This is a genomic window from Streptomyces sp. NPDC004051 (assembly GCF_053604275.1).
Window position 1 is genome coordinate 1 of record NZ_JBSGHG010000040.1, and the last position, 57,048, is coordinate 57,048.

50 protein-coding genes and 2 pseudogenes (1 of these 52 only partly in view) are annotated in these 57,048 nt (G+C 72.8%); 26 read left to right on the forward strand and 26 right to left on the reverse strand.

Going from position 1 to position 57,048, the window contains the following annotated elements; all coding sequences use genetic code 11:
- Positions 1-114: 114 nt before the first annotated feature.
- From ACWEQO_RS29265 to ACWEQO_RS29290, 6 genes are all read right to left on the reverse strand, one after another.
- Positions 115-885 carry a hypothetical protein gene (locus tag ACWEQO_RS29265; RefSeq protein ID WP_452985833.1) on the reverse strand — a complete coding sequence of 257 codons (771 nt, stop codon included), beginning with the start codon at positions 883-885 and terminating at the stop codon, positions 115-117.
- A 316-nt stretch (positions 886-1,201) separates the two neighbouring features.
- On the reverse strand, positions 1,202-1,921 hold the full coding sequence (locus ACWEQO_RS29270; protein WP_452985834.1) for a leucine-rich repeat domain-containing protein: 720 nt from the start codon (positions 1,919-1,921) through the stop codon (positions 1,202-1,204).
- A gap of 349 nt (positions 1,922-2,270) precedes the next feature.
- On the reverse strand, positions 2,271-2,579 hold the full coding sequence (locus ACWEQO_RS29275; RefSeq protein ID WP_361459512.1) for a hypothetical protein: 309 nt from the start codon (positions 2,577-2,579) through the stop codon (positions 2,271-2,273).
- Positions 2,580-2,741: 162 nt separating this feature from the next.
- Positions 2,742-3,023, reverse strand: coding sequence for a hypothetical protein (locus ACWEQO_RS29280; RefSeq protein ID WP_361459513.1), 282 nt, complete (start codon positions 3,021-3,023; stop codon positions 2,742-2,744).
- A 574-nt stretch (positions 3,024-3,597) separates the two neighbouring features.
- Positions 3,598-4,605 carry a homoserine dehydrogenase gene (locus ACWEQO_RS29285; protein ID WP_452985835.1) on the reverse strand — a complete coding sequence of 336 codons (1,008 nt, stop codon included), beginning with the start codon at positions 4,603-4,605 and terminating at the stop codon, positions 3,598-3,600.
- 90 nt (positions 4,606-4,695) lie between these two features.
- On the reverse strand, positions 4,696-6,294 hold the full coding sequence (locus tag ACWEQO_RS29290; protein ID WP_452985836.1) for a carboxylesterase/lipase family protein: 1,599 nt from the start codon (positions 6,292-6,294) through the stop codon (positions 4,696-4,698).
- A gap of 394 nt (positions 6,295-6,688) precedes the next feature.
- Between ACWEQO_RS29290 and ACWEQO_RS29295 the strand changes: the two genes are divergently transcribed.
- A complete protein-coding gene (locus ACWEQO_RS29295) occupies positions 6,689-7,093 on the forward strand; it encodes a VOC family protein (protein WP_361459516.1) in 405 nt (134 codons plus the stop codon).
- On the opposite strand, the gene ACWEQO_RS29300 is transcribed toward ACWEQO_RS29295, so the two are convergent.
- The 6 genes from ACWEQO_RS29300 to ACWEQO_RS29325 form a co-directional block, all read right to left on the reverse strand.
- Entirely contained in the window at positions 7,073-7,765 is a 693-nt protein-coding gene (locus tag ACWEQO_RS29300) for a helix-turn-helix domain-containing protein (RefSeq protein WP_452985837.1), read from the reverse strand. The two genes, ACWEQO_RS29295 and ACWEQO_RS29300, sit on opposite strands and share 21 nt — an antisense overlap.
- A 10-nt stretch (positions 7,766-7,775) precedes the next feature.
- Positions 7,776-8,711: an AraC family transcriptional regulator gene (locus ACWEQO_RS29305; RefSeq protein WP_361459518.1), complete on the reverse strand. Its 936-nt coding sequence runs from the start codon at positions 8,709-8,711 to the stop codon at positions 7,776-7,778.
- A gap of 62 nt (positions 8,712-8,773) precedes the next feature.
- On the reverse strand, positions 8,774-9,865 hold the full coding sequence (locus ACWEQO_RS29310; protein WP_361459519.1) for an ABC transporter ATP-binding protein: 1,092 nt from the start codon (positions 9,863-9,865) through the stop codon (positions 8,774-8,776).
- A complete protein-coding gene (locus ACWEQO_RS29315; RefSeq protein ID WP_452985838.1) occupies positions 9,862-11,469 on the reverse strand; it encodes an ABC transporter permease in 1,608 nt (535 codons plus the stop codon). The genes ACWEQO_RS29310 and ACWEQO_RS29315 overlap by 4 nt, the downstream gene beginning before the upstream one ends.
- Before the next feature lie 5 nt (positions 11,470-11,474).
- Positions 11,475-12,530, reverse strand: coding sequence for an iron ABC transporter substrate-binding protein (locus tag ACWEQO_RS29320; RefSeq protein WP_452985839.1), 1,056 nt, complete (start codon positions 12,528-12,530; stop codon positions 11,475-11,477).
- Positions 12,531-12,665: 135 nt separating this feature from the next.
- Positions 12,666-13,820, reverse strand: coding sequence for a YihY/virulence factor BrkB family protein (locus ACWEQO_RS29325; protein WP_361459522.1), 1,155 nt, complete (start codon positions 13,818-13,820; stop codon positions 12,666-12,668).
- A gap of 241 nt (positions 13,821-14,061) precedes the next feature.
- On the opposite strand from ACWEQO_RS29325, the pseudogene ACWEQO_RS29330 reads away from it, so the two are divergent.
- From ACWEQO_RS29330 to ACWEQO_RS29400, 15 genes and pseudogenes are all read left to right on the forward strand, one after another.
- Positions 14,062-15,699: pseudogene (locus tag ACWEQO_RS29330) on the forward strand (acyl-CoA dehydrogenase family protein).
- A 274-nt stretch (positions 15,700-15,973) separates the two neighbouring features.
- Positions 15,974-17,257, forward strand: coding sequence for a GAF domain-containing protein (locus ACWEQO_RS29335; protein WP_452985840.1), 1,284 nt, complete (start codon positions 15,974-15,976; stop codon positions 17,255-17,257).
- A 173-nt stretch (positions 17,258-17,430) separates the two neighbouring features.
- Positions 17,431-18,756 (forward strand): hypothetical protein, encoded by a 1,326-nt coding sequence (locus ACWEQO_RS29340; protein WP_361459525.1) that lies wholly within the window; start codon positions 17,431-17,433, stop codon positions 18,754-18,756.
- 62 nt (positions 18,757-18,818) lie between these two features.
- A complete protein-coding gene (locus ACWEQO_RS29345; RefSeq protein ID WP_452985841.1) occupies positions 18,819-19,391 on the forward strand; it encodes a GNAT family N-acetyltransferase in 573 nt (190 codons plus the stop codon).
- Positions 19,392-19,606: 215 nt separating this feature from the next.
- On the forward strand, positions 19,607-19,690 hold the full coding sequence (locus tag ACWEQO_RS29350; RefSeq protein ID WP_310887545.1) for a putative leader peptide: 84 nt from the start codon (positions 19,607-19,609) through the stop codon (positions 19,688-19,690).
- 152 nt (positions 19,691-19,842) lie between these two features.
- Complete coding sequence (locus ACWEQO_RS29355) at positions 19,843-21,540, forward strand: nitrite/sulfite reductase (RefSeq protein ID WP_452985842.1); 1,698 nt, start codon at positions 19,843-19,845, stop codon at positions 21,538-21,540.
- A complete protein-coding gene (locus ACWEQO_RS29360; RefSeq protein WP_452985843.1) occupies positions 21,537-21,716 on the forward strand; it encodes a hypothetical protein in 180 nt (59 codons plus the stop codon). Before ACWEQO_RS29355 ends, ACWEQO_RS29360 begins: the two co-directional genes overlap by 4 nt.
- Positions 21,713-22,423, forward strand: coding sequence for a phosphoadenylyl-sulfate reductase (locus tag ACWEQO_RS29365; protein ID WP_452985844.1), 711 nt, complete (start codon positions 21,713-21,715; stop codon positions 22,421-22,423). The genes ACWEQO_RS29360 and ACWEQO_RS29365 overlap by 4 nt, the downstream gene beginning before the upstream one ends.
- A gap of 62 nt (positions 22,424-22,485) precedes the next feature.
- Positions 22,486-23,022 (forward strand): adenylyl-sulfate kinase, encoded by a 537-nt coding sequence (cysC, locus tag ACWEQO_RS29370; RefSeq protein ID WP_452985845.1) that lies wholly within the window; start codon positions 22,486-22,488, stop codon positions 23,020-23,022.
- A complete protein-coding gene (gene cysD, locus ACWEQO_RS29375) occupies positions 23,019-23,972 on the forward strand; it encodes a sulfate adenylyltransferase subunit CysD (RefSeq protein WP_361459531.1) in 954 nt (317 codons plus the stop codon). The genes cysC and cysD overlap by 4 nt, the downstream gene beginning before the upstream one ends.
- Before the next feature lie 2 nt (positions 23,973-23,974).
- Positions 23,975-25,309, forward strand: a complete 1,335-nt coding sequence (locus ACWEQO_RS29380; protein ID WP_452985846.1) for a sulfate adenylyltransferase subunit 1 — start codon at positions 23,975-23,977, stop codon at positions 25,307-25,309.
- 222 nt (positions 25,310-25,531) lie between these two features.
- Positions 25,532-26,635: an aliphatic sulfonate ABC transporter substrate-binding protein gene (locus tag ACWEQO_RS29385; protein ID WP_452985847.1), complete on the forward strand. Its 1,104-nt coding sequence runs from the start codon at positions 25,532-25,534 to the stop codon at positions 26,633-26,635.
- Positions 26,636-26,682: 47 nt separating this feature from the next.
- Positions 26,683-27,483 carry an ABC transporter ATP-binding protein gene (locus ACWEQO_RS29390; protein WP_452985848.1) on the forward strand — a complete coding sequence of 267 codons (801 nt, stop codon included), beginning with the start codon at positions 26,683-26,685 and terminating at the stop codon, positions 27,481-27,483.
- Positions 27,470-28,360 (forward strand): ABC transporter permease, encoded by an 891-nt coding sequence (locus tag ACWEQO_RS29395; RefSeq protein WP_452985849.1) that lies wholly within the window; start codon positions 27,470-27,472, stop codon positions 28,358-28,360. The genes ACWEQO_RS29390 and ACWEQO_RS29395 overlap by 14 nt, the downstream gene beginning before the upstream one ends.
- 7 nt (positions 28,361-28,367) lie before the next feature.
- Entirely contained in the window at positions 28,368-29,105 is a 738-nt protein-coding gene (locus tag ACWEQO_RS29400) for a sirohydrochlorin chelatase (protein WP_361459536.1), read from the forward strand.
- Between the two features lie 46 nt (positions 29,106-29,151).
- Here ACWEQO_RS29400 and ACWEQO_RS29405 read toward each other — a convergent pair whose 3' ends face one another.
- From ACWEQO_RS29405 to mgt, 3 genes are all read right to left on the reverse strand, one after another.
- A complete protein-coding gene (locus ACWEQO_RS29405) occupies positions 29,152-29,526 on the reverse strand; it encodes a nuclear transport factor 2 family protein (protein ID WP_361459537.1) in 375 nt (124 codons plus the stop codon).
- Complete coding sequence (locus ACWEQO_RS29410; RefSeq protein ID WP_452985850.1) at positions 29,519-30,067, reverse strand: DUF1697 domain-containing protein; 549 nt, start codon at positions 30,065-30,067, stop codon at positions 29,519-29,521. Before ACWEQO_RS29410 ends, ACWEQO_RS29405 begins: the two co-directional genes overlap by 8 nt.
- 114 nt (positions 30,068-30,181) lie before the next feature.
- Positions 30,182-31,381 (reverse strand): macrolide-inactivating glycosyltransferase, encoded by a 1,200-nt coding sequence (gene mgt / locus ACWEQO_RS29415; protein ID WP_452985851.1) that lies wholly within the window; start codon positions 31,379-31,381, stop codon positions 30,182-30,184.
- Positions 31,382-31,540: 159 nt separating this feature from the next.
- Between mgt and ACWEQO_RS29420 the strand changes: the two genes are divergently transcribed.
- Positions 31,541-32,410, forward strand: a complete 870-nt coding sequence (locus tag ACWEQO_RS29420) for an aminoglycoside phosphotransferase family protein (protein ID WP_361459540.1) — start codon at positions 31,541-31,543, stop codon at positions 32,408-32,410.
- Between the two features lie 53 nt (positions 32,411-32,463).
- Here the strand turns inward: ACWEQO_RS29420 and ACWEQO_RS29425 are convergent, their stop codons facing one another.
- Both ACWEQO_RS29425 and ACWEQO_RS29430 read right to left on the reverse strand, forming a co-directional pair.
- Positions 32,464-33,186 carry an exonuclease domain-containing protein gene (locus ACWEQO_RS29425; protein ID WP_452985852.1) on the reverse strand — a complete coding sequence of 241 codons (723 nt, stop codon included), beginning with the start codon at positions 33,184-33,186 and terminating at the stop codon, positions 32,464-32,466.
- Between the two features lie 130 nt (positions 33,187-33,316).
- Positions 33,317-34,555, reverse strand: a complete 1,239-nt coding sequence (locus tag ACWEQO_RS29430; protein WP_361459578.1) for an SAV2148 family HEPN domain-containing protein — start codon at positions 34,553-34,555, stop codon at positions 33,317-33,319.
- 289 nt (positions 34,556-34,844) lie between these two features.
- Between ACWEQO_RS29430 and glgX the strand changes: the two genes are divergently transcribed.
- The 3 genes and pseudogenes from glgX to ACWEQO_RS29445 all read left to right on the forward strand — a co-directional run bounded on the left by glgX (position 34,845) and on the right by ACWEQO_RS29445 (position 40,792).
- Positions 34,845-36,977: a glycogen debranching protein GlgX gene (glgX, locus tag ACWEQO_RS29435; RefSeq protein ID WP_361459542.1), complete on the forward strand. Its 2,133-nt coding sequence runs from the start codon at positions 34,845-34,847 to the stop codon at positions 36,975-36,977.
- A gap of 65 nt (positions 36,978-37,042) precedes the next feature.
- Positions 37,043-39,469, forward strand: a complete 2,427-nt coding sequence (treY, locus tag ACWEQO_RS29440; protein ID WP_452985853.1) for a malto-oligosyltrehalose synthase — start codon at positions 37,043-37,045, stop codon at positions 39,467-39,469.
- 68 nt (positions 39,470-39,537) lie between these two features.
- A pseudogene (locus ACWEQO_RS29445) lies at positions 39,538-40,792 on the forward strand (M14 family zinc carboxypeptidase).
- A gap of 33 nt (positions 40,793-40,825) precedes the next feature.
- Here the strand turns inward: ACWEQO_RS29445 and ACWEQO_RS29450 are convergent.
- The gene (locus tag ACWEQO_RS29450) at positions 40,826-41,269 is read right to left on the reverse strand and encodes an SSI family serine proteinase inhibitor (RefSeq protein ID WP_452985854.1); all 444 of its coding nucleotides are present in this window, start codon (positions 41,267-41,269) and stop codon (positions 40,826-40,828) included.
- A gap of 95 nt (positions 41,270-41,364) precedes the next feature.
- Positions 41,365-41,916: an FHA domain-containing protein gene (locus tag ACWEQO_RS29455; RefSeq protein WP_452985855.1), complete on the reverse strand. Its 552-nt coding sequence runs from the start codon at positions 41,914-41,916 to the stop codon at positions 41,365-41,367.
- A gap of 191 nt (positions 41,917-42,107) precedes the next feature.
- Here ACWEQO_RS29455 and treZ point away from each other — a divergent pair, with 191 nt between their 5' ends.
- Positions 42,108-43,853 (forward strand): malto-oligosyltrehalose trehalohydrolase, encoded by a 1,746-nt coding sequence (treZ, locus tag ACWEQO_RS29460; protein ID WP_452985856.1) that lies wholly within the window; start codon positions 42,108-42,110, stop codon positions 43,851-43,853.
- 29 nt (positions 43,854-43,882) lie between these two features.
- Here the strand turns inward: treZ and ACWEQO_RS29465 are convergent, their stop codons facing one another.
- From ACWEQO_RS29465 to ACWEQO_RS29480, 4 genes are all read right to left on the reverse strand, one after another.
- Entirely contained in the window at positions 43,883-44,839 is a 957-nt protein-coding gene (locus ACWEQO_RS29465) for an aminoglycoside phosphotransferase family protein (protein WP_452985857.1), read from the reverse strand.
- Positions 44,840-45,162: 323 nt separating this feature from the next.
- Positions 45,163-47,385, reverse strand: a complete 2,223-nt coding sequence (cyc2, locus tag ACWEQO_RS29470) for a germacradienol/geosmin synthase Cyc2 (RefSeq protein ID WP_452985858.1) — start codon at positions 47,383-47,385, stop codon at positions 45,163-45,165.
- A 103-nt stretch (positions 47,386-47,488) separates the two neighbouring features.
- Entirely contained in the window at positions 47,489-48,676 is a 1,188-nt protein-coding gene (locus tag ACWEQO_RS29475; protein ID WP_452985859.1) for a damage-control phosphatase ARMT1 family protein, read from the reverse strand.
- 37 nt (positions 48,677-48,713) lie between these two features.
- Entirely contained in the window at positions 48,714-49,361 is a 648-nt protein-coding gene (locus ACWEQO_RS29480; protein WP_279333039.1) for a ScbR family autoregulator-binding transcription factor, read from the reverse strand.
- 564 nt (positions 49,362-49,925) lie between these two features.
- On the opposite strand from ACWEQO_RS29480, the gene ACWEQO_RS29485 reads away from it, so the two are divergent.
- From ACWEQO_RS29485 to ACWEQO_RS29505, 5 genes are all read left to right on the forward strand, one after another.
- Positions 49,926-50,939: a substrate-binding domain-containing protein gene (locus tag ACWEQO_RS29485; protein ID WP_361459563.1), complete on the forward strand. Its 1,014-nt coding sequence runs from the start codon at positions 49,926-49,928 to the stop codon at positions 50,937-50,939.
- 182 nt (positions 50,940-51,121) lie between these two features.
- The gene (locus ACWEQO_RS29490) at positions 51,122-53,602 is read left to right on the forward strand and encodes a sensor histidine kinase (protein WP_452985860.1); all 2,481 of its coding nucleotides are present in this window, start codon (positions 51,122-51,124) and stop codon (positions 53,600-53,602) included.
- A 22-nt stretch (positions 53,603-53,624) separates the two neighbouring features.
- The gene (locus tag ACWEQO_RS29495) at positions 53,625-54,056 is read left to right on the forward strand and encodes a roadblock/LC7 domain-containing protein (RefSeq protein WP_361459565.1); all 432 of its coding nucleotides are present in this window, start codon (positions 53,625-53,627) and stop codon (positions 54,054-54,056) included.
- Between the two features lies 1 nt (position 54,057).
- Complete coding sequence (locus ACWEQO_RS29500) at positions 54,058-54,417, forward strand: DUF742 domain-containing protein (RefSeq protein ID WP_452985861.1); 360 nt, start codon at positions 54,058-54,060, stop codon at positions 54,415-54,417.
- The gene (locus ACWEQO_RS29505; protein ID WP_452985862.1) at positions 54,404-55,000 is read left to right on the forward strand and encodes a GTP-binding protein; all 597 of its coding nucleotides are present in this window, start codon (positions 54,404-54,406) and stop codon (positions 54,998-55,000) included. Before ACWEQO_RS29500 ends, ACWEQO_RS29505 begins: the two co-directional genes overlap by 14 nt.
- Positions 55,001-55,043: 43 nt before the next feature.
- Here ACWEQO_RS29505 and ACWEQO_RS29510 read toward each other — a convergent pair whose 3' ends face one another.
- The 3 genes from ACWEQO_RS29510 to ACWEQO_RS29520 all read right to left on the reverse strand — a co-directional run.
- The gene (locus tag ACWEQO_RS29510) at positions 55,044-56,000 is read right to left on the reverse strand and encodes an ABC transporter substrate-binding protein (protein ID WP_452985863.1); all 957 of its coding nucleotides are present in this window, start codon (positions 55,998-56,000) and stop codon (positions 55,044-55,046) included.
- Positions 56,001-56,086: 86 nt separating this feature from the next.
- Positions 56,087-56,752 carry an ABC transporter permease gene (locus ACWEQO_RS29515; RefSeq protein WP_452985864.1) on the reverse strand — a complete coding sequence of 222 codons (666 nt, stop codon included), beginning with the start codon at positions 56,750-56,752 and terminating at the stop codon, positions 56,087-56,089.
- On the reverse strand, positions 56,749-57,048 hold the 3' end of the coding sequence (locus ACWEQO_RS29520) for an ABC transporter permease (protein WP_452985865.1). Its footprint extends 399 nt past the window's final position; the window shows 300 of its 699 coding nt (coding positions 400-699); its start codon lies off the right edge, out of view; its stop codon occupies positions 56,749-56,751. Before ACWEQO_RS29520 ends, ACWEQO_RS29515 begins: the two co-directional genes overlap by 4 nt.

The following is a 57,048-nucleotide window of genomic DNA, read 5'->3' on the forward strand; positions in this document are numbered from 1 at the left end:
GTCGTCCCGTCGAAACCGGTCACCTGGGCGTTCTGGCTGAGCAGGATCCAGGTGAACCGACGAAACCCATAGGGGCACCCCCCGGACGCCGCGCGGCGGGTGAAGGCGCTCCGGTCACGGGCAGGAGGGCGGGGATCCGGCCCCTCCTGCCCGTGACCGGAGAAACGGCTGGGGCGGTCCGTGCTGCCAGACCCGCAGCGGACCGATCGGTTCGAAGCCGTGGCGGACGGCTGCCGCCAGATCGTCGCCCTGCTCGTAGCCGACCACCGGCAGGGTGGGGAACAGCCGGTCCACCGCGTCCAGTACGAGCGGCCAGGCCGCGTCAGGACCGCCGTCCAGCGCGAAGACATTGGAGATTCCGACCACGTGGTGGCTGCGGCTCGCCACCGCGCCGGCGACCACTCGGCCCTCGGCCGACCGTCCGACGAGCACGAAGGTGGCGGGGTCGTCGAGCAGTCCGGGCCGGAAGAGGTCCGCGTTGCCGTCCCCGTCGTCCCAGGCGAGAGCCCAGGCGTGCAGCGTGTCCGGGTCGCCCGCCACGGCCCAGTCGAGGTCCGGCGCGGGGGCGGGCGCACTCGCCGGGCGGTGGATCCACCGCGCCTCGAACAGCACCCGGAAACCGGCCTCCGTCAGGTCGAGGTCGCCGAAGCTGTCCTTGACGGAGGCGCCGGGTGCGGTGGTGTCGATCCGGGCCACCAGCGCGGCCGGGTCGGCGCCCGGCACCAGCGTCACCGCGTCGGGGTGGTAGAGCGGCGTACGGGACGGAGCGGCCCAGGCCTGTGCCCCGAACTCGCCCGCCGAGCCGTGCGATCGGCTCATCGCCGCGCACCACTCGGCGTTGTTGCGGGCGGCGGCCCGGACCAGAAAGCGCTGCGGAGTCGTCACGAGTACGCACCATGCCGACTCCGACCCCGCCCGGTCGAACGGTTTTCCGCCCACTGCGGGAGAAACCCTCCGAAGGCCGCCCCCACCGCGCATCCCGACGACTCGCGTACCTCGTCGCCGCGCTCCAGTCAGGCCGGCTCGAAAACCGGGAACACGGATGTCCCTGAGTGCCGCCGACGCTCTCGACGGCGCCGGACCGGGGCACGCGAAGCCCTGATCCGAGGCGCCCTCGTCCGGGCTCACCCGGACGATCGACGGCACGGGCCGTCTCGCCGAAAATGACGGCAGCTTCGCGTCGGAGTGCTGTGCCGACGGTTCACAGCAGGACGACGCATCCGCGTTCCTCCAGCCCCGTCGACACGCGGCGGGGGAGCGTGCAGGGGTTCCACCGGAGATCCAGCTTCTCCAGGGCGGGCATCCGCACCACCCGGTCCGGGATCCGGACGACATGGTTGCTGCGGAGGTCGATGTGCCGCAGCCGGGGAAGGTCGACCAGGGACTCGGGCAGTTCGGTGAGGTCGTTCTCCCGCAGGTCCAGGTGCCGTAGTTCCTGCAGATCAGCCACCGTGGAGGGCAGAGTCCTGAGTCCGTTCCCCCGCAGCCGGAGCTCGCGCAACCTGTGGAGGTGGCCGATGCTGCCGGGCAATCCGGTCAGCCGGCCGTGCTGGGCTCGCAGCTCGATCAGTTCCGTCATCCGGCCGACGGTTTCGGGCAAGGCGGTGAGCGGGTTCTCGCCGACGTTGAGGTAGCGCAGCCGCGTCAGGTTGCCCAGTGTGTCCGGGAGGCGGGACAAGTTGTTGTCGTGCAGGTAGAGGAAGTCGCTGAGTCGGGCCAGGTCGCCCAGAGCGTCGGGAAGCGACGTGAGCTTGTTGTGGCCGAGGTCCAAAGTGGTCAGACGGTCCAGTCGCCCGATCTTCGGTGAGAGGGTCGTGAGGCCGTTGTCCGCCAGGATCAGCACGCGAAGCTCGGTGCGCTGCCAGACCGACTCGGGCACCTCCCCGAGCTGTCGGCGCCAGAGATTGAGGGTGGGCTGCACGGCCTCGTCCTTTTCCGTCGATGGTCCGGATCGAGATTCTCGCGTGGAGCCTGAGGTCGTGCAGCAATGTCGGAGAAGATCAGCCGGCTGCCGCATGCCGGGCCCGGGCCCGGACATCGACGGAGCGGGACTGTTTCGCGGACGGCCGGGGCACGGCATGACCCGGGCGTGCCTCTCCCACGGACCGGGGTGTACCTGCCGATGATTTCCTTGTGGCCCTCGGGCAGTCGAACACCCGGTTCCCTTTTCAGTTCGTCCCGTGCCGCAGCGGTCGCGGGAGCATTCCCGACTTTCCCCGCATGCGGAGCACGGAGGCGGTGGAGTCGCGCGACATGGGAATTCTCGGAAATCATTTCGAACGATTCGCGGACCTCACGGTCCGGCCGGAGCGTGTCCGTCGGGGTTCCTCGAGGAGCTGTGACGTCGCCATCAAGGAGAGGCCGACCAGAATGAGCGGCATATTGCCCCCGGACGGCATGCGGCGCGTGGCCGCGAGGCCTCCGGCCAGCAGGAGCGCGCCGGCACCCCACAGTCCGGGACGGCTCACACCGCCCTGGAACCAGGGCAGTACGATCCGGCCGGTCACCAGTGCCACCGCGCCGGCCGCCCCGAGCACCAGTGCCATCGCCGAACCGGCCACCAGAAAGAACGTGGACACGCGCCCCCCTCGATCACTCCAGCGATGATCATCTCAGAATCCCGGGGGCCGCGTCGGAGGACTTGTCCTCCCGGACCGCCCGGCTTCTCGGGAGGGGATAATGCGTGTGCCCTGGAAGGCGGTGACAGCGCCTTCCAGGGCACAGCGGAGATGCCGGACCGGTTACAGGGCGGCCTTGCGGCAGGCGGTGTCGGCGATCGCCGGCGGGACCGAGGACACGTTCATCAGTGTCACGCGGCACAGCAGCTGGTCGGCGGGCAGACCGGAACCGCCGATGGTGCACGCGAGGTTGGTGTCGGTGCTGGAGTAGCCCTTCGAGGCCAGGTACGACGTGCAGTCGCTCGGCGTCGCGCTGGCGGACGGCGCGGCCACCACGAAAGCGCCGGCGGCGGCCATGGTGGCCACCGCCACGCCGGCGATGCGGGTCTTGAGAGTACGCTTCATCGGTCCTCCTGATGGACGTGAAGGCTCACCCGGATGAGATCCACCCGGAACACCATGAGATTAAGAGCGTAAAAGCTGATTTGCTGCCGGCGTGCAGTGAAACGTCCCGTTCATGAGCGGCGCGTTGGCCACCGGGCCCGCTTTGCGCGTCTGCTCCTCCTGTGACGTGTGACGCAAAGGAGGAAGGTGACCCGTTCCGGAAATTCCGAACAGATCACACATCCTCTTCCCCGCGGCTCGAAAGAGGACATGAATTGATCGGGGGCGATCGCGTCCGCTCGCTCACATTGGCCGAAAACCCGTCGCCCTTTACGCCGAACCGGAATCCGATCTGCCCGTGCACTGTCAGGCGCATAAAACATTCGCCCGGCGCTCGTGTAAAGCATCTCCGACGAAGAATCACTCCCGGAGTACGCGCGGGGGCGCGCCCACGACCGCGCACGCCGGGGATCATCCGCACCGCCCACCCCGCCGTGCTGGGCACTCCGCGGGCGACTCGGCTGTACGGCCGCCGCTGCACCTCGACAGTGCTGTCCCCTCTGTCGGAGCGCGGGTCCCCCGTGTATCGCGCGGGTCAGAGGAACCCGGTTCGGGGGGCCGTGACCTCGATGGTGTCCTTCACCAGGGCGAGCGCGGCGCCCAGGGGGCTCGAGCGTCCCCCGCTGACGATCACGTCGCCGGCGTCGGGGCAGCCGAACACCACGGCCTTCTCCGGTCCGACGAGCGCGTGCAGGGGGTCACCGGGCTCCGTCTCCTCCAGGCGGACGCGGACCAGGTGGGGCGCGTCCACGGAGGCGCTTGCCACGGCGCGCAGGCGGCGTGCCCGGGAGGCCGCGGCCGGCGCCGCCCGGGAAGCGCCCTCGGCCACCGGCTCCGCCCGCACCTGCACGGACGCCGGGTACCATCCCCAGGCCAGCGCTGCCAGCAGCCGCACCTTCGTGGCGGCGTCCTCACCGGACAGGTCGGCCGAGGGGTCCGCTTCCGCGATTCCGCGGCGCTGGGCCTCCCGGACCGCCTCGCCCAGCGAGTCGCCCGCGGCGAGGCGGTCGAGGACGAACGTGGCGGTGCCGTTCGGGCAGGCCCGGATCGTCGTGCAGCCCAGGCCCCGCAACGAGGTCCTGGACAGGTCCCCCGCCGGCAGCGCGGCTCCCGTCGCCCCGGAGATCCTGATCATGGCCGCGGCCGCGCGGGCCGCTTCGTCGAGGTCCCGCCAGTGGCTGAGCAGATGGCTCTTGGTGGCCGTGACCACGTGCACTCCTCTGCGCAGGGCGATCACGGCCTCTTCCGCGGCGTGCAGGCGGAGCCGGGGGGAGGACGGGATCGCCTGGACGAACACGCGGGCAGCGGTCCGGTCGAGCGTCTCCTCCAGCGGGACCGGCGGGCCCCACGCCGAGCGGGGCGGCACGGGTTCGCCCTCGCGGAGCCGGCACTCTCCCGAACTCGCCCGGACGGCGACGACGTTCACCCGTACACCGTGCCGGCGGGCGAGCTCGTCCCGCTGCCGGGCCAGGTACTCGACGTAGGCCCGGCCGACCGGACCGTACCCGGAGAGCACCACATCGGCCCGGCTCACTTCACGCATGGTTCCCTGCTCCTCTTCGATACGTCGGTGCGTCGGTGCGTCGGTACGCCGTGCGGGAGGTCGAGGCCCGCTCACCGGAATTCCCGCACCTCAGTGTCGTCGGAGCACACCGCTGCGGCGCAGGCGGCCGATGACCGAGCGGAGTTCCGGTGCGGTGGCGAGTGGCGGGACCTCGGTGGTGTCATCGGTGGTGTCACCGGTGGTGCGGTCGGTCGGGCCGTCGGTGGTCGTGGTCCACAGGGCGAGTTCGCGGTCGCGTGGCCCGTACGCCGTGTGCGGTGCCTCGGCTCCGAACACCCGCACCGGGTGCCCGGTGTCCCAGCGTTCCCATCCCGGCTGCCCGTCGGAGACGAAACGCACCCAGGCGCCGTGCATCGCGTCGGCCAGGGCTCGGGGTGCGCCCTCGCCCGCGAGTCTGCGCGCGTCGGGCTCGTCGCCGCTGTCGAAGACGAAGCCGAGTTCCAGGGCGTGGCAGGCGCCCATGCCGGGGCGGTTGGAGGGCCAGGCGAACTCGTAGACGTACGAGGGGGCTTCGCGGCCGTCGGCGAGCCGGTGGAGGGGGATGCGCAGGAGGTGGTCGGCGACCATCTGGCCGACGATGTCGGCGGTGCCGGCGTCCGGGCGCAGGGCGCGGTAGCCGCGCGGGACCTCGCTGCCGCAGTGGCAGCGGGCCATCGCCCCGGCCAGGGCGACCGCGCCGAGCCGGTCGACGCGTTCCAGGAGTCCGCCCGGCACCAGCCACAGCCGGTGCTCGTCGGTGGTCCATCCGGTGAGCAGGTCGACGCCGGGGGCCGCGCCGCCGTCGGTGAGCGCCTCCAGGGGGTCGCGCGGGACGAGGTCGTCGTCGACGACCATGCCGAAGGCGGGCCCGCCCAGCACCGGGCTGCTCAGGCGCCCCACCTCGGCCTGGGTGCGCAGCAGCAGCTCGCGGTCGACGGCGGCGAAGGCCTCGGCGGTCGCGGGGACCTTCAGCCGGTTCGCCATGCGGCGCACCACCCGCCGCACCCTGCCCCGGTCGGACGCCTCGGGCGGCCCGCTCTGCAGGATGGCCCGCCGGACCAGGCCCTGGGTCTGCGGGGCGGCGATCAGCGCACCCGTGCTGATCGCCCCGGCGGACTGGCCGCCCAGGGTGATGCGGTCGGGGTCGCCGCCGAAGGCCGCGACCGCGTCGTGGACCCAGCGCAGGGCGGCGAGCTGGTCGCGCAGGCCCGGATTGGCGGGGGCGTCCGGGAAGAGACCGTAGCCCTCGACGCCGAGCCGGTAGTTGACCGACACGAACACCACGCCGTCACGGGCGAAGGCCCGCCCGTCGTACACCGGTACCGCCGAGGAACCCCTGGTCAGGGCCCCGCCGTGCAGCCACACCAGCACCGGCAGCCGGGCTGTGGGGGAGGGGTCGGGGGTCCAGACGTTCAGGTTGAGGCAGTCGTCGCCCGCGATGGACGGATCGGCGAGACAGCGCGCGAAGGCCTCGGAGTACGGCGGTTTGGGGGCCGTGGGGCCGAAGGCGTCGGCGTCGCGTACGCCGTCCCAGGGGTCCGGCGGGACGGGCGGCCGGAATCTGCGGGGGCCGAACGGCGGTGCCGCGTACGGGATGCCCCGGAACACGGCGATCCCCTCTTCCCGTCTGCCGCGTACGGCGCCGTACGGCGTCCTGACCACGGGGGGCACGGGGCTCACGGCGCTCATGCGGGTCACGGGGGTCACGGGGTGCGCCCGGTCGTCCGCCGTCATCTGCCCACCAGCCCTTCGCAGCGCTTCCGGCACCACAAGAGCACCGGGAAGCTCAGCGGTATTCCTGCTCCGTTCCGGTGGCCGCCTCCCCGCCGAGCTGCCCCACACCTCAAGCGGGAAGCGCTTTCCATCCGGTCGTGTCCCGGTGGTCCCTGCCCGGGATGGCGGCGACGGCCCCGCGCCTCCTGCTGCGCATCATGGACGGCCACCGCCCGGAGAGCACCTGCACCGAACTCTCCACCCGCCCGGGGGGAACGCGCGAGCACGGCACCACCGCGCTGTCGACCCCCACGCGAGCGCGTCCGTTTCCTTCAAGACCGGGCCGGCCGGGCCGACCTACCGTGGCCGCATGAGTGCACGATTCGATGCCATCGGGTTGGTCGTCTCCGACATGGGCGCCTCCGTCGCCTTCTATCGGCGGCTCGGGTTCGCGTTCCCCGAGGGGGCCGAGGAACAGGGGCACGCCGAGGCGGGGTTGCCGGGCGGGCTGCGGTTGCTGCTGGACACCGAAGAGGTGGTCCGGTCCTTCCACACCGGATGGCGGCCGCCGTCGGGCGGCGGGCGGTCCTCGCTCGCGCTGCGCTGCGACAGTCCGGAGGAAGTGGACGCGCTGTACGAGGAGTTGGTCGCGAGTGGATGCGGCAGCGAGCTGAAGCCGTGGGACGCCGTGTGGGGGCAGCGGTACGCGGTGGTGCTCGACCCGGACGGCAACGGGGTCGACCTGTTCGCTCCGCTAGCGGCGGGCGGCCAGTAGCTCGGTGAGGGGCAGGCCCGTCAGGTTCCGTACGTCGCGGGAGAGGTGGGCCTGGTCGGCGTAGCCGGTGCGGGTGGCGGTCTCCGCGAAGGGGGTGCCCGCGCGGGCCAGGGCGAGGGCCCGGTGGAGGCGGAGGATGCGGGCCAGGGTCTTGGGGCCGTAGCCGAACGCGGTGAGCGAGCGGCGGTGCAGCTGGCGGGCGCTCAGGCCGAGTGCGTCGGCGGTCGTGGCGACCGGGCGGCCCGTGTCCAGGGCGGCCACGAGCCGCAGCAGCGCCGGGTCGGGCGGCGCGGTCTCGGCGGCCCGTCGCAGGGCCAGGTCCTCCAGGCCGTGCGCCGGGTCGGCCGCCGCGTTCACCCGGGCGGTCAGACGGCGTACCCGCGCCGCCGGCCACAGGTCCGCCAGGTCGGGGCGCCGGTCGCGCAGTTCGTGCGCGGGCACGCCCAGCAGGGCGGGGGCGGTGCCGGGGTGGAAGCGGATGCCCGCCCAGGGGCGGGTGGCGTCGCCCTCGGTGAGGTGGGCGTGGGTGTCGGGGCCCGCGACCAGCAGGCGTCCGTCGTGCCAGAGCAGGTCCATGCAGCCGTCGGGCAGGACCCGGCCCGCTCCGGTGCCGGTCGGGGTGTTGGTCCACACGACCGCGCCCGGCAGCCGTGACGCACGCTCGCTGTACACGGCCCCCACGCTACGCGGCCCGCGTCCGCCATTCCTGCGGGCTGACCCCGTACTCCCGTTTGAAGGCGGTCGACAGCGCGAAGGCGCTGCCGTAGCCGACGTGGCGGGCGATCGCGCCGATCGTGTCCTCGGTGTCGCGGAGGCGGTCCGCGGCGAGGGCGAGGCGCCGGCCGGTGAGGTACGTCATCGGGGGTTCGCCGACCCGTTCGGTGAAGCGGCGGGCCAGCGCGGCGCGCGAGACTCCGGCCTTCGCGGCGAGCGCGGCGACCGTCCAGGGGTGGGCGGGGTCGTTCTGGAGGAGGCGCAGCACCGGGCCGACGACGGGGTCGCCCAGGGCCTCGTACCAGGCGGGCGGCGCCGCCTCGGGGCGGGCGAACCAGGCCCGCAGGGCGGCGATGACCAGCAGGTCGAGCAGCCGGTCGAGGACGGCCTCCTGGCCGGGTTCGTCCCGCACGATCTCCGCCGCGAGGAGCGGGGTGAGCGGGCGGTGCCGGTCGTCGGCGGTGAGGGAGAGCAGCGGCGGCAGCGCGTCGAGGAGCCGGCCGCCGGTCTCGCTCCGTGTGCGGTAGGTGCCGATGAGCATGACCGTCTCGCCGTCGGGCCGGCCGCCCCAGGTGCGGACGCCGAGGTCCATGACCCCGTTCAGGGGGCGTCCGTCGGGGTGGTGGCACTCGCCGCCCGGCAGGATCAGCGCCTGCGGCGCGGTGCCGGGGTCGTCGGCGCAGGTGTACGGGTCGGGGCCGCGCGCGACGGCGAGGTCTCCGGGGCGCAGCCGCAGCCGTTCGCCGCGGTCCGGCACGATCCAGGCGTCGCCGCGGACGAGCAGCATCACGGTCAGCGGGGCGCGGTCCTCGATCCGGACCGACCAGGGCGGGTCGAAGCACGCCCTGATCATGAACGCCCCACGGGCTCGGGGGCCTTCCAGCAGGCCGGTGAGGGCGTCCATGGGGGCCAGCGTAGACGCGGGGCGGGCGTGCCCCCGCACGCCCGCTCGACGGCCCGAACCGGTCAGGCGGTGACCACGGGGCCGTACTCGCCCACCACGCACTCGTCGCCGTCCCGCCGGGGGAGGTGGAGGGTCGCCGTGCCGGTGACGGCCGGGCTCACCGGATCGCCGGGGCGGTGCGCGACCGGCCCGGGAACACGGACGTGCACCGGTGAGTCCAGTCCGGTCACCGCCACCGTCACCAGGGTGTCCGGTCCGTGGAAGGAGACGTCCGTCACCGTGCCGCGGGGAGCCTGGTCGGACGGGGCGCCGAGGGTGAGCTGCTCGGGGCGCAGCACGACCGTTCCGGCGCCGTCGTCCACCGGGGTCTCCAACGGGATGCGGCCCAGGGCGGTGTCCGCGGTCTTGCCCCTGGCGGTGCCCGGGAGCAGGACGACGCCACCGACGAAGGCGGCCACCCAGGGGTCCTCCGGCCTGTGGTAGACGTCCTGCGGGGTTCCGCACTGGGCCACCCTGCCCGCTCTGACGACCGCCACAAGGTCTGCCGTGGAGAGGGCCTCCTGCTGGTCGTGGGTGATGAGGACGCCCGTCGCCCCGGTGGATCTGAGCGCCGCGCGCACATCGGCCCGTACGCCTGCCCGCAGTCCGCTGTCGAGGGCGTTGAACGGTTCGTCGAGCAGGACGATCGCGGGTTCCGGGGCGAGCGCCCGCGCCAGCGAGACGCGTTGCTGCTGGCCGCCGGAGAGTTCGTGGGGCATCCGGTCCCCGTGGCCGGGCAGGCCGACGAGATCGAGCATGTCCCCGGTGCGCCGACGGCGTTCGGCCGGGGAGGAGCCCGCCAGCCCGAAGGCGACGTTACGCGCCACGCTCAGGTGCGGGAACAGGGCGCCCTCCTGCGGCACGATGCCGATGCGCCGTCGTTCCGGGGGCAGGTGGGTGCCGGGTCCGGTGACGGTCCGTCCGCCGATCTCGACCGTCCCCGCGTCCGCCCGCAGGAAGCCCGCCACGATGCGCAGCATGGTCGTCTTGCCGCAGCCCGAGGGCCCGAGGACGGCGGCCAGCCGCCCCGCGGGGACGGAGAGGTCGATCCCGTTCAGGACGGGGGCGCCGGGCCCGTAGGACTTGGTGAGCCCGGTGATCCGCAGGTCGGTCATGTGCGGTGCCTTCCGAGGAGGTACGAGGGAACGGCGGCGATCAGGATGAGGACGGCCGCGTACGGAGCGGCGGCGGCGTACGAGCCGGTTCCGGTCTCGGTCCACAGGCGGGTCGCGAGGGTGTCCATACCGGTGGGCCGCAGCAGCAGGGTCGCCGGGAGTTCCTTCATGCAGACCACGAAGGTCAGGGCGGCGCCCGCGGCGACACCGGGAGCGGCGAGCGGGACCGTGACCTCGCGCAGGACGCCCAGCGGCCCCCGCCCGAGGGAACGGGCGACGTCCTCCAGCACGGGCGGTGACTGGAGGACCGCTGCCCGGATGGCGCCCACGGCGACCGGCAGGAACAGCACCGCGTAGGCGGCGACGAGCAGGGGAAGCTCCTGGTACAGCGGATAGGCGAACCGCACCGCGAGGAAGACCATCGCGAGGCCCACGGTGATCCCGGGCACGGCATGGCCCGCGTACGCGGCCTGCTCCAGCAGGTGTGCGGCGCGACCCCGGTGGCGGGCGGCGAGCACGCCGACGGGAAGGGCCAGGCACGTGGTGAGCACGGCGCCGAGGGCCGCCACGAGCAGCGTGATCCCCCCGGTCTCCAGCAGTCCCCGCGGATCCCAGGTACGGGAGTTGCCGACCGCCAGCCAGTACCCGAGGGCCCCGGCCGGGAAGGCGACCCCGGCCGCGGCGACGGCCGAGCACCAGCCGAGTGCGGGCCACTTCAGCCGGCCGAGCGGGATCGGGGGTGCGGGCCTGGCCGTGCCCCCGCCGGTCCGGGCGTGGCCCGCACGGCCGCGGGTACGCGCCTCGGCGGCGACCAGCAGCACCGTCATCAGGACGAGCACCACGCTGAGGGCGGCTGCGGGCGTGCGGTCGAAACTCGCCTTGTACGACGTGTGGATGGCTCGGGTGAAGGTCTCGTACCGCATGATCGACACGGCCCCGAAGTCGGAGAGGACGTACAGCGCCACGAGCAGCCCGCCGCCGGCCGCGGCCGGGCGGAGCTGGGGCAGGGTGACCCGGCGGAACGTGCTCCAGGGCCCGTGGCCCAGGGCGCGTGACGCCTCCTCCTGGGCGGGGTCGACACCGCGCAGGGCGGCGGCCACCGGCAGATACACGTACGGGTAGCTGACCAGGGTGAGCGCGAAGGCGGCACCGCTGAACCCGGCGAGATCGGGGCGCGCCGAGATCCAGGCGAAGGCAGCCACATAGCTGGGCACGGCGAGCGGCAGCGTGGCGAGCACCGACCACGCGCGCCGGCCGGGCAGCGCGGTGCGGACGGTCAGCCAGGCGAGGGAGATGCCCAGGACGAGGCAGGCGGTCACCACCACGGCGGCCAGACCGACGCTCCGGGCGAGCAGTTCCAGCGTGCGGTCGGTCGCGACGACGTGCCACGCGTACGCGGGGCCTCGCTCCACGGCCCGTACGGCCAGGTAGACCAGCGGGAGCAGGGCCAGGGCCGCGGCTGCCGAAGCCAGGGCCAGCAGGAGGAGCGGCGGTCTGCGCCCGGCGCGCCCGGGCCTGGACGGTGCGGGGGCGTCGTCCGGGCCCGGGGCGGAACGGGCGGGTGCCGGCGGGGCCTGGGGGCCTCGGGTACCCGAACTCTTCATACCGATCAGACCATCCCGGCTTCCTGGAGCATCTCCAGCGTGACCTGGAGGGACTCCAGCCGGCTCAGGTCGATCTCCGGCGCGTCGATGGAGTCGAGCGGCGGAAGGCCGTCCTCGCCGGTGACTCCGGCGGCCAGCGGGTACTCGTGGGTCTCGCCGGCGAAGTAGGTCTGCGCCTCCTTCGCCAGGAAGAAGTCGACGGCCTTCTGCGCGGCGGCGCTCTGGTCGCTGCCCTTGAGGACCCCGACGCCCGCGACGTTGACGAGCGCGCCCGGGTCGCCCTTCGTCGGGAAGTGCAGCTTGGCCTTGAGCTTGTCCGCGCCCTCCTCGGCGGCCTTCTCGTACCAGTAGTAGTGGTTGATCAGGCCGAGTTCGGCCTTGCCGCCGTCGACGGCGTCGAGGACGGCGCCGTTCTTCTCGTACACCTGGGGGTCGTTGGCCTGGAAGTCCTTCAGCCACTTGCGCGTGGCGTCGTCGCCCTCGAGGACCCGCATGCCGGTCACGAACGCCTGGAACGAGGCGTTCGTGGGCGCGTAGGCGACCTTCCCCTTCCATTTCGGCTCGGTCAGTTCGTGCACGCTGTCCGGCGCCTCGGCGACCTTGTCGCCGTGGTAGGCGATGACGCGGACCCGCCCCGACACACCGACCCAGTCGCCGTTCTCCGCGCGGAACGCCTTGTCGACGCTGTCGAGGGACTTCTGCGGCAGCGCCGCGAGACGGCCCTCCTTGCCCAGGGCGCCGAGCGCGCCGGCGTCCTGCGAGAAGAAGAGGTCCGCGTCGGTCCTGTCCCCCTCCTCGAGGAGCTGGGCGGCGAGTTCGGCACTGTCCCCGTAACGCACCTCGACCTCGGTGCCGGTGGTCTTCTCCAGCTTCTCGATGAGTGGCGCGACGAGGTCCTCACTGCGGCCGGAGTAGACGACGAGCGTCCCTCCCCCGTCCTTCCCTCCGGCTCCGGTACCGGAGCCTGCTCCCTTGTCGTCCGAGCCGCAGGCGGCCGTCAGGGGGAGGAGCAGGACTGAGGCGGCGAGGGCCCCGATCGTGCGGAGGGAGGGACGTCTCATGACAAAGCCTTTCCGAGGTGCGGGTCAGGCTCATTTAAGGTTTGCCTTACCTAAGAAGCAACTCCGTCCGTTCTCCGTGACCGAATCGGGACCCGGTGCGTCCCGGCGGGATGCGTCGCCGTCGGACGGTCGGCCTCACTTCTCGTCGTCCGACGGTCCCGTCTGCTCCTCGCCGTTCCGCGGGTGGTGGTTGTTCTTGGTGTGGGTGCGCAGGCGGGCCGTGACGTCCTCGGGGGGCAGGAAGCGTGACCAGCGTTCGGGGAACTCGGCGGGCATGTCCGGGTCGGTCTCGTCGGTCGCGGTGGAGGTGCGGGCGACGTACTCGGCGACCTGTTCCTGCCGCAGCCGCTCGTTGGTCTCGCGGGCGGCGGCCGTCGCGGCGGCCGGCCAGACCCGGTCGATGGCGGCGTTGACCGCGGCCCCCACGAGCACGGCGAAGGCGGACACGCCGATCCACAGCAGGACGGCGACGGGGGCCGCGAGGGAGCCGTAGATGGTGGGGCCCTCGACGGTGTTGGTCAGGTAGATCCGCAGCAGGATGCTGCCGATCACCCACATGGCGAGGGCGACCAGCGCGCCGGGCACGTCCTCGATCCACGGGGACCGCACGGGTACGGAGACGTGGTAGAGCGTGGTCAGGAAGGCGACCGACAGCAGGATCACCACCGGCCAGTACAGGATCTGCACGAGCGTCGCCGACCAGGGGACGACGCGGACGACGGCGTCCGGGCCCGCCACCATCAGGGGCAGTGCGACCGAGCCGATCAGCAGGGCCGCGATGAACAGCAGGAAGGCCACCAGGCGGGTCTTGACGATGCCGCGCACCCCGTCGAGGCCGTACATCACGGTGATGGTGTCGATGAAGACGTTCACCGCGCGGGAACCGGACCACACGGCGAACAGGAAGCCGATGGAGATGACGTCGGGTCTGCCGCCTTTCGTGACGTCGTGCAGGATCGGCTCGGCGATCTGCTTCACCCCCCGGTCGGACAGCACGGCGCGGGACGCCTCGAGGAGGTTGGTCTGCAGGCTCTGGATGGTGTCGGCGCCGGTCCAGGAGTCGACGTAGCCGAGCAGACCGATGATGCTGAGCAGCAGCGGGGGCACCGACAGCAGGGTGAAGAAGGCCGCCTCGGCGGCCAGGCCCAGGATGCGGTACTCCATGCAGGAATTGACGGTGTCCTTGAGCAGCAGCCAGGCGGTCCTGCGTTTGGAGACATTGCGGTACAGGGCGCGGGCCCTGTGGAGTCGACCGGAGAGCGCGTCGGGGGATTCGCTTGCTGGCTGCACGAACCAAAGGTATCCGCCGTGTCCGGCCGCCCTCACCCGAAGGGTCACGAGGTGAGACGGGTGGCGGGGACGGCGGGTAGGTTCGTCGTCGTGACTCCGCTCCCCCTCCCGGAGGAAGGGTGCTTCCCACCCGAGGGTTGCGGTCCGGCCCGAACCGATCCCCTGCGGGACACCAGAGACGTACACCAAGGATTCGACTCCCCCACCGGCTGAGGCCGGTGGTTCCCTCGGAAGAGGTCCAATGGCAGGTAGCACCCACACCGTGACCAACCAGCCGCCGCCGCTGACGCAGTACGACGTGTTCGCCGCCGACCGGGTGCTGACGGAGGCGGTCGAGCGGCATCTGGACCCGGCGGTACTGGACGAGGGCCGGTCCGAACTGTCGGGGCTCGGCCGGACCTCCGGTTCCGCGCAGGTGCAGGAGTGGGGGGTGCTGGCCGACGAGAACCCGCCCCGGCTGCGCAGCCACGACCGGTACGGGCACCGGATCGACGAGGTCGACTTCCACCCGGCCTGGCACCGGCTGCTCGGCAAGGGGGTCTCGGCGGGGCTGACGGGGGCGTGGGGGCGGCCGGGCGGGCATGTGCGGCGGGCTGCGGCGTTCGTGATGTGGACGCAGGTCGAGGCCGGCACCTGCTGCCCGCTGTCGATGACGCACGCGGCCGTGCCCGCCCTGCGCGCGGACCCGGCGCTGGCCGCCGAGTGGGAGCCGCGGCTGGCGTCGCCGGTGTACGACCAGGGCCTGCGGCCGGCCCACGAGAAGGCCGGCGTGCTCTTCGGGATGGGCATGACGGAGAAGCAGGGCGGCAGCGACGTCCGGACGAACACGACGTCCGCGCGGCCGCTGGCCGAGGACGGCGCGTACGAGCTGACCGGGCACAAGTGGTTCTGCTCGGCGCCCATGTCGGACGCGTTCCTGGTGCTGGCGCAGGCGCCCGGCGGACTCACGTGCTTCCTGGTGCCGCGCGTGCTCGCGGACGGTTCGCGCAACGTGTTCCTCCTCCAGCGGCTCAAGGACAAGCTGGGCAACCGGGCCAACGCGTCCGCCGAGGTCGAGTTCGCGGGGACCTGGGCGCGGCGGGTCGGGGACGAGGGGCGCGGGGTGCGCACCGTCATCGGGATGGTGGCGGCGACCCGGCTGGACTGCGTGCTGGGCTCGGCGGGGCTGATGCGGCAGGCCGTCGCGCAGGCGGTGCACCACTGCGCGTACCGGGAGGCGTTCGGCGGGAAGCTGGTCGACAAGCCGCTGATGCGCAATGTGCTGGCCGATCTCGCCCTGGAGTCGGAGGCGGCCACCACGCTGGCGCTGCGGCTGGCCGCGGCCTGCGACGACGGGGGCGAGCAGGAGCGGGCGTTGCTGCGGATCGCGGTGCCGGTGGCCAAGTACTGGGTGACCAAGCGGTGTGCGCCGCTCGTCGTGGAGGCGGCGGAGTGCCTGGGCGGCAACGGGTACGTGGAGGAGTCGGGGATGCCCCGGCTGGTGCGCGAGTAGCCGCTGAACTCGGTGTGGGAGGGCGCGGGCAACGTCCAGGCGCTGGACGTGCTGCGGGCGCTGCGCCGGGAGCCGGGGGTGCTGGACGCGTATCTGCGGGAGGTCGGGCAGGCGCGCGGGGCCGATCACCGGCTGGACGGCGCGATCCGGGGCCTGCTGACCGAGCTGGCCGATCTGGAGGGCGCCGAGGGGCGGGCGCGGCGGCTGGTGGAGCGGCTCGCGCTGGTGCTCCAGGGCTCGCTGCTGGTGCGGTACGCGCCGCCGCAGGTCGCCGACGCGTTCTGCGCGGCCCGGCTGGGCGGTGACGGGGGCGCCTCGTTCGGGACGCTGCCGTCCACCCTCGACCTCGCGGCGGTCGTGGCGCGGGCCCGGCCGGAGCCGGCGTGACGCGGGGGTGGTGCCGCGCCGACACGGCACCACCCCCGCCGCACAGGCCCCGTGGAGCCGTGGACGCCGCTCGGGACGGCGCCGCTCAAGTTTCAACCAGTGCGGGGCGCTCCACCAGGGTTGCAGAGGGTTGCAACGTGCCGCTGTCCGTGTCGGTACTGGACGCCCTCGCCGGGGCACACGGCAGTATGGGACGGACGGCCGGAACGGATCTCGGGGGCGCGGCCGCGGGCCGTGGGTGCGGCTGCCCCGATGCCCTTGCCCGGGAGGTTCAGTGGTGCTCTCGCCGACGGACGTGACGCAGCCGACCGGCGTCGACACGATGCTCACGGCCCGGCTGCTGAACGAGGTCCGCAGCGCGACGCTCGCCGGCCGGCGCGCGCCCGTGGCGCCCCGCCCGGTGATCGCCCGGTCCTGGGAGCGGATGCTGCGCAGCGGCGTCGACCCGGACCACGACGCCCGGACCGGGCTGCTGTCCCGCGCGGAGGTGCAGCGGCGGCGGGAGGGTTCGGCGCTGCGGCATGTGCTGCCGGTGCTGCGGGAGGGGCTGCTGCCGTTCACGGACGTCGCCCGCCACATCATGGTGGTGGCCGACGCGGACGGCCGGGTGCTGTGGCGGGAGGGCAGTACGGCGGTGCTGCGCAAGGCGGACGGCATCGGTCTGACGGTGGGCGCGGACTGGCGGGAGGACGTCGTCGGCACCAACGGGGTGGGTACTCCTGCGGTGGCCGGGCGGCCGGTGCAGGTCTCGGCCGCCGAGCACTTCGCCCGGTCGCAGGTCTCCTGGACGTGTGCGGGGGCGCCCCTGACCGATCCCCGGGACGGGCGGCCGATCGGTGTGGTGGATGTGAGCGGGCCGCTGGAGACGATGCATCCGGCCACGCTGGCCTGGGTCGAGGCGGTGGCCAAGCTCGCCGAGGCCCGGTTGCGGGAGGACCATCTGGTGTCGCTGGAGCGGTTGCGGGCGGTGGCGGCGCCGGTGCTGGCCCGGGTGGGCGGGCGGGCCCTGGTGGTGGACCGGTACGGGTGGACGGCCGCGGTGACCGGGATGCCGTACGAGAGTCGGCTGGCGCTGCCCGGTCCGGTGTCGGCCGGGACGCGGTGGCTGCCGGCGCTGGGCCGGTGCTCGCTGGAGCCGCTGGCCGGGGGCTGGCTGGTGCGGGTGGCGGACGAGCCGGTGGCCCGCGCGGCGAGCCGGATCGTGCTGGATCTGCGGGGTCCGCGCGGTGGGTCGGTGGAGGTGTCCGGCGGGGCGGGCTCCTGGTCCCGGAGGCTGAGCCCCCGCCACGCCGAGCTGCTGTATCTGCTGGCCGTGCGGCGGAGCGGCCGCAGCGCCGCGGCGCTGGCCGAGGACCTGTTCGGGGACCCGGCCCGTACGGTGACGGTGCGCGCGGAGATGTCCCGGATACGGCGCTATCTCGGCGGTCTGCTGGAGCACCGCCCGTACCGGTTCGTGGAGGACGCCGAGGTGGACGTCCTCCTCCCGGACGACCCGCGCGACCTCCTCCCGCACTCGACGGCTCCGGCGCTGGGCGGGCGCCGGCGCCCGGAGGACTGAGGTCCGGGGCCCGGGCGCGTCCGGGCCGCCGGGGTCACGTGTTCCGCACATTTGCAGGGTCTTCGTCCCTCGGCGGGTCCCCCTGCCGTAGCATCCCTCTACGGGCCACCCCACCTGTTCCACGGTCAACGGTCGGACCACCGGACGCAGTTGGTTTGCCTCGGGAGGACGTTATGAAGCATCGCGGCAGACATCGCCGGCGCAGGCGGGGCAGGGCGCTGCGGGCGACGCTGGCCGGGACCGCGCTCGCGCTCACCGCGGCGGCCACCATGATCAGCACGTCGCAGGCCACCGATGCCGACGACCCCGGGGCGTTGAAACCGCTGACCGCGCCCGCCGAGACCGCGCCGCTGCGGCTGACCGAGGACCGTGTGCCCCCGCAGTGGCTCGCCCGGCTCTCCGCGGAGATGGGTCGGCCCGTCGGCGTCCGGGCCGTGCTCGACGACACCGACGGTTCCCTGCGGGACGCGGCGGCCTGTCCGGAGGACGACAGACGGGCGCTGCCCGTCGAACCGGCCGCCACACGCGCGTACTGCTGGGACGGTGCCGACGTCGAGGGCTGGCGTTCCGGCGCCGTCACCACGTCCGGGGACGCCGACGACGACGGCTACTGGGGTCCGAGCCGTGTGGTGCTCTCCGGCTGGAGCCGGGGCGACGTCTCGGCGGACGGCACCCCGGTGGAGGATCCCGTCGCCGCCGGCCCGGGCCAGGGGCTCGCGCGCGTCGCGTTCATCGACGCCGGCGACCCCGACGACCTCCGCTACACCTGGGCGCAGCTCGCCGTCCCGGTGGACGGCGGCCGCGACTACCGGGGGCTGGTCTCCCCCGTGTCCGGCATGGTCTGGTACCAGGACAAGCTGCTGGTCACGACCGGCCGGGGGGACGGCAGCGCGCTGTACGTGTACGACGTGGACCGCGTCCAGCGGGCCACCGTGGACGGCGCGACGGTCGGGCGGGTGCCCGGCGGCTGGTCGGCGGCCGGGGCGCGGTACGTACTGCCGGCCGTCGCCTCGTACCGGACGGTCGATGCGAACGCCCCGCAGCCGGGCGGCATCTCGCTGGACCGCAGCACGGAGCCGGACAGCCTGGTCGCGCACGAGGCGGTGCCGAAGGAGCACGACGGGCCGACCCGGCTGTGGCGGTACGCGTTCGACGACGGCCGTTCCCGCGCGGGGCTGCTGGCCGCGGACACGGCGGGGCAGGCGGACGTGGTCGCGGCGTACGAGACGGAGCTGACGGATGTGCGCAGCGTGCTGTCGTACGGGTCGGGCTGGTATCTGGGCCGGATGACCGGGACGCCCCAGGAGCGCGGGACGCTGTGGCGGCAGGACGCGGAGGGGGCGCGGCCCACCCGGTGCGGGGCGGACGAGACGTACCGCTGCTGGAGCGGGCCGGCGGCGTCCCTGTCCTACTGGCAGGAGACCGGCGAGGTGTGGTCCCAGTCCGGCCGCATGCTCTTCGCCCTGCCCCTGGACTCCGTCGACCACTCCCTGGACTGAGGGCTCCGCCTCGTCCGTCGGCCGTTCGACAGATGTATGTGCCAAGTGGTTCCCTTTCCGGCATGACGACCATCACCGTGACCACCTGGTCCCTGGAGCAGACCGCGCCCACCGACCTCCTGCCGGCCGCCGCGCCCGAGGGGGACGTGCGGATCGTCCGTTCCGAGGTGCCCTCCCCCGAGTTCAGCCGTTTCCTGTACGCCTCGGTCGGCGGTGACATCCGCTGGACCGACCGGCTGGGGTGGACGTACGCGCAGTGGCTGGAGCACCTGGACCGGCCCGGCGTGGAGACCTGGGTGGCCTACGACCGGGGGACGCCCGCGGGATACGTGGAGTTGGAGGCGCAGGACGACGGGGTCGTGGAGATCGTCTACTTCGGCCTGATCCCCGCCTTCCGGGGCCGGCGCATCGGCGGTCACCTGCTGTCGTACGGTGTCGCGCGGGCCTGGGACCTGGCGGAGCGCCGGCCCGACCTGAAGCCGACCAGGCGGGTCTGGCTGCACACGTGCAGCAAGGACGGCGAGTACGCCATGGACAACTACCGGCGCCGGGGCTTCAGGCTGTTCGACACCGCGGTCGAGGAGGAGCCCGAGGTCGCCACGCCGGGCCCGTGGCCGGGAGCCCACCCCGCCTGAGCAGCACGTTCACCCTGTCCGACCAGCACGTTCACCCCACTTGACGGCGCGCCCGCCCCGCCCGGGCCGCGTCGTCCGCCCCTTTTGGCACGCATGGACGAGATCGCCCGGGTCTCCCGGCGCCGAGAACATTCGTTTCTCTCATTCCGAGACAAGCGCGTCCGCATCATGGATAAAGCTGGACTGTGTCCAGATCTCCGTGCCACGCTTCCGTCATGCCTGGAACGGGAATCGCCTTGGTGAGTCGGCGTCACGTCGACCTCGGCCGTATGTCCAGCGCCATCTGTCCGGCGCGCTGAGAGCACGTTCAGCAGTACCCGACAGCCTTTCTCCACTCCGTTCCACCTCGCTTCTCCTCGACTGAACTCCCGCGTAATGACGCGCACTTGTGCCTGTGTCGTCATGCGCAGGTCAGAGCCGTCTCCCGCCTGTCCCGAAGGACGTATCAGCCATGGCCGCCAGCCCGCAGGATCCTGCCGCCGCGACCCCCCGCCGGAAGGTGAGCCGTCACCGCGGAGAGGGGCAGTGGGCCGCGGGGCACTTCACTCCGCTCAACAGCAACGAGCAGCTCAAGAAGGACGACGACGGTCTCAACGTACGGACACGTATTGAGACGATCTACTCCAAGCGGGGCTTCGACTCGATCGACCCCGGCGATCTGCGGGGACGTTTCCGCTGGTGGGGCCTGTACACCCAGCGCCGCCCCGGGATCGACGGCGGCCGCACCGGCCTGCTGGAGCCGGAGGAGCTCGAGGACGAGTACTTCATGATGCGGGTCCGCATCACCGGCGGCCGGCTCACCACCGAGCAGCTGCGGACGATCGGCGAGGTGGCGGAGACCTACGCCCGTGGCACCGCCGACATCACCGACCGGCAGAACATCCAGTTCCACTGGGTCCGCGTCGAGGACGTGCCCGCGATCTGGGAGCGGCTCGAAGCGGTCGGCCTGTCCACCACCGAGGCCTGCGGCGACACCCCGCGCGGCATGCTCGGCTCCCCCGTCGCGGGCGTAGCCGAGGACGAGATCATCGACGGCACCGCGGCACTGGAGGAGATCGCCCGCCGCTACATCGGCGACCCGCGCTTCTCCAACCTGCCGCGCAAGTACAAGACGGCCGTCTCCGGCTCCCCGCTGCTGGACGTCGCCCACGAGATCAACGACATCTCCTTCGTCGGCGTGGTCCACCCCGAGCACGGCCCGGGCTTCGACCTGTGGGTCGGCGGCGGCCTGTCGACCAACCCCAAGTTCGGGGTGCGGCTGGGCGCCTGGGTCCCCGAGGCGGAGGTGCCCGAGGTGTGGGAGGGCGTCACCTCCATCTTCCGCGACCACGGCTACCGGCGGCTGCGCAACAGGGCGCGGCTGAAGTTCCTGGTCGCCGACTGGGGCGCGGAGAAGTTCCGCCAGGTGCTGGAGGACGACTACCTGGGCCGCAGGCTGATCGACGGTCCGGCGCCCGAGATGCCCGCGCGGCAGTGGCGCGACCACATCGGGGTGCACCGGCAGAAGGACGGCCGGTTCTACGTCGGCTTCGCGCCGCGGGTGGGCCGGATGGACGGCTCGCTGCTCACCAAGGTGGCCGAACTGGCCGAGGGACACGGCTCGCGGCGGGTGTCCACCACCGTCGAGCAGAAGATGATCATCCTTGACGTGCCGCAGGACCGGGTGGACTCCCTGGTCGACGCGTTGGAGGCGCTGGACCTGCGGGTCAGCCCGTCGCCGTTCCGGCGCGGCACGATGGCCTGCACCGGCATCGAGTTCTGCAAGCTCGCCATCGTGGAGACCAAGGAGCGCGGCAGCGAGCTCATCGACGAACTGGAGCGCCGGCTGCCCGACTTCGACGAGCCGGTCACCATCAACATCAACGGCTGCCCGAACGCCTGCGCCCGCATCCAGACCGCGGACATCGGTCTCAAGGGGCAGCTGGTCACCGACGCCGAGGGCCGGCAGGTCGGCGGCTACCAGGTGCACCTGGGCGGCGCCCTCGGCCTGGACCCCGCGTTCGGCCGCAAGGTGCGCGGCCTGAAGGTCACCTCGGACGAGCTGCCGGACTACATCGAGCGGGTGCTGAAGCGCTTCCAGGCGGAGCGCGAGGAAGGCGAGCGGTTCGCCGCCTGGGCCGCGCGCGCCGACGCGGAGGCCCTGTCGTGAGTGAGCGGGCCGCGCCCTTCTACTGCCCCTACTGCGGTGACGAGGACCTGCGCCCCGGTGAGGAAGGACCGGGGGCCTGGGAGTGCGGGGCGTGCCGCCGGGGCTTCCGGCTGAAGTTCCTCGGGCTGCTCGCCCGCGGACCCGAGCGACCCGACACGGGAGGGGACCGGACATGACGAGGGTTCAGGAAGAGCGCTCCACCGACGACTTGAGGGCGCTGGCCGAGCAGGCGGGCCGCGATCTGGAGGACGCCTCCGCACTGGAGATCCTGACGTGGGCCGCCGAGACCTTCGGCCCGCGGTTCTGCGTGACCTCCTCGATGGAGGACGCGGTGGTCGCCCATCTCGCCTCCCGCGCCCTGCCCGGCGTCGACGTGGTGTTCCTCGACACCGGCTACCACTTCGAGGAGACCATCGGCACCCGGGACGCGGTGGCGGCCGTGATGGACGTCAACGTCATCACGCTCACCCCGCGGCAGACGGTCGCGGAGCAGGACGCCGAGTACGGGCCGAAGCTGCACGACCGCGACCCCGACCTGTGCTGCGCGCTGCGCAAGGTGCGGCCGCTGGAGGAGGGCCTGCGGGACTACCTGTCCTGGGCGACCGGGCTGCGCCGCGACGAGTCCCCGTCCCGGGCGGACACCCCGGTCGTCGGCTGGGACGAGAAGCGGCGGAAGGTCAAGGTCTCCCCCATCGCCCGCTGGACCCAGGACGACGTGGACGCCTACGTCGCCGAGCACGGCGTGCTCACCAACCCGCTGCTGACGGACGGTTACGCCTCGGTGGGCTGCGCCCCCTGCACCCGCCGCGTGCTGGAGGGCGAGGACGCCCGCGCCGGACGCTGGGCGGGCCGCGCCAAGACCGAGTGCGGACTGCACGGCTGACCATGACCGCGCCCTCGGCGCCCCCGACATCCTCCACGACCCCCACCCACCAGGAGACCCCCGTGACGACCGGAGCCACCGTCTGGCTCACTGGTCTGCCGAGCGCAGGCAAGACCACCATCGCCCACGAACTGGCCGGCCGGCTGCGCGCGGAGGGCCGGCGTGTCGAACTGCTCGACGGCGACGAGATCCGCGAGTTCCTCTCCGCGGGCCTCGGCTTCAGCCGCGAGGACCGGCACACCAACGTGCAGCGCATCGGCTTCGTCGCCGAACTGCTCGCCCGCAACGGCGTCACCGCGCTGGTCCCGGTGATCGCGCCGTACGCCGACAGCCGGGACGCGGTGCGGAAGCGGCACGAGACGAACGGCACGTCGTACCTCGAGGTGCATGTGGCGACCCCGGTCGAGGTGTGCTCCGCACGCGACGTGAAGGGCCTGTACGCCCGGCAGGCCGCGGGCGAGCTCACCGGCCTGACCGGGGTGGACGACCCGTACGAGGCTCCCGTCTCACCCGATCTGCGCATCGAGTCGCAGCACCAGACCGTCCAGGAGTCCGCCGCGGCGGTGCACGCCCTGCTGAGCGAAAGGGGACCGGCATGACGACCGCGGCCACCATCGAGACGGGCGGCGAGGGCGCCGGCGGTGCGGCCGAGCCGTACACCCTCTCCCACCTCGACGCCCTCGAGTCGGAGGCGGTGCACATCTTCCGCGAGGTCGCGGGCGAGTTCGAGAACCCGGTGATCCTCTTCTCCGGCGGCAAGGACTCCATCCTGATGCTGCACCTGGCGCTGAAGGCCTTCGCCCCGGCGCCCGTCCCCTTCTCGCTGCTGCACGTCGACACCGGGCACAACTTCCCCGAGGTCCTCGACTACCGCGACCGCACGGTCGCACGGCACGGGCTGCGGCTGCACGTCGCCTCCGTGCAGGACTACATCGACCGCGGAGTGCTGCGCGAACGCCCCGACGGCACCCGCAACCCGCTCCAGACGCTGCCGCTCACCGAGAAGATCGCCGCCGAGGGGTTCGACGCCGTCTTCGGCGGCGGCCGGCGCGACGAGGAGAAGGCCCGCGCCAAGGAACGGGTGTTCTCCCTGCGCGACGAGTTCTCCCAGTGGGACCCCCGCCGCCAGCGGCCCGAACTGTGGAACCTCTACAACGGCCGGCACGCCCCCGGGGAGCACGTCCGGGTGTTCCCGCTGTCCAACTGGACCGAGCTGGACGTGTGGCAGTACATCGCCCGCGAGGGAATCGAACTCCCGCAGATCTACTACGCCCACCAGCGCGAGGTGTTCCGGCGGGGCGGCATGTGGCTGACCGCCGGCGACTGGGGCGGCCCGAAGGACGGCGAGCGCGTCGAGAAGCGGCTGGTGCGCTACCGGACGGTGGGCGACATGTCCTGCACCGGCGCGGTCGACTCCGGGGCCGACTCCATCGAGAAGGTGATCACCGAGATCGCCGCCTCCCGGCTGACCGAGCGCGGGGCCACCCGCGCCGACGACAAGCTCTCCGAGGCAGCGATGGAAGACCGCAAGCGCGAGGGGTACTTCTAATCATGAGCACGATCACGAGCGAGGCGCTCGCGGAGACGACCCTGCTGCGGTTCGCCACCGCCGGTTCCGTGGACGACGGCAAGTCCACCCTGGTGGGCCGGCTGCTGCACGACTCCAAGTCGGTCCTCACCGACCAGCTGGAGGCCGTGGAGCGGGTGTCGGTGAGCCGCGGCCAGGAGGCGCCCGACCTCGCCCTGCTCACCGACGGGCTGCGGGCCGAGCGGGAACAGGGCATCACCATCGACGTGGCGTACCGTTACTTCGCCACGCCGCGGCGCCGGTTCATCCTCGCCGACACCCCGGGCCATGTGCAGTACACCCGCAACATGGTCACCGGCGCCTCCACCGCGGAGCTGACCGTCATCCTGGTCGACGCCCGCAACGGCGTCGTCGAGCAGACCCGGCGGCACGCCGCCATCGCCGCCCTGCTGCGCGTGCCCCATGTCGTCCTGGCCGTCAACAAGATGGACCTGGTCGGCTACGAGGAGCCGGTGTTCGCGCGGATCGCCGAGGAGTTCACGGCGTACGCGACCGAGCTGGGCGTGCCGGAGGTCACCGCGGTCCCGATCTCGGCGCTCGTCGGCGACAACGTCGTGGAGCCCTCGGCGCACATGGACTGGTACGGCGGCCCGACGGTGCTGGAGCACCTGGAGACGGTGCCGGTCAGCCACGACCTGGCGCACTGCCACGCCCGGCTGCCCGTGCAGTACGTGATCCGGCCGCAGAGCGCCGAGCACCCGGACTACCGTGGGTACGCCGGCCAGATCGCCGCGGGGACGTTCCGCACCGGCGACGAGGTGACCGTGCTGCCGTCCGGCCGGACGACGGCGATCACCGGGATCGACCTGCTGGGCAAGCCCGTCGAGGCGGCCTGGACACCGCAGTCGGTGACGCTGCTGCTGGCCGACGACATCGACATCTCCCGCGGTGACCTGCTGGTCCCGAGCAAGGACGCGCCGGCCACCACGCAGGACGTCGAGGCCACCGTGTGCCATGTCGCCGACCAGCCGCTGACCGTCGGCCACCGGGTGCTGCTCAAGCACGGGACCCGCACGGTCAAGGCGATCGTGAAGGACATCCCGGCCCGGCTGACGCTGGACGACCTGTCCCTGCACCCGCACCCCGGGCAGCTCGTCGCCAACGACATCGGCCGGGTGAAGATCCGTACCGCCGAGCCGCTGCCGGCCGACTCGTACGCGAACTCGCGGCGCACCGGTTCGTTCATCCTCATCGACCCGAACGACGGCACCACGCTCACCGCGGGCATGACCGGCGAGTCCTTCGCCGCCCCCGAGCCCGTCAAGGGCGCGGACGAGGACGACGGATGGGACTTCTGAACGTGAACTCCACCGGCTTCTACCTCACGTTCGCCAAGGAGGGCGGACGTGTCGGGGGAGGGACTCTGGGGAGCGGGCAGGGCGGGGTGGCCCGATGTGCGCGATGACGTGCGCGCACCGCCCCCGCGCCCTCAGCACCCGTCGCCGTAGGCGAAAACCCGCCGCCCCCCGGCCGCGACCCAAGAGTCAGTGACCGCCGGGCCTCCGAGAGGAACACCTCCCGTGCCTGCCACATCCGCCCCGCGCCGCGCGTTCGCCGTGACGGCCGCCCTGCTCCTGCTCGCCCTCACCGGGTGCGGCTACGGCTCCCGGGCCAAGGAGAAGGACACGGTCGGCATCGCCGCCGGGGCGCGGAAGACCGACGGCCTCGACTCGGTCCGGATCGGCTACTTCGGCAACCTCACCCACGGGACCGCGCTGGTGGGCAACCGGAAGGGCTTCTTCCAGAAGGAGCTCGGCGCCACCGAGGCCCGGTACGCGGTCTTCAACGCGGGTCCGTCCGAGATCGAGGCGCTCAACTCCGGTTCGCTCGACATCGGTTGGATCGGTCCCTCGCCGGCGATCAACGGCTACGTCAAGTCCCGCGGCAAGAACCTGCGGATCATCGGCGGTTCGGCGTCCGGCGGGGTGAAGCTGGTGGTGAACCCGGACCGGGTGAAGTCCCTCGAGGACGTCGAGGGCAAGCGGATCGCGACCCCGCAGCTCGGCAACACGCAGGACGTGGCGTTCCTCAACTGGGCGTCCGAGCAGGGCTGGACGGTCGATCCGCAGAGCGGCAGAGGCGATGTGACGGTCGTCCGCAGCGACAACAAGGTGACCCCGGACGCCTTCGCGGCCGGCTCGGTCGACGGGGCGTGGGTGCCGGAGCCCACCGCGTCGAAGCTGGTCGCCGAGGGCGGCAAGGTGCTGCTGGACGAGGCGTCGCTGTGGCCCGGCGAGGAGTTCGTCATCACGAACATCGTCGTGCGCCAGGAGTTCCTGGAGAAGCACCCGAAGGCCGTCGAGGCGGTGCTCAGGGCGTCGGTCGAGACCAACCGGTGGATCAACGCCCACCCGGAGAAGGCCAGGGCCGCCGCCAACGAGCAGCTGGCGGCCGACTCCGGCAAGGGTCTGCCCGCCGACGTACTGGAACCGGCGTGGAAGTCGATCCGGTTCACCGACGACCCGCTGGCCGCCACCCTCCGGACCCAGGCGGAACACGCCGTCGCGGTCGGCCTGTTGGACAGGCCCGACCTGAACGGCGTCTACGACCTCACGCTCCTCGACAAGGTCCGCGCGGCCGAGGGCGCACCCGCCTTCGACGACGCCGGTCTCGGCGCCGGCTGACCCCTGATCCCGATGCTCCCGAAGAAACGTCCCAGGAGGTGACGACCATGGCCACGACCTTCGCCAAGGCCGCCGAAGGCGCCGAGACGGAAGCCGTCCACGCCGCCCGGATCGAGCACGTCTCGAAGTCCTTCCCGGCGCCGGGCACGCCCGGCGGGCAGCAGCTCGTGCTGGACGACATCAGCCTCGATGTCGCCCCGGGCGAGTTCGTCACCCTGCTGGGCGCCTCGGGCTGCGGCAAGTCCACGCTGCTCAACCTGGTGGCGGGCCTCGACCGGCCCACCGCCGGCACGATCAGCACGGACGGCCGTCCGGCGCTGATGTTCCAGGAGCACGCGCTGTTCCCCTGGCTGACCGCGGGCAAGAACATCGAACTCGCGCTGAGGCTGCGGGGCGTGCCGAAGTCCGAGCGCCGCGGCCGGGCCGAGGAGCTGTTGGAACTGGTCCGGCTGGGGGGCGCCCACGGCAAGCGGGTGCACGAGCTGTCCGGCGGCATGCGCCAGCGGGTGGCGCTGGCGCGGGCGCTCGCCCAGGAGAGCAGGCTGCTGCTGATGGACGAGCCGTTCGCGGCGCTGGACGCCATCACCCGGGACGTGCTGCACGACGAGCTGACCCGGGTCTGGCACGAGACGGGGTTGTCCGTGCTGTTCGTCACGCACAACGTGCGCGAGGCCGTCCGGCTCGCCGGGCGGGTGGTGCTGCTGTCCTCCCGGCCGGGCCGGATCGCCCGCCAGTGGACGGTGGACATCGAGCACCCGCGCCGCATCGAGGACACCGCGGTGGCGGAGCTGTCCGTCGAGATCACCGAAGAACTGCGTGGGGAGATCCGCCGTCATGGCAAGCACTGAGACGACCGCCAGGGACGGCGGTGACCTCGCCGGTCTGGAGGCGGGGCTCGACGCGCTGGAGACAGTGCAGCAGGGCCGCACACCGTGGCGCCGGACGTTCGTCGAGAAGATCCTGCCGCCGGTCCTCGCCGTCGCCCTGGTGCTGGCGGTGTGGCAGGCGCTGGTCTCGTTCGAGGTCGTCGACGATCCCACCAAGCTGCCCTCGCCGGGCGCCGTGTGGGACGTCCTGCGGCAGGCGTGGCTCGAGGGCGAACTGCTCGGCTACATCTGGACCAGCGTCTCGCGCGGACTGCTCGGCTTCTTCTTCGCGCTGCTGATCGGCACCCCGCTGGGGCTGCTGGTGGCGCGGGTGAGGTTCGTGCGCGCGGCGCTCGGCCCGATCCTGTCCGGGCTGCAGTCCCTGCCGTCGGTGGCGTGGGTGCCGCCGGCCGTGATCTGGCTGGGCCTGAACAACCAGATGATGTACGCGGTGATCCTGCTCGGCGCGGTCCCCTCCATCGCCAACGGCCTGGTCTCCGGCGTCGACCAGGTCTCCCCGCTGTTCGTGCGGGCCGGCCGTACGCTCGGCGCGACGGGGCTGAGGGGCACCTGGCACATCGTGCTGCCGGCCGCGCTGCCCGGCTATGTGGCGGGGCTGAAGCAGGGCTGGGCGTTCTCCTGGCGCTCGCTGATGGCCGCGGAGATCATCGCGTCGTTCCCGGACCTCGGCATCGGCCTCGGGCAGCTGCTGGAGAACGGCCGCAACGCCAGCGACATGGCCATGGTGTTCGAGGCGATCCTGCTGATCCTGACCGTGGGCGTCGCCATCGACCTGCTGATCTTCAGCCCGCTGGAGCGGTGGGTCCTGCGCAGCCGCGGCCTGCTGGCGAAGGACTGAGCCGACCGTGCGCCGACCGGTACTTCTCGTCATCGCCCACGGCAGCCGCGACCCGCGGCACGCCGCGACCGTACACGCCCTGGTGCGGCGGGTGCGGTCGCTGCGGCCGGGACTGCGGGTGGAGACCGGCTTCCTCGACTTCAACGTCCCCTCCGTACCCGGGGTGCTGGAGTCCCTCGCCGCGGAGGGGGTGCGCGACGTGGTGGCCCTCCCGCTGCTGCTGACCCGCGCCTTCCACGCCAAGTCTGACATCCCGGCGGTCCTCGCGGAGGCGCCCGCCCGGCTGCGCGTCCGTCAGGCGGACGTCCTGGGACCGTCCCCCCTGCTCCTCGCCGCGCTGGAGCGCCGGCTGTACGAGGCCGGTCTCACCCCCGCCGACAAGTCCTCGACCGGGGTCGTCCTGGCCTCGGCGGGGTCCACCGACCCGGAGGCGATCGCAGTGATCGCAGCAATCGCGCGGGAGTGGCGGCACACCGGTTGGTGCGCCGTGCGGCCTGCGTTCGCCTCCGCTTCCCTGCCCCGCACCGAGGACGCGGTGCGCGAACTGCACGCCCTGGGCTGCGAGCGCGTCGCCGTCGCCCCGTACGTGCTCGCCCCCGGCTTCCTCCCGGACCGCATCGCGCGGGGCGCGGCGGCGGCGGACGTACTGGCGGACGTGCTGGGGCCGGCGCCCGAGGTGGCGCGGGTCCTGCTGGAGCGGTACGACGCGGCGCGGACGCCGGCGCTGGCGGCGCTGGGAGCCTGACGGCGCGGGCTCACGGCCGGCGCGGCCCCGGGCCCGCGCAGGCCGGTCACTCCTCGTCCGGGTCGAACAGCGTCCCCTGGTGGAAGTAGAGAAGCCAGTCCTGACCGGTGCGACGCCACAGCGAACTGCGGCGTGCGCGGCGGCCGTTGTGGTCCGTTTCGAAGGTGAGGTGGACGACGTCGGGGGCGAGCTGTGCGGCCTTGAGGTCGGAGACGGTACCGGCCAGGTCCCCCGACACGTGTTCGTCGGCGAGCAGGGCGATGACCGCGTCACGGTCCCAGAGCCGTCCGGAGGCGCCGAACTCGAAGAACTCCGGGTGCAGCAGTGCCCCGACCCGCTCGGGCGACCGGCGCACCTCGGGATCCAGGAGTTTCAGTTCGCCCTCGATGGCGGCGTCCACGGCCTTGTTCTCCTCATGCACGGGTGAGCTCCACGAGCTTGACGACGGTGTTCCAGTTGCGGGTGGTGGCGATGACACCCCTGGTGGTCCGGGGCCTGGCCAGTTGCTCGGCGAGTCCGGAGCGGCCGAGGCCGTCCGGCGCGTACAGGTAGAGGGCGCGGTCGCCGAGGCGGAACTCCTCGGGCAGATGGGCCGCCCCGTCGATCCGCGCGAAGCGGTCGGCGTCGACGGCGGCGGAGAAGTAGGTGACGTGGAGCTGCTTGGGGGCCGGTTCGGAGGCCGGGAACGGGCAGGCGTCGGCGACGCCCCGTAAGTACGCGTGGTCGCGCACGATCACGTCGACGGCGAAGCCGAAGTACCGCTCGATCGCCTCCGCGAGTCCGGCGGCCAGCGACTCCTCGTCGCCGTGCGGGGAGGTGAACACGGCCTGGCCGCTCTGGAGATGGGTGCGCACCGCTCCGTGGCCGAGGCTTTCCATCAGGGTGCGCAGTTCGGCCATCGGGACTCTTCTGCCGCCCCCCACATTGATCCCGCGCAGCAGCGCCGCGTATGTCGTCGTCATGCCCACACGATAGGGCGGCCGCCGCACCCCGTAGGGCTGGGCACGACGGCCGTGTCCGTGCGGGACGGAGCGGGGGGACGGCGCGGGTGGGGCGGCGCCGACCGTGGGAAGCCGCTACCGCCGCTCCGGCAGCTCCGCCTCGATGAGGTCGGCCGCCCTGGGGGTGCCGCCCTCCTGGGCCATCCCCGCCCGGAGCTCCTTCAGCCGGCGGGCGACCTCCGGGTCGCCGACGAGGTCGAGGGCCGCCGCGCGCAGGGTCTCGGCGGTCGCCTCCCCGGCCGGGACGTGCCGGGCGACGCCGAGCGCCTGGAGCATGTCCGCGTTGCCGAACTGGTCCACCGCCTGGGGTACGGCGATCATCGGGGTGGCCGTGGCCAGCCCTTCCTGACTGCCGCCGGCGCCCGCGTGGGTGAGGAACAGGTCGGCCTGTTTCAGGATCGCGAGCTGCGGCACCCAGGACCGCACCTCGACGCCGGCCGGCACCTCGCCCAGCTCGGCGGGGTCGACGTGCCGGCCGATCTGGAGCACCAGATGCCAGCCGGGCAGGCCGCCGAAGGCATCGACGCACTCCCGGTAGAAGTCCGGCTGCTGGGTGAACGAGGACCCGAGCGACACCAGGACGACCCGCTCCGCGCCGGGGGGCCGCTGCCACCCTCCTTCGGCGCTCCGGTCGCCCTGGCAGGCGCCGACGAAGGTGTGCACGCTCTCGTCGACCCGGTCGGCGTGGGGCTGCAGCGCCTTCGGGATCAGGACGAGGGAGCGGGCGGGGCGGCCCACGAACGGGTCGGGGTGCTCGGTGATCCCGTTCTCCTCCAGCCAGGCGTGGAAGCGGGCGTAGTAGGCCCGGCCGCGCTCGGTCCTCAGCGGCTCCTCCCACATCGGCTCGCCGACCTCCTTCTCGTACCCCTCCCAGGCGACGAGGTTCGGCGAGAGGGAGACCACGGGCACGTCCCAGCGGTGGCCGAGCACGCGCGCCGGGTAGGAGGTGATGTCGTGCAGCACCAGGTCGGGGGTGTCCCCCTCGTAGGCCTCGATCAACTGCGGGAGCGCCTGGATCGCGTCGTCGAGGAACGGCTCCACGTTGTCCAGCAGGGTGCTCCCCCACGCCTCCGGGTCGTCGTCGGGCGAGGGCAGCGTGGAGTTCCAGGGCTTCACCTCGGCTCCGGTCTCGGCGACCTTGTCCGCGAAGACCGGCGGGATCGCGTACGTCACCCGGTGACCGCGCGCCACCAGTTCGCGGATCACCTCGAGGCTCGGGTTCACGTGGCCGTGGGCGGCGATGGAGAACATAGCGATGTGAGCGGGTCGGGTCATGCCCCGACCCTAAACGAGACGATACGTCTCGTGCAATCGGATTCAGGGCACCGGGACACTCCGCACTCGGCCGACCTGCGCGAATGCGAGACTTACCGACGGTGCGGACACGGTCGGACGACCGGACGCGGACACCGGAACAGGCACGGAGGCGGACGGATGGACGAGGCACGGGCGCGGGACGTCCTGGCGGCGGCGGGCGTACTGCCGGGGCGCGCGGCCGCCCGGGAAGCGCGGCTGCTCGCCCTGGGCGAGAACGCGGTGTTCGCCGCCGGCGACCTGGTCGTCAAGGTCGGCCGCGACGGCGGCCTGCTGGAGCGGGCCCGCCGGGAGCTGGCCGTCGCGCTGTGGCTCGCCGAGGAGGGCGTGCCCGCGGTGCGGGCGGCGGAGCCCCGGGCGCTGCTGGTCGAGGGGTACCCGGTGACGGTGTGGCACCGGCTGCCCGCGCCGGTACGGCCCGCCGAACCCCGGGACCTGGCCGAACTGCTGCGGGTGGTGCACGCCCTGCCCGCCCCCTCCTTCGGGCTGCCGCCCCGCGAACTGCTGGGCGGCGTGGAACGCTGGCTGCGGCTCGCGGGCGAGGCCATCGACCCCGGGGACGCCGCGTACCTGCGTGAGCGGCGCGACGGTTTCGCGGCGGCCGCGGCGGCGCTGACGCCCCATCTGCCGCCGGGGCCCGTCCACGGGGACGCGCTGCCCCGGAACGTGCACGTCGGGCCGGACGGGCCGGTCCTGGTCGACCTGGAGACCTTCTCGGCCGATCTGCGCGAGCACGACCTGGTGGTCATGGCCCTGTCCCACGACCGCTACGGGCTGTCGGACGAGGCGTACGCGTCCTTCACCGAGACGTACGGCTGGGACGTGCGCGCCTGGGAGGGCTGCGCGGTGCTGCGCGGCGCGCGGGAGACGGCCAGTTGCGCCTGGGTCTCCCAGCACGCGCCGAGCAACCCGAAGGCCCTGGCCGAGTTCGAGCGCCGCGTGGCGTCCCTCCGGGACGGCGACCCGACCGTCCGCTGGTACCCGTTCTGACCCCGGACGCCCCCGACCGCGCACACCCCGCCGCGGGGCTTCCGGGGTACCGGTCAGACCCGCTCGCCGGCCGGTTCACGCAGCGGCCAGGTCCCCTCGACGGTCGCGGTGGCGTCGCCCTTGCGGCGCAGGAAGCTCTGGAAGTCCGCCGCCCATGCGGCGTACCACTCGATCTGGCGGAGGTGCAGCTCCGCCGGGCCGAGGGCCGCGACCTTCGGGTGGCGGCCGGCTATCGCGCCGGCCAGCCGGGCCGCGGCGAGCGCGTCGGCCGCCGCGTCGTGCGCGGAGTCGAGCGCGACGCCGTACTCCGCGCAGACCGCTTCGAGGTTCCGCTTGCCGCGGCGGTAACGGTCGACACTGCGGTCGATCGTGTACGGATCGATGACCGGGGCGGGGTCCACGCCCCCCAGCCGGTCGCGCAGCGACGGCAGTCCGTACCGGCGCAGCTCGGCGGAGAGCAGCGTCAGATCGAACGCGGCGTTGTAGGCCACGACCGGGACGCCCGCGCTCCAGTGGGCGGTGAGGACGTCGGCGATCGCGTCGGCCACCCGGTCGGCGGGGCTCCCCTCGGCCGCCGCCCGCTCACCGCTGATGCCGTGCACGGCCACCGCCTCCGCCGGGATGGGCACCCCGGGATCGGCCAGCCACTCCCGGCGCCCCAGCGGCTCCCCGTCCCTGACCTCGATCACGGCCCCCGTGACGATCCGCGCCTCGCGCGGGTCGGTGCCGGTCGTCTCCAGGTCGAAGCCGATCAGCAGCTCTCGGTGCCAGCCCATGGGCCGTCCCCCTTCTGTGTGGTGCGTTCCCCCAGTGGTTCCCACCTTCGCACGCACCACTGACAACCCGAGGGTCACCTTCCGCCCACCGGCCGGGAGGGCTCATGACAGACGGCCGCAAGACGGGCCTTCACGACACCGGGCGCGAATCCGTCCACATCTGCTCGAACTCCTCACGGTAGGTGGGGAACAGCCCGCCCTCCTCGGCCTCACCCGGTTTGACCACCTTGCTGCCGTTGCGCAGCACCAGCACCGGCGCCTCCATCCCCCGGGCCCGGCGCAGATGGTTCTGCACCACGCCGACGCCGTCGGCGCCGTCCCCGTCCACGAGGTACGCCGTGCAGCGGGGCGTCTCGTCGTAGACCTGGATCTCGAAGGCTCCCGGGTCGCGCAGCCGGGACCGCACCCGGCGCATGTGGAGGATGTTCATCTCGACCGAGCGGCCGAGTTCCCCCCGTTTGAGGCCGAGTTCGCGTTCGCGGCGCTTGACCGCGCTGGAGGCGGGGTTGAGGAACAGCAGCCGCACCCGGCAGCCGGATTCGGCGAGCCGCACCAGCCGGCGCCCGGAGAAGTTCTGCACCAGCAGGTTGAGGCCTATGCCGATGGCGTCCAGGCGGCGGGCGCCGCCGAAGATGTCCTCGGCCGGGAACTGGCGGAGCAGCCGCACCCGGTCGGGGTGGACGGCGACCACGTCCGCGTACCGGTCGCCCACCAGGTCCTCGACCGCGTCGACGGGCAGCCGGCGCGCGGACGGCACGTCGCCGTCGGCGCCGAGCATCTCCAGCAGCCGCGCCGAGGCCCGCTCGGCCTGGTTCAGCACCGCCTCGGACAGCGCCCGGTTGCGGGAGACGACGTTACGGGTGACCTCCAGCTCGTCCAGGGCCAGCTCGACGTCCCGCCGGTCGTCGAAGTACGGCTCGAAGCACGGCCAGTGCTGGACCATCAGCTCCCGTAGCTGAGGGAGCGTGAGGAAGGAGAGCACGTTGTCGTCGGCCGGGTCGAGCAGATAGCCCTTGCGGCGGCTCACCTCGCGCACCGCGGCCGCGCGCTGCACCCACTCCTGTCCGGCGGGTCCGGCGGCGGCGACCACCCAGTCGTCGCCGTGCATCGGCTCGTAGATCGGACGCAGCACCGCGGCGACGACCGAGCGCAGCCGCTGCTCGACGAGGTTCAGCCAGATGTAGGCGCGGCCGGCCCGCTGGGCACGGGTCCGCACCTCGCGCCAGTCGTCGGCGCCCCAGTCCAGGTCCGGGCCGATCGAGCCCGCGTCCATCGGCCGCGCCAATGACACCGCACCGGGCGGGACGTCCGTGGAGTTTCCCTCGTGACCCTCGTCACCAGGGGGCAGCTCCAGCCCTCCCGAACCCACCCGCGCACCGCCTTCCGCTCCCCCGAGCTCTCCCAGCCCCAACGATCAAGGAGAGTACTCCGCATGCGGTGCGCGGTGCAGCCCGATGGCAGGGTCGTTTCTCAACTTCCCTCTTCCACACGACTGTTCTGCCGTGCCCGCTCCCCGTGAGTGGTCGGATTCACTGTCTCTTCACCACATCGCCGTCAGGAAGGACCGGCTCGGGGAACCGGTACCGGGTGGGACGACACGGCAAAAACTCGGGGCGAGGCGCCCCCACCGGAGCCGTCCACCTGAAAGAGTCGTGTCCATGCAGGTCTGGCCTGGCGAGGCGTATCCCCTCGGTGCCACGTACGACGGCGCCGGCACGAATTTCGCGGTCTTCACGGAGGCCGCGGACCGAGTAGAGCTGTGTCTGCTGCACGACGACGGCTCCGAGACGGCGGTCGAACTGCGCGAGAGCGACGCGTTCGTGCGGCACGCGTACCTGCCCGGCGTCATGCCCGGACAGCGCTACGGCTTCCGGGTGCACGGCCCGTACGCGCCCGAGCGGGGGCTGCGCTGCAACTCGGCGAAGCTGCTGCTCGACCCGTACGCACGTGCGATCAGCGGGTCGGTCCGCTGGGGCGAGGAGGTGTACGGCTACCACTTCGACGCGCCCGAACGGCGCAACGACCTGGACTCGGCGCCGCACACGATGACGTCGGTCGTGGTCAACCCGTACTTCGACTGGGGCGACGACCGGCCGCCCCGGACGGAGTACCACCACACGGTGATCCACGAGGCGCACGTCAAGGGGCTCACCATGCGCCATCCGGGACTGCCGGAGGAGTTGCGCGGCACCTACGCGGGCCTCGCGCACCCGGCGTTGATCGGGCACCTGACCGAACTCGGTGTGACAGCACTGGAGCTGATGCCGGTTCACCAGTTCGTGAACGACCACCGGCTGGTGGACATGGGCCTGAACAACTACTGGGGCTACAACACCATCGGCTTCTTCGCCCCGCACAACGCCTACGCGTCCTGGGGCGACCGCGGTCAGCAGGTGCTGGAGTTCAAGTCGGCGGTGAAGGCGCTGCACGAGGCGGGCGTCGAGGTGATCCTCGACGTGGTCTACAACCACACCGCCGAGGGCAACCATCTGGGCCCCACCCTGTCCTTCAAGGGCATCGACAATCCGTCGTACTACCGGCTCACCGACGACCGCCGCTACTACATGGACACCACGGGCACCGGGAACTCCCTGCTCATGCGGTCTCCGCACGTACTTCAGATGATCATGGACTCGCTGCGGTACTGGGTCACCGAGATGCACGTCGACGGGTTCCGCTTCGACCTCGCGGCGACCCTGGCGCGGCAGTTCCACGAGGTGGACCGGCTCTCGTCGTTCTTCGACCTGGTGCAGCAGGACCCGGTGGTCTCCCAGGTGAAGCTGATCGCCGAGCCGTGGGACGTGGGCGAGGGCGGCTACCAGGTGGGCAACTTCCCGCCACTGTGGACCGAGTGGAACGGCAAGTACCGGGACACCGTGCGGGACCTGTGGCGGGGCGAGCCGCGCACGCTCGCGGAGTTCGCCTCCCGGCTGACCGGCTCCTCCGACCTGTACCAGGACGACGGGCGGCGCCCGCTGGCCTCGATCAACTTCGTGACCTGCCACGACGGCTTCACGCTGCACGACCTCGTGTCGTACGACGACAAGCACAACGAGGCCAACGGCGAGGACAACCGGGACGGGGAGAGCCACAACCGGTCCTGGAACTGCGGGACCGAGGGCGAGACCGACGACCCGGACGTGCTGCGGCTGCGGGCCCGGCAGATGCGCAACTTCATCGCCACCCTGATGCTCTCCCAGGGCGTGCCGATGATCAGCCACGGCGACGAGGTGGCCCGCACCCAGCGCGGCAACAACAACGCCTACTGCCAGGACAACGAGTTGGCCTGGATCGACTGGCCCGGGGAGGGCGAGGACGGCGAGGAGGACCCGCGGCGGCGGATGCTGGAGTTCACCCGCGCGATGGTGTGGCTGCGCAAGGACCACCCGGTCTTCCGCAGGCGCCGCTTCTTCCACGGGCGGCCGGTGGAGGGCACCCACGACGACCTGTCCGACATCGCCTGGTTCACTCCGGAGGGGACGGAGATGACCCAGCGGGACTGGGACTCGGCGCGTGCCTCGGCGCTGACGGTGTTCCTCAACGGCAACGCGATCTCGGAACCCGGCCGGCGCGGCGAACGCGTCACGGACGACTCGTTCCTGCTGATGTTCAACGCCTCCCCCCATCCGCTGGAGTTCGTGGTACCGGTCGACCACGGCCGGCAGTGGCAGGTCGTGGTCGACACCGCCCGCGAGGACTGCGTGCCGCCGGGCGCCGGCCCGAAGGTGCGGGCCGGCGCCCGGCTGACGCTGACCGACCGGAGCCTGACGGTTCTTCAACGGCCTGCCTAGGCCGGTACGGCGGCAGCCGGGTCACCGATGACAGGAAGGGCCGCCGGGCGGGTACGTACCTCTGCATGACCCCTGAGCGACCCGACCCCGCGGTCCCCACCGCCACCTACCGGCTGCAGCTGCGGCCCGACTTCCCGTTCGCGGCCGCGGCGGCCGCGGTGCCGTACCTGGCCTCGCTCGGGGTGTCGCACCTGCACCTGTCCCCCGTCCTGGAGGCGGTGCCGGGCTCACCGCACGGCTACGACGTGGTGGACCACGCCCGCGTCCGTGCCGAGCTGGGCGGCGAGCAGGCGCTGCGGGCCCTGTCGCGCACCGCGCGGGAGCACGGGCTCGGCCTGGTCGTGGACATCGTCCCGAACCACATGGCGATGTCCCCGCGCCACAACCGCGCCCTGTGGGAGGTGCTGCGCGAAGGGCCCTCGTCGCGCCACGCGCGGTGGTTCGACATCGACTGGGAGGCCCAGGGCGGCCAGGTGCTGCTGCCGGTGCTGGGCGGGCCGCTCGGCACGGAGACCGGCCTGCTGAAGACCGACGGCGACGTGCTGCGCTACCACGACCACGCGTTCCCGCTGCGCGAGGGCACCGCCCACCTGCCGCTGCCGCAGCTGCTGGACGCCCAGTGGTACCGCCCGGTGTGGTGGCGCCTGGCCCGTACGGAACTCAACTACCGGCGGTTCTTCAGCATCTCCGAGCTGATCGGGGTGCGGGTCGAGGACCCGGAGGTGTTCGAGGCCACCCACGCCAAGATCCTCCAGCTGCTGCGCGAGGGCGTGGTCGACGGGTTGCGCGTCGACCACCCGGACGGGCTCGCCGACCCGGACGGATATCTGCGGCGGCTGCACGAGGCGACCGGGGGCCGCTGGACCGTGGTGGAGAAGATCCTCGCCGACGGCGAGCCGCTGCCCGCCTCCTGGCCGGTCGCCGGCACCACCGGCTACGACGCCCTGCGGCAGGTGGACGGCCTGTTCACCGACCCGGCGGGGTTCGGGGAGCTGCTCGGCCAGTACCGGCGGTTCGCGGCGCCGCAGCCGGACCGGGGCGGCGAGTGGGCGGCGACGGTGCGGCGGGCCGCGTACAAGGTGCTCACGCACGAGCTGGCCGCCGAGGTGGACCGGCTGACCCGGGTGGCGCACCGCCTGTGCGCCGCCTCACCCGAGCCCGTACTGCGCGACCGCGCACCCTGGGCGCTGCGCACCGCGCTCCGGGAGCTGCTGGTCCGGCTCGAGGTGTACCGGCCCTACACCTCCGTGGACCCGGCCGGTGTGGTCACCGAGGAGGCGGCGGCCGCGGCACGGCTCGCCTTCGCCGTGCCCGAGGAGGCCGGGGCGGTGGACGTCGTACGGGATCTGGTGCTCGGGCTGTACGGCGACGGGCCGGAGCAGGTGGAGTTCCGTACGCGGTTCGCGCAGACGGCGTCGGCGCTGCGGGCCAAGTCGGTGGAGGACACGGCGTTCTACCGCTATGTGCCGCTGCTGTCGGCGACGGAGGTGGGCCAGGACCCCGGCGACCCGGCGGTGTCCCCGGAGCGGTTCCACGCGTACTGCGCGCGCGTGCAGCGCGACTGGCCGGCGACGGGAACGGTGGTCTCGACGCACGACACCAAGCGCAGCGCCGACGTGCGGGCCGCGCTCCAGGTGCTCGCCGAGTCCCCGCGTCGCTGGGCGGACGTCCTGACGGAGGTGACCCGCACCGGCGAGGGCGTGCCGGACGCGCAGCTGGCGTGGGCGGCCTGGCAGACGGTGTTCGGGCTGGGCCCGGCGGACCCGGAGCGGGTGGCGGGGGCGCTGCTCAAGCATGTGCGCGAGGCGGGGCTCCACACGAGCTGGACCGAGCAGGAGCCGCCGTACGAGCAGGCGGTGGCCCGGTTCGTGGCGGCGGGGCCGTGCGGGGCGCCGGGCGAACGGGTGGCGGCGCTGCGGGCCTCGCTCGGGCCGCACATCCAGGCGAACGTGCTGGGTACCGCCCTGGTCCATCTGACGATGCCGGGCGTGCCCGACGTCTACCAGGGCTCCGAGTTCGAGTACCGGGCCCTGGTGGACCCCGACAACCGGCGCGCGGTGAGCTTCCCGGCCGACGCGCCGTCCGGCCCCGGCACGGGCGACGGCAGCGGCGTCGGCAACAGCGCCGGCCTCGGCAAGGAGACGGTGACGCGGGCCGCGCTGCGGCTGCGGGCGCGGCGGCCCGAGGCGTTCGGCGACACGGCGTCGTACGAGCCGCTGGCCGCCGAGGGGCCCGGGGCCGCGCACTGCGTGGCGTTCGTGCGCTCCGGTGCGGTGCTGACCGCCGTGACCCGGCTGTCGCTGCGGCTGGCGGAGGCGGGCGGCTGGCGGGAGACCCGGCTGGCGCTGCCGCCCGGCCGGTGGACCGACGTACTGGACCTTGGCCGGGAGTTCACGGGGCACGTGCGGGTGGCGGAACTGTTCGAGCGGTCGCCGGTGGCGCTGCTGGAGCACGCCGCAGAGCCGATGGGACCTCCCCCGTCGCACCCTTGACACCGTTCCGTGACCGTGGGGTACTGCGGATTGCGGCATTGGGTGGAGGACTGGGGACGACGGGGGGGGTGGGTCTCCTGCCGGAGCTGCGCTATCCCACGGTGGCCGAACTGGTCTCCTCCGCCCGTGCCCTGACGGTCCAGCGGCCCGGTCTGAGCGTCCTGCGGCAGGTGGGGGCCTCCCGGGCGGGGCGGCCGCTGCACCTGCTGTCCGTGGGCCACGCCCGGCGTGCCGTGCTGGTGGTGGCCGGCGCCCATGCCAACGAACCGGCCGGCGGGGGCGCCCTGCTCGCGCTGGCCCGGCGGGTCCTGGTGGAGAGCGAGCTGCGCAACGGCACCTCCTGGCACTTCCTGCTGTGCGCGGACCCCGACGGGGCGAGCCTCCACAGGACCTCGCCCCCGCACAGCCTGTACGACTACCACCTGGGCTTCTTCCGTCCCCAGGGGTCGGAGCAGCCGGAGTGGGCGCCGTCGGTGCTGCCGCCCGGCCGGCTGCCGCCCGAGACCCGGGCCCTGACCGGGGTCATCGACGAGCTGCGGCCCTACCTCCAGGTGTCGCTGCACGGGACCGATCTGGGCGGCAGCTGGGTCCAGTTGACGAGGGACGTGCCGGGGCTCGCCGAGCCGTTCGCCAAATCGGCCGCGGAGCTGCACATTCCGGTGGAGACCGGCGCCTCGGACGCGGCCGGCTGGCCGGTGTCCGGCCCCGGGGTGCGGGTGATGCCCGCCCCGGGGGGCCGGACCGGCGTATCCGAGCCTGCCGGACGACGCGCGGCACAGCACCTGGTACCGGGCTCACCGGTACGGCGGTCTGACGGCGGTCGTCGAGGTGCCGATGTGGGCCGCGGCCCTGGTGGACGATCCGGGTCCGCATCCGGCGCCGGCGGCGGCGCTGCGGTATCTCGCGGACCGGCTGCAGCGGGACGCGCGGAAGGTGCGGCAGGTGCTCGAGGAGGCGCGGCCCGGAGCCGTGACGGGCGCCGGGGCCGCCGGTGGTCCGCTGCTGCGGGCGGCCACCTGGGGGCTGGAGCTGGTACCGGGACTGGCCGACGACCTGGTCCACACCCCGCCCGCGGACCGCACGAGGGCGTACGTGAGCAGTGTGGACGCGTTCACGCGCCGGGTGCCGCTGCGGGCGGCGGCGATGCTGCTGCGAGTGGTGCGGGAGACCGACGCGCACGCGGCGGCGCGTCTCGACCGGCTGGTCGCCCTGTGGAGCGACGCCTTCGCCGTGCACTTCCGGGCCCGCTGGGTGCCCGTGGAGCACCAGGTGGAGCACCAGGCCCGCACGGTCGTGGCGGCGGCGCTGCACGCCCGCGCGTGACCGGGCGGCGCGCGCCGCCCGGTCACGCCTCGCCTACGCCTCGTCCAGGGCGAACACGGAGCCGGTCCGGGCCCTCATCACGCACGCGTTCGGGAAGGTCTCCGTGTACTCGACCGGCTGCCCCCGCCACTTCCCGTGGGCGTGGGCGGTCACCGGGGCGTGGATCATCGTGCAGATGGCGTCCTCGGCCGGGATGTCGGAGATCCGCCCGTTCGCCGAGGCGAGTTCCGCGCAGGCGGCGGCGGCGCGCGGGTGGCCCTGGGGCGGGTCGCAGCGGAGCATGGCGCCGGACGTCGTGCCGGTCCGGGTCCCGTCCCGGTCGACGCCGACGGCCAGCCAGGTGTCGGGGGCGGCCGCGCCCCGGGTCTCCGCCCGCGCGGGCGCGGGCGCGATGCAGGCGAGCAGGGCGATCACCGCGAGCAGCGCGCCCCGTACCGCTCTCACCGAGGTGCACGTGGTGTCCATGGTGTACGTCATTCCAGATGCATCGGCACGACGGTGCCGGAACCCCAGCCCGGCTCACCCGAACGGGATCGCGCGACCGGAAACCGCCATGTCGCGCCGCACCGGGCTCAGTTCGCCGCAAGCCGGTACGTCATCCGCCCGAAGCCGACCTGGTCGCCCTCGCGGACGACGACCGCGCCGACGACCCGACGCCCGTTCACCGTGGTGCCGTTGGTCGACCCGAGGTCCCGCAGCACCCACAGACCGCCCTGCCGGCGGAGCTCCGCGTGCACACGGGAGACCGTCTCGTGGTTGAGCCGCAGCCCGTTGGCGGGATCGCGTCCTATGCGCAGCGGGTGGCCGGTCCCCGGATGGGGCAGCAGCAGCTTCGGCAGCCGCTCGGCCCGCCACGCCCCGCGCAGCCGCACCGTGAACCCGGAGACCGCCTCCACGGAGGAGAACAGCACGCGCGAGAAGCGGCCCTCGGTGGGCAGGTCGGCGGTGAGCGGGGCGAGTTCCTCGGGGGACCGGGCGGCGAGGGCGAGTTCCATGCGCCGGATGAACGTGTCGTGGGACAGCCGCCCCACGGCGGCGCCGTCCCGCAGCACCTTCAGCGCCTTGTCCCGCTCCACGTCGGAGATCCGCGCGGGGTACGTGTTGAACTCGAAGGACGACGTCACGCTGCTGATTGTCGGCCAGCACGGGGCGCACTGTCCAGAAGACCGGAGGAGTGCCCTCCCGGCCGTCCCCACGGCACCCGCCCCTCCGGCGGCGACACCCGCCGCAAAAGGATCATTCTCCGGCGGATCGGTCTTCCATGCAGCACGATGGACGGACTACATCACGGTGAGCAGACGAAGGGGAACCGTCCGTGCAGTTCGAGGTGTGGGCACCGCAGGCCGGCAGAGTGACGCTCCAGTGCGACGGCGTCGCGCGCGCGTTGGCACGCGATCCGGAACGGGAGGGGTGGTGGCGCGGGGAGGCCGACGCGCGCGATGGCTCCCGGTACGGCTTCTCCCTGGACGACGGGCCCGTGCTGCCCGATCCGCGCTCGCGACGGCAGCCGGACGGGCCCGACGGGCCGAGCGCGGTCGTCGACCACGAGGCGTACGCCTGGCGCGCGGCGTGGGACGGGCGCCCGCTGCCCGGCGCCGTCCTGTACGAGCTGCATGTGGGCACGTACACCCGCGAGGGCACCTTCGACGCCGCCGCCGGGCGGCTGGAGCACCTCGCCCGACTGGGCGTCACCCATGTGCAGCTGATGCCGGTGTGCCCCTTCCCGGGCCGCCACGGCTGGGGGTACGAGGGGGTCTCGCCGTGGGCGGTGCACGAACCGTACGGCGGGCCCGAGGCGTTGAAGCGGTTCGTGGACCGCGCGCACGGCCTGGGGCTGGGCGTCGTCCTCGACGTGGTGCACAACCATCTGGGGCCGTCGGGGAATCACCTCCCGCGGTTCGGCCCGTACTTCACCGACACCCACCACACCCCGTGGGGCGCCGCCGTCAACCTGGACGCGCCCGGCTCCGACGAGGTGCGGACGTATCTCGTGGAGAGCGCGCTGGCGTGGCTGCGGGACTACCGGATCGACGGGCTGCGCCTGGACGCCGTGCACGCGCTGGCGGACACGCGCGCGTACCACTTCCTCGAGGAGCTGTCGGCGGCCGTGGACGCGCTGGCCGCCGAGACCGGCCGGCCGCTGTTCCTGATCGCCGAGTCGGACCGGAACGACCCCCGGGACATCACCCCGCGCGCGGCGGGCGGACACGGGCTGCACGCGCAGTGGAACGACGACTTCCACCACGCCCTGCACGCCGCGCTGACCGGTGAGTCGCAGGGCTACTACGCCGACTTCGCGCGCGCCCCGTTCGCGGCTCTCGCCAAGACGCTCCGCGGCGGTTTCTTCCACGACGGCACGTACTCCACGTTCCGCGGCCGGCGGCACGGCCGGCCCCTGGACCGCACGCGGGTCGCCGGGCACCGGCTCCTCGGCTACAGCCAGACCCACGACCAGGTCGGCAACCGGGCCCGGGGGGACCGGCTGGCCGCGCTGGTCTCCCCGGGCCTGCTGGCCTGCGCGGCGGCCCTCACCCTGACGGCCCCGTTCACCCCGATGCTGTTCATGGGCGAGGAGTGGGCGGCCGGCACGCCCTGGCAGTTCTTCACCGACCACACCGACGCCGGGCTCGCCACGGCGGTGCGCGACGGCAGGCGCCGGGAGTTCGCGGCGCACGGCTGGGCCGAGGAGGACGTGCCCGACCCGCAGGATCCCGCCACCCGGGACCGCTCCTGCCTCGACTGGTCGGAGCCGGAGCGCGAGCCCCACGCGCGCGTGCTGGCCTGGTACCGGCAGCTCGTCGCCCTGCGGCACGCCCAGCCGGACCTCACCGACCCCGACCTCGCCGACACCAGGGTGGTCCACGACGAGGAGCGGCGCTGGCTGGCCTTCCGGCGCGGGGACGTGCTGGTGGCGGTGAACCTGGGCGGCGAACCGGTCCCGATCGCGCTGGGCGTCCCGCACGCGCGCGTGCTCGCCGCCTGGGAACCGGTCGACGTACCGGGTGCCGACGGGGTGCTGCGCCTGCCCGGCGAGTCCGCGGTGGTGCTGCTGCAGGACTGAGGCCGGGCGGCCGGCGGCCGGGCATGTCTTCAGAGCATGTCGTCGGCGCCTCGGAGGTCCGTCACCCGCTCCAGGAGGATCGCCTCCCAGGCCCGGCGCAGCCGGATCCGCAGCAGCGGCAGCGGATCGGCGCCCCTGCCGCCGAGCGCCTCGGCGAGGCGCAGGACGCTGTCGCAGCGGGCCAGCCAGAGCCCGCGCAGACAGGGGCGGGCGCCGTAGCCGGCGAGGGTGGCGGCGCGTACGGCGGCCGGGGAGCCCACGGCGCACGCCAGACCGGCGATGTCCTCGGCGGGGTCGCCGATCACCGCTTCCGCCCAGCCGAGGACACCGCGTACCCGGCCTTCGGCGCTGACCACGAGATGCGCACCGGTGAGGGCATGGTGGACGAGGACCGCCGAGGCGGGCTGGGCGATGAGCTGGGCGGTGGCGGACGGGGTGAGCCGCCGCAGCCGGCCGGGGGCGAACTCGTCGGCCTCGGCGAGCCGTTCGGCGGCCTGTCCGGCGGCCCGGCGCAGGGACTCCAGGGAGCGCGGGGGAACCCGCGGCACGCCCAGCGTCTCCGCCTGCCGCACCGGCGCCTCGCGCAGCCCGGTGAGCAGCGCGGCCAGGTCGGCCTCGCCCCCGGCGGACACCCGGTGCCGCTCCGCCGACCCGCCGGGCAGCCTGGTGTCCAGGGTGTAGACCAGGCCGGGCGCCCACTCGCCGTGCGCCGTGCTCGACGGCACCGCGACCGGGACGTGCGGCCGGACGAGTTCGCGCAGCCGCAGCTCGCGGCGCCTGCGGGTGCTCGCCGCCGGGTCGGGGGCCAGCCGCAGCACATGGCGGGTGCCGACCCACCAGGTGGCGGGGTCGGCACCCTCGCCGACGGGCCGCACGTCCACTCCGTCCGGTCCGGCGGCGGTGTCCGCGCCTCCCCCCTCGTGCTTCAGGAGGGTACGGACCAGTCGGCGGACGGTGTCCGCGGTGGGTGTCGGTGCCTGGGTCATGGTCGCGCCTGGTGTCGTTCGGTGGACGGTGCGGGACGTCCGGAGCCACTCAGTCCACTATGACCGCTTTCCGCACACCCTCCATAGGGCCATGGAGCCATGGAGGCGGCGGGGCCCCCGGCGGTGAGGAGCGCGAGCGTGCTGCCGGCCATCCTGCCCTCCCGGGACGCACCTGCGGACTGCGTTCGGTCACGTACTGCCACCTGCGGCTACGTGTGGTCATGGGCAGCATCCTGCCCGGCGGACCGGGGCCGCGCGAGCCGGTCCGCCGCGTTCAGCCGGTCGTGTCGCCCGCCCCGCCCCGGACCGGGCCCGCTCCCCTCTCAGAAGAGGGAGGGCACGGGCAGCGCGGGTGTGCGGTCCGGCAGGAAGCCGTGGGCCCGGCCCGAGAGCCACTCGTCCTTGTAGCGGTCCACGCTCCGGTGCCAGTTCAGGATGCCCGCCAGCCAGTTCCGCAGGTCCAGCACGTAGTCCCGCATGATCGCGCGGGCCTCCGGGGAGAGCGCGAAGTCCTCGTACAGCACGGGCAGTTCGTGCTCCACGACATGCTCGAACTGGTCCAGGCGGCGGCTCATCAGGTCGTGGACGATGCCGAGGGCCCTCGGGTAGTCGCAGCCGAAGAAGGTCTGCACGACGAGGATCGCGTTGTGGATCTCGCCCTCGTACTCGATCTCCTTCTGGTACGAGAAGACGTCGTTCAGCAGGCAGGCGTAGTCGACGGCCGCGTTCTCCAGGGAGCGGACCGGGCCGCTGCGGTAGACCTCGGGCGGGACGGCGGGGCCGTGGCCCATCCGGCACAGGCTGAGCGTGAGGTCGGAGCCGAAGGTCCGCCGGCGCATCTCCAGGTAGTCGACCGGGTCGGGCACGCGGTGCAGCAGCTGGTTGGCCAGTTCCCACAGCCAGCTCTCGGTCATGTCGTTCACGGCCTTCTTCAGGACGGTCCGCTCCCCGGGCGTCATGGCCGCCGTGGTGCGCGCCCACAGGTCGGTCAGGGCCCGCTCCATGGCGTTGGCCGCCGGGGGCGCCGGCTCGCCGTGGACGGGCATGCAGTCCGACAGGCGTGCCGTGGTCAGCCGTGCGGCGGCCAGGTCGCGGCGGTGTCCGTGGACCAGCGGGTAGTAGTCGTCGCCGTACGTGCCCCAGGCGAGCCACTGGGCGCTGAGGTCGAGCGCCTCGGGGGTGGCGTCCGGGTCGAGTCCGGCCGAGCACAGCGCGAGGTCGTAGGCGGCGAGCTTGTCCTCGTCCCACACGCCTTCGGCGAGGATGCCCGTCCGCCGGCACCAGTCGGCGAGGGTGCTCCGGGAGGCGTCGAGGTGCGGGCTGAGTTCCAGCGGGAACGGCATCCGCAGGTCGGGGATCAGGGACGGGCCGACCTTCCGGTACGGCACATGGGTGTGGGCCCTCAGCCTCCCCCACTGCCTGAACGGCGTGGGAGGTGCCCCCAGCGCCCCCGCGGCGGCGAGCAGCCCCCGCACGTCGGCGGCCGAGGTGCCGAGCCCGGTCGGGCCCGCCCACGGGCCGGTCCGCCGCGCGCCCTGGTTCATGTACCGGCTGGAACGCAGGTGCCATTCGTGGCCGCCGGACTGCCAGTCCTGCAGCCCCTTCGCGTACGCCGCCACCGCCGCGACCTCGTGCGGGGCGAGGCCCTGCTCCAGGGCGACCGCGGGCACTTCGGTGAACGCGGTGTGCTCGAACTGGTGCAGCCGTGAGGTGAGGACGTCGTTGACGGTGTCGGCTGCCTCCTGGGTGGTGCAGCCGAAGAAGGTCTCCAGGACGAGGACGCCGTTGCTGTTCTCCCCCTCGTCCTCGACCTCGCGCTGGTAGGAGAACAGGTCGTTGCGCAGGTGCACGGCGTCGGAGAACGTCTCCATCAGCACCCGCAGCGGCCTGGTTCCGGCGACGGCGGCGGGCACTTCGGCCGTCGCGTACTCGACGAGCCCCGCCGACCAGGGGGCGCCGCCCACCTTGCGGCGCATCTCGATGTACTCGACGGGGTTGGCGATCCGCCCCTCGTTGATGTTGGACAGCTCCCACAGCGACTCGTTGAGGAGGTGTTCGGTGGCGAGGGCGAACCGGGCGCGCCAGTCCTGGGACATCGCGGGCACCGTGCGCGACCACAGGTCGGCGAGGCCCGCCTCGACCGGGTTCCGCGGCTCAGGGACCGGGGTCGCGGGGTCCAGCGGCATGAACAGCGGCAGCCGGTCCAGGTGGGCCTTGCCGCCCTCCCGGTCCTGGGTGCGTTTGAACAGTTCCAGGAAGTGGTCGTCGAAGAAGAAGACCCACACGTACCAGTCGGTGATGAGGGAGAGGGCGGGGCCGTCGCAGTCGGGGTGGGTGTAGGCGCAGAGCAGGCCGTAGTCGTGCGCGTCGAGGTCGGCCTGGTTCCAGACCCCGGATCCCTCCAGCATGCCCATCTCGCGCGCCCACGCCGACGAGTGGGCGCGGGCCTGGTCGAGGTGCGGGTTCAGCCGCGCAGGGTGCGGCAGGTAGAAGTGCGGAAGTTCGAACGGCTGGTTCGCCGAGGACACTGCGGACGCTGAGGACATGGCCGGGCACTACCCGGGGGCGCGGAACGGCATCCGCCGGCCCGACCATGATCACACCATCGCGTGAAACCTCGCCGATGCGCCGAAAACGGGCCGGGGCGTGCTATGGCCGCACCTGGATCAGCGCATGGGTGCCGCTGGTGCGCCAGCGTTGCTCCTCGGCGGCGACCAGCGCCTTCTCCGTACCGGGTGCCAGGCCGGTGACGACGTCGGACTTCAGGGTGCGCAGGGCGGCGACCGGTCCCGGGAAGTACCCGGTGACCTCCGCGAACGGCGTGGTCGGCGGCCACTGCCGGTCGCCCACCAGACGACGGTAGTTGAGGTCTCCCTTGACGACGGTGACGGCGGCCCGGGCGAAGTCGGCGCGGAGGTCGTCCGGCATCTCCTCGTAGGGCAACGGGGAGCAGGAGAAGGGGTGCGCGCGCAGGGCGAGCCGTCCGTCGGCGAGGGCGTCCCACAGGCGGCGCCCGTGACCGGCCGCCGCCGCCCCGGCGCCGGTCAGCCGGCGCAGCGCGTCGACGACGTCGGCGGTGGTGGCGTCGGAGACGTAGTACGGGTACGGCTTGACGTGCAGCACCGCCCGGCCGATGTGTCCGTGGGTCAGCAGGTGGTCGATGAGCAGCAGATCGGGGACGAGTTCGCGGCCGGCGTTGTCGGCGACCAGCACCAGGGTGCCCGCCCGGCCCGCGTGGGAGGGGTCCAGCAGCGACCAGAGGCGCTCGCTGTCGTCGGCCACCAGCGCGGGGACGGCCGCCGCGAGGTCGGTTCCCTCGGCGGACAGCCGGAAGCCGAGGTCGGCGCGGTTTCCCCAGAGGGAGCCGTGCAGCAGGGCCCGGCCCCGTTCGTCCGCGGGCCGCCCGGCGAGGTCGTCGAGCGCGGCGAGTTCCTCATCGGTCTCGGGCGAGTCGAGTTCGGCGAGTTTGGAGGGGCGGAAGGGGTCGATGCCCTGCCAGGGGCCGGGGCCGAAGTAACCGACTGCTCCCAGCAGTCGACGGTAGAACCAGCTCTCGGACCACAGCCAGGGCACGTCGTACCAGGACTGTCCGGTGTACGTGTCCATCCCCCAGGCCGTCCAGCGGTCCCGGTCGTGGGCGTCGGCGGGGAGGGCCTCGATCGTGCCTTCGGTGCAGTCGGCCAGCAGCGCGTCGAGCGCGTGCCGCTGCGCGGGCTCGTAGGGGAAGGCGTCGCGCACCTGCCGGATGATCGCGGGGTGCCGCTCGGCGAGCACTCCGTGCGGGAACGAGCCGGGCCGGTTGCCGAGGAGCACGGGGGCGGTGGGGGTGTCGGGCATGCGGCTCACCGTAACCCGCGGCGCCGGCCGGCGCGGGTCACACCGGGGCGATCTCCCGCTCCAGCCGCGCGGCCAGGCTGAGATAACGGGCCCTGCGGGTCACCGGCACCAGGCCCCTGATGAGGATCTGCCACATCTCCGCGGTGCGGCGGGGCTGCCGGGCGACGGGTTCCCGGGACCGGCCCACGACCCGGGTGCCGATGAAGAAGCAGACGAGGGAGTGGGCCACGACCTCGATGTCGACCTCCGGGTGGACGTCGGCCTCCTTGACCGCGCCGAGGAGCCGGGCGGTGACGATGTCCATCCACTCGGCGAAGGGGTGACTGAGCGGAGGGCGCGGCCGGGTGCCCCCGGTGGCGAGCCGGAGCCCCGCCCGCAGCACGGGGTCCTCGGCCGACAGGCGGGCTATGCAGAAGGTGAGACGCATCAGCGCCTCCAGGGAGGTGTGGCCGCGGGTCTCGGTGTCCCTGGCCAGTCGGCGGCAGGTGGCGGACTGGAGCTCCAGGATCGCGTGGGCCAGGTCCTCCTTCGCCGCGAAGTGGAAGTACAGGGCTCCCTTGGTGACATGGGCGTGCTCGACGATGTCGCTGAGACTCGTCGACTCGTACCCCTGCCGGTCGAACAGATCGGCGGCGGCCGTGATGATCGTCGCGCGGGTCTGCTCGGCGCGTACCTGCCTCGCCATCGACTGTACTCCTGAGCCGGAAAGGAACGGGTCGTGCCGTTTGTTTTTACCCCGCGCACACGATAACTCACCCTGCGGCGGCATTCGTTCGGAGGTCCGTTCCATCATGCGGCACACATCCGGCAATTCGGTCCCGGACGCCGAAAGAAAACAGCACGTCCGGTATCTGAGTGCGACAGCCGCGTCGACGGAGGGGGACGGAGGGCGGATCCGGCCGGAACTTTTCGCGATGCGTCGCCGCGTTCCGCCAACACCACCGGAATTCCTCGGTGTTGATCCGGAGCGACGCCGTCCGCGCCTGCCGGGCGGGCCCGTCCGGGTTCCGTACCGGCCGTGCGGTTGGAGGCCGGACGACGGGCGGCCACCCCTGTCACCTCGGAACTCACCGTTCATCACAATGCGGCAGCGGCGTCTCACTTCACGTGGTCCCTCACTTGACTACCAGTGGTGCGACGCGATTGGCTCCGGCCAGCGAGAGTCACCTGGTCGGCACAACACCCCCGCGGCTCCGCCCCTGCTTCCGTCTCCTCACTTGCTCGGCCGTACAGCGAGGTCCGCTCCCTCATGAACACTCGTCCCCCGTCCCACGGTTCCCCGAGACGGCCCGTCCGCCCGGCCGTGGTCGCGGCAGCCGTCGGCCTGTTGGTGACCGGCTGCTCGGTCTTCGACGTGGCCGGCGACTCCTCGGACTCCGGGAGCACGGGTGCGGCCGGCGACGGGATGAGGGTCGTGCTGGTGACGCACGGCGGTGAGGGGGACGCCTTCTGGGACAGGGTGCGCAAGGGAGCCGAGGCCGCCGCGGCGAAGGACGGCATCGACCTCACCTATGTGAGTGACGCGGACCCGGACGGCCAGGCCGAACTGGTGCGCGACGCGGTCCGCGACAAGGTGGACGGCATCGCCCTCACCCTGGCCAAACCGCAGGCGATGAAGGGCGCGGTGAAGGAGGCACGCGAGGCGGGCATCCCCGTGGTCGGGCTCAACTCCGGTATCGGCGCCTGGAAGTCGACGGGGCTGCTGGAGTACTTCGGCCAGGACGACGGCGTCGCGGGCCAGGCCGTCGGCAACAAGCTGAACGAACTGAAGGCCGAGCACGCCCTCTGTGTCATCCACGAGCGGGGCAACGTGGGGCTGGAGGCGCGCTGCGCCGGCATGCGCAAGACGTTCGACGGGGAGACCGAGAACCTCTACGTGGACGGTACCGACGAACGCGCCGTCTCCGGCATCGTCGCCGCCCGGCTGCGCCAGGACCCGACCATCGACGAGGTGGTCGCCAACGGCGCGCAGCAGGCCCTCATCGTGGCCGACGCCGCCAAGAAGGCGGACACCGGGGCGCGCGTCGCCACCTTCGACCTCAACAAGGACCTGGTGGACGCCGTCCGCCGGGGTGACATACGGTTCGCCGTCGACCAGCAGCCCTACCTCCAGGGTTATCTCGCCGTGGACGCGCTGTGGTTGTACCGGACCAACGGCAACATCAGCGGCGGCGGGGTGTCTCCCGTGCTCACCGGCCCGGCGTTCGTCACGAAGACCAACGCCGCCTCGGTCGCCGGGTTCGCCGCCAACGGAACCCGGTGACGGTCGCATCCGGTGAGGACGTATTCCAGGACTCGGTTACGCACGGGCTGTACGGTCGCATGTGCGGACAACCTCCCGCACACCACCCGGGAGTGACCGGACCTGCGTCCGGCCCGCCTGCAGCCCGTTCCCGACTGTTCCGCACCCGCAATCCCCGCTGATCCGAACGCTCTAGGACGACGATGTCTCCACGGACAGGTGCCCGGCGCCGTTTCGGCTCCATACGTCTCTCGCTGGTCCTGCTGGCTCTGGTGCCCAGCGTCACCCTCGCCGCCATGTGGGGTGTGACGACGATCCGGATGTTCTCGGAGGGGCTTCAGCTCCGCGCGCAGACGGAGCTGAGCCGGTCGACCGGTGCGATGGGCACCGAGGCGACGCTCGCGTTGCAGCAGGAGCGGAGACTCTCCGCGGCCTGGCTGGTCTCGCCGGAGACGTCCCGGGCCGCCCTCGAGGCGCAGCGCGAGAAGACGGACGCGGCGGTGGCGAAGCTGGTCGGGCAGGCCGACGCGATCGCCGAGGCGCCGGCCCGTGTGTCGGAGCGGCTGTACTCGGTGCTCGGTTCGGTGGGCAGCCTCGAGTACTACCGGGGCCAGGTGGACAGGCCGAGCGACATCACCGCCGAGCAGGCGCTCGACCAGTACACCTCGATCATCGACGACCAGATCCACGCCTTCCAGGAGCTGTCGCAGGTCGACGACGGCGATCTGACCTCGCAGGCCAGGCCGTTGGTCTCGCTGGAGCACGCGGCGGAACTGGTCTCCCAGGAGGACGCGCGGCTCACCCTGGCCTGGCCGTCCGGGGAACTCGACGAGCCGTCCTGGTCCGCCTTCGCGGGGACGGTCGCCACCCGCCGCTGGCTGGTCAAGGACCAGATCGTGCCGTCCCTGCGCGGCGACACCAAGACGCAGACCGAGAAGATCCTGCACAGCCCCCAGTGGAGCACCCTGCAGGAGATCGAGAACGAGGTGCTCGCCGTCCACCCCACCGCGAAGGGCACGGCCGCCCTGCCGGACGCGCAGCAGCAGTGGGACGCGGCCCTGACCAAGATCACACCGCAGTACGCCACCCTGATCCGTCAGCAGACCGACGCGCTGCTCACCCGCAGCGCCGCCGAGGCCCGCGGTCTGCTGCTGACCGCGGCGGCGCTCAGCGCCGGCGGTCTGCTCGCCCTGCTGCTGTGCGTCGGCATGTCGTGGCGGATCACCCGCTCGCTGTCCCGCCGGCTGCACGGCCTGCGGATGGCCACCCTCAGCCTCGCCGAGGAGCGGCTGCCCGACGTGGTGGCCCGGCTGGAGCGGGGCGAGCGGGTCGACGCCGAGTCGGCGACCACTGCGCTGGACTACGGCCACGACGAACTCGGCCAGGTCGCCCAGGCGTTCAACACCGCGCAGCGCACCGCGGTGCACACGGCGGTCGAACTCGCGGACACCAGGCGCGGGTTCCAGAAGATCATCCTGGGCATCGCGCGGCAGAGCCAGAACCTCGTCAACCTCCAGCTCAGCAAGCTCGACGCGCTGGAACGCCGGCACACCGACCCCGAGGTCCTCAAGGGTCTGTACGAACTGGACTCCACGGCGAGTCAGTTGCGCCGCTACGAGGAGAACCTGGTCATCGTCAGCGGTGAGCGGCCCGGCCGTTCGTGGAGCGAACCGGTCGCACTGATCGACATCCTGCGCAGCGCCGTCGGTGAGGTCGCCGAGTACCAGCGGGTGGAGGTGCACACCGACGAGGAGGTGGCGCTGGCCCCGCCCGCGGTGGCCGACGTCATCCACCTGCTGGCCGAGCTGATCGACAACGCGACGGCGTACTCGCCCGCCCCGAGCCCCGTCGGGGTGCGTGCCGCGATGGTGGCCAAGGGGCTCGCCGTCGAGGTCGAGGACCGGGGGCTCGGCATGTCCGAGGACGACTACGCCTCGATGAACGCCCAGTTGGCCAAGCCCCCGCAGTTCGACGTGGTGGCCCTCGCCGACGACCTGCGGCTCGGCATGTTCGTGATCTCCCAGCTGGCCCACCGGCACGGCATCGCCGTCACCCTGCGCCCGTCGCCGTACGGCGGGACGACGGCGATCGTGCTGCTCCCGCACACCATCGTGGTGTGCGACGCGGCCGACGCCCCGCACGGGGCCGAGGCCGCCCCCGCCGCCGGGGGGAACGGACACCGCACGCCGAACGCCGGGAACGCCGCGAACACAGAGAACGCCGCGAGCGCCGCGGAGCCCGAGAACGCCGCGGAGCCCGAGAACGCCGCGGACGCCCGGCCCTCCGCCGCGACCGAGGCGGCCGAGGCGACCGGCACGCCCGCCCGTACGGCGCCCTCCCGGCCCGGGGCCGCCGTACGGGCCGCTCCCCGCCCGGTCGCGGCCGCGCCCGGGAACAGCGGGCTCGCCCCGCTCCCCCGCCGGGTGCCGCAGACCAGCCTGGCCGCCGAACTGCGGGAGGAGGTGGCGGCGCCCGCCGAGCACGACTCCGGGGACTTCACCGCGGAACACGCGGCCGCCTCCCTCGCCGGTTTCCAACGCGGCACCTCCCAGGCACGTGCGGACGGCGCCGACACCCGTGCCGACGACGCTGCCGTGCCGCCGCCCGCCGTCACCGGCACGACGGCCTCCTCCGGGGACCCCGCCGGTTCCCGAGAGCTCCCGAACCCGCCCTCCGACCGCTGAACGCCGACGAAGGAACACAGAGATGACACGCCCCGTACCCGCCACTCACACCCAGCTCGACCAACTGCTCACCGGACTCGTGGAGCGGGTCGCCGAGGTGAACCAGGCCGTGGTGCTGTCCGAGGACGGTCTGGTGGTCAGCAAGTCCACCGGGTTCCTGCGCGACGACGCGGAGCGTCTGGCGGCCACCGCGTCCGGGCTGATGAGCCTCAGCAAGGGCGTCAGCATGGACTTCCGCGGCGGCCCGGTGCGCCAGGCGCTCATCGAGATGGCCAACAGCTACCTGATCCTCACCTCGGCCGGTCCGGGCGCCCACCTCGTGGTGCTGACCGGGCCGGGCGCGGACGTCGGCGTGGTCGCCTACCAGATGAACATGCTGGTGAAGAAGATCGGCGAGCATCTCAGCGCGGCGCCCCGGGGCACGGCAGGCCCCGCCGTCGACTCCGGCGCGTGAGGTGGGCGGAGGCGATGTCGCCGGCCGGCTCGTCCGACCGTTCACCCTGACCGGTGGCCGGACGCGGCCCAGCCGCGCCGACTTCACGCTCATCACGACGGTGACGGCGGCCGATCCGCAGCCCGAGGCGGCCGGCCGGCCGCAGCCCGAGCACACCCGCATCCTGCGGCTGTGCGCGGAGCCCGTCGCGGTGGCGGAGATCGCCGCCCGCCTCGACCTCCCGATGAGCGTGATCGTCATCATGCTCTGCGACCTGCTGGAGGCGGGCCGGATCACGGTCCACCCGCCCCACCACGTCACCCGCACCACCCCGGACCTGGATCTGCTGCAGAAAGTGAGGGACGGACTTGGCCGGCTCTGACACCACCGCTCAGGCGCCCGCCGGGCGTCCGGCGCCCGACACGGTCAAGATCCTGATCGCCGGGGGCTTCGGCGTGGGCAAGACCACCATGGTCGGCTCGGTCAGCGAGATCGCCCCGCTGCGCACCGAGGAACCGCTGACCATGGCGGGCCTGGACGTCGACGACCTCGAGGGCATCGAGGAGAAACGTGACACCACGGTGGCGATGGACTTCGGCCGGATCACCGTCTCCGACGACCTGGTGCTGTACCTCTTCGGTACGCCGGGCCAGCAGCGGTTCTGGTTCATGTGGAACGACCTGGCCCTCGGCGCGCTCGGCGCGGTGGTCCTGATCGATGTGCGCAGACCCGAGTCCAGTTTCGCCGCGATCGACTTCTTCGAGCGCCGGGGCATCCCGTTCGTCGTCGCCGCGAACGGCTTCCACGGGAAGCACCCCTACCCGGCCGAGGAGATCCGGGAGTCGCTGACCCTGCCGGAGGGCGTGCCGGTGCTGCTCTGCGACGCGCGGGAGCGCGAGTCGTCCAGGGACGTACTGATCGCCCTGCTGGACCGGCTGATCTTCCAGGCGGCTCCGGCACGGTGAACGGCGCGGGGGTGCGGCCCGCTCACCGCACCCCCGCGCGGGGTCAGTCCAGTCCGACCGACTTCAGCCAGGCCTTCGCCACCTCCAGCGGGTCCTTCTTCTCCGACTGGACCTGGGTGTCGAGGTCGAGCAGGGTCTCGGTGTCCAGCTCCGCGGAGACCGCGTTGAGCGCGTCGACGCCCTCCTGGGGGAGGGCGTCCTTGTGCACCAGCGGGGTCACGTTGGCGAAGCCGAAGAGGTTCTCCGGGTCCTTCAGGACGACGAACTTCTCCTTGACGATGGCCGGGTCCGTGGTGAAGACGTCCGCGGCCTGGACCTCGTTGCCGGTGAGCGCCGCCAGGGTGAGCGGGCCGCCCGCGTCGAGCGCCTTGAAGGACTTGAACTTCAGTCCGTAGACGGACTCCAGGCCCTTCAGGCCCTGTTGCCGGGTCTGGAACTCGGGCGAGCCGCCGATCACCATCTCCGGTGCGGCGTCCTTGAGTTCGGCGAGGGTGGACGATTCCGTGAGCCCGTACTTCTTCGCCGTCCGGGCGTTGACGCTGACCGAGTCCTTGTTCTCGGCCGGCGACGGGTCCAGCAGCGTCAGCTTCTTGTCGAGCTCGGCCTTGACGGCCTCGTTGACGGCGTCGGCGGACTCCTGTTCGGCCTCGGGGTCGAGGTAGGCGAGCAGGGAGCCGTTGTACTCGGGCAGGACGGTGACGGAACCGTTCTTCAGCAGTCCGTAACTCGTCTCCCGGCTGCCGATGTTGTGCTTGTAGGTGACCTTGAGGCCCTTGGCCCTCAGCGCCTCGCCGTAGATGTCGGCGAGCAGGGTGCTCTCGGCGAAGTTGTTGGAGCCGACGACGACGGTGCCGGCCTCCGTCTTCTCCTCCTCGAGGGGATTGTCGGAGGTGTCGCCGGACGAACAGCCCGCGAGCAGTGCCGTCGCGGCGCTGAGCGCGACGAGCGCCGCACCGGTGTGCCTCGTCCTGGACCTGCTGCTCTTCGCGGTAGGAGTCATCCACCGATCCAATCCAGCCGGTTGACGGCCGTCAAGCGCGGCCGGATCACGGTTGCCGCTCGTCCGCCCGTACGCCCGGGGCCGGTTCAGCGCCGCCGCACGCCCGGCGACACCACCAGCCGTCCCGCCGCCCAGAACAGCGCGAGCGTGAGGAGGGCCAGGGCCGCCACCAGGGTGGCCCCGCCGACCACCTTCTCGTAGTCGCGCTGGTAGAGCCCGTCGATGATGTACCGGCCGAGGCCGCCCAGGCTGACGTACGCGGCGATGGTGGCCGTCGACACGATCTGGATGGCCGCCGAGCGCAGCCCGCTCAGGATCAGCGGCAGCGCCACCGGCACCTCGACCCGGAACAGGATGTGCGACTCGCGCATGCCCATGCCGCGGGCGGCGTCCACCGGGGCGGGGTCCACCGTGCGGACGGCCTCGTAGGTGGTCACCAGGATCGGCGGGACGGCCAGCACGACCAGCGGGATCATGACGGGCAGCAGGCCGAAGCCGATCAGCAGCACCACCAGCACCAGCAGGCCGAAACTGGGCAGGGCGCGGGCGGCGTTGGCGATGAAGGCGAGTGCGTTCCCGCCGCGGCCGGTGTGCCCGGTCAGCAGGCCGACGGGCAGGCCGATCGCGGCGGCGGTCACGAGGGCCAGCAGCGAGTACCGGACGTGTTCGAGGAAGCGTTGCGGGATGCCGTCGTAGCCGTGCCAGTGGGCGCTGTCGCTGAAGAAGGCGTTCATGAAGTCGAGGATGTTCACCGGACCGCGCCCCCGGCCCCGTACGGCTCGGGGTGTGCGGCGGGCTTCGGCCGGGCGCCGCGCGGCGTCCACGGCGTGAGCAGGACCCTGAGCAGGACCAGCAGCGCGTCGCACAGGATCGCCAGCACGGCCGTCGTGATGACGGAGTTCACCGCGAGTTCGGGCCGGTCGTACTTCTGCGCGGCCGCGAGCAGGTTGCCGAGGGCGCCCTGATTGCCGATCAGGGCGCCGACGCTGACCAGGGAGATGCTGGAGGCGGTGGCCACCCGCAGGCCGGCGATGACGGCGGGGACGGC

What these genes read in the sequence shown, in the direction of transcription:
- ACWEQO_RS29280 (WP_361459513.1), bottom strand. Translation starts at nt 3,023, where the DNA reads ATGAAGCGTACTCTCAAGACCCGCATCGCCGGCGTGGCGGTGGCCACC.
- ACWEQO_RS29285 (WP_452985835.1), bottom strand. Translation starts at nt 4,605, where the DNA reads ATGCGTGAAGTGAGCCGGGCCGATGTGGTGCTCTCCGGGTACGGTCCG.
- ACWEQO_RS29290 (WP_452985836.1), bottom strand. Translation starts at nt 6,294, where the DNA reads ATGAGCGCCGTGAGCCCCGTGCCCCCCGTGGTCAGGACGCCGTACGGC.
- ACWEQO_RS29295 (WP_361459516.1), top strand. Translation starts at nt 6,689, where the DNA reads ATGAGTGCACGATTCGATGCCATCGGGTTGGTCGTCTCCGACATGGGC.
- ACWEQO_RS29305 (WP_361459518.1), bottom strand. Translation starts at nt 8,711, where the DNA reads ATGGACGCCCTCACCGGCCTGCTGGAAGGCCCCCGAGCCCGTGGGGCG.
- ACWEQO_RS29310 (WP_361459519.1), bottom strand. Translation starts at nt 9,865, where the DNA reads ATGACCGACCTGCGGATCACCGGGCTCACCAAGTCCTACGGGCCCGGC.
- ACWEQO_RS29315 (WP_452985838.1), bottom strand. Translation starts at nt 11,469, where the DNA reads ATGAAGAGTTCGGGTACCCGAGGCCCCCAGGCCCCGCCGGCACCCGCC.
- ACWEQO_RS29320 (WP_452985839.1), bottom strand. Translation starts at nt 12,530, where the DNA reads ATGAGACGTCCCTCCCTCCGCACGATCGGGGCCCTCGCCGCCTCAGTC.
- ACWEQO_RS29340 (WP_361459525.1), top strand. Translation starts at nt 17,431, where the DNA reads ATGAAGCATCGCGGCAGACATCGCCGGCGCAGGCGGGGCAGGGCGCTG.
- ACWEQO_RS29345 (WP_452985841.1), top strand. Translation starts at nt 18,819, where the DNA reads ATGACGACCATCACCGTGACCACCTGGTCCCTGGAGCAGACCGCGCCC.
- ACWEQO_RS29350 (WP_310887545.1), top strand. Translation starts at nt 19,607, where the DNA reads ATGCCTGGAACGGGAATCGCCTTGGTGAGTCGGCGTCACGTCGACCTC.
- ACWEQO_RS29355 (WP_452985842.1), top strand. Translation starts at nt 19,843, where the DNA reads ATGGCCGCCAGCCCGCAGGATCCTGCCGCCGCGACCCCCCGCCGGAAG.
- ACWEQO_RS29365 (WP_452985844.1), top strand. Translation starts at nt 21,713, where the DNA reads ATGACGAGGGTTCAGGAAGAGCGCTCCACCGACGACTTGAGGGCGCTG.
- cysD (WP_361459531.1), top strand. Translation starts at nt 23,019, where the DNA reads ATGACGACCGCGGCCACCATCGAGACGGGCGGCGAGGGCGCCGGCGGT.
- ACWEQO_RS29380 (WP_452985846.1), top strand. Translation starts at nt 23,975, where the DNA reads ATGAGCACGATCACGAGCGAGGCGCTCGCGGAGACGACCCTGCTGCGG.
- ACWEQO_RS29390 (WP_452985848.1), top strand. Translation starts at nt 26,683, where the DNA reads ATGGCCACGACCTTCGCCAAGGCCGCCGAAGGCGCCGAGACGGAAGCC.
- ACWEQO_RS29395 (WP_452985849.1), top strand. Translation starts at nt 27,470, where the DNA reads ATGGCAAGCACTGAGACGACCGCCAGGGACGGCGGTGACCTCGCCGGT.
- ACWEQO_RS29410 (WP_452985850.1), bottom strand. Translation starts at nt 30,067, where the DNA reads ATGACGACGACATACGCGGCGCTGCTGCGCGGGATCAATGTGGGGGGC.
- mgt (WP_452985851.1), bottom strand. Translation starts at nt 31,381, where the DNA reads ATGACCCGACCCGCTCACATCGCTATGTTCTCCATCGCCGCCCACGGC.
- ACWEQO_RS29420 (WP_361459540.1), top strand. Translation starts at nt 31,541, where the DNA reads ATGGACGAGGCACGGGCGCGGGACGTCCTGGCGGCGGCGGGCGTACTG.
- ACWEQO_RS29425 (WP_452985852.1), bottom strand. Translation starts at nt 33,186, where the DNA reads ATGGGCTGGCACCGAGAGCTGCTGATCGGCTTCGACCTGGAGACGACC.
- glgX (WP_361459542.1), top strand. Translation starts at nt 34,845, where the DNA reads ATGCAGGTCTGGCCTGGCGAGGCGTATCCCCTCGGTGCCACGTACGAC.
- treY (WP_452985853.1), top strand. Translation starts at nt 37,043, where the DNA reads ATGACCCCTGAGCGACCCGACCCCGCGGTCCCCACCGCCACCTACCGG.
- ACWEQO_RS29450 (WP_452985854.1), bottom strand. Translation starts at nt 41,269, where the DNA reads ATGACGTACACCATGGACACCACGTGCACCTCGGTGAGAGCGGTACGG.
- ACWEQO_RS29465 (WP_452985857.1), bottom strand. Translation starts at nt 44,839, where the DNA reads ATGACCCAGGCACCGACACCCACCGCGGACACCGTCCGCCGACTGGTC.
- cyc2 (WP_452985858.1), bottom strand. Translation starts at nt 47,385, where the DNA reads ATGTCCTCAGCGTCCGCAGTGTCCTCGGCGAACCAGCCGTTCGAACTT.
- ACWEQO_RS29475 (WP_452985859.1), bottom strand. Translation starts at nt 48,676, where the DNA reads ATGCCCGACACCCCCACCGCCCCCGTGCTCCTCGGCAACCGGCCCGGC.
- ACWEQO_RS29480 (WP_279333039.1), bottom strand. Translation starts at nt 49,361, where the DNA reads ATGGCGAGGCAGGTACGCGCCGAGCAGACCCGCGCGACGATCATCACG.
- ACWEQO_RS29485 (WP_361459563.1), top strand. Translation starts at nt 49,926, where the DNA reads ATGAACACTCGTCCCCCGTCCCACGGTTCCCCGAGACGGCCCGTCCGC.
- ACWEQO_RS29490 (WP_452985860.1), top strand. Translation starts at nt 51,122, where the DNA reads ATGTCTCCACGGACAGGTGCCCGGCGCCGTTTCGGCTCCATACGTCTC.
- ACWEQO_RS29495 (WP_361459565.1), top strand. Translation starts at nt 53,625, where the DNA reads ATGACACGCCCCGTACCCGCCACTCACACCCAGCTCGACCAACTGCTC.
- ACWEQO_RS29510 (WP_452985863.1), bottom strand. Translation starts at nt 56,000, where the DNA reads ATGACTCCTACCGCGAAGAGCAGCAGGTCCAGGACGAGGCACACCGGT.